The 45,324-nt window shown below is 73.1% G+C and carries 37 protein-coding genes and 1 tRNA gene; 8 read left to right on the forward strand and 30 right to left on the reverse strand.

Going from position 1 to position 45,324, the window contains the following annotated elements; translation table 11 throughout:
* Positions 1-374 precede the first annotated feature (374 nt).
* The 5 genes from ABZV06_RS25800 to ABZV06_RS25820 all read right to left on the reverse strand — a co-directional run bounded on the left by ABZV06_RS25800 (position 375) and on the right by ABZV06_RS25820 (position 6,692).
* A complete protein-coding gene (locus ABZV06_RS25800) occupies positions 375-2,156 on the reverse strand; it encodes a DUF87 domain-containing protein (protein WP_355624730.1) in 1,782 nt (593 codons plus the stop codon).
* A complete protein-coding gene (locus ABZV06_RS25805; RefSeq protein ID WP_355234937.1) occupies positions 2,153-3,079 on the reverse strand; it encodes a PrgI family protein in 927 nt (308 codons plus the stop codon). The genes ABZV06_RS25800 and ABZV06_RS25805 overlap by 4 nt, the downstream gene beginning before the upstream one ends.
* A gap of 6 nt (positions 3,080-3,085) precedes the next feature.
* On the reverse strand, positions 3,086-5,143 hold the full coding sequence (locus ABZV06_RS25810; RefSeq protein ID WP_355624732.1) for a hypothetical protein: 2,058 nt from the start codon (positions 5,141-5,143) through the stop codon (positions 3,086-3,088).
* A complete protein-coding gene (locus ABZV06_RS25815; protein WP_355234943.1) occupies positions 5,143-5,586 on the reverse strand; it encodes a pilin in 444 nt (147 codons plus the stop codon). The genes ABZV06_RS25810 and ABZV06_RS25815 overlap by 1 nt, the downstream gene beginning before the upstream one ends.
* A 284-nt stretch (positions 5,587-5,870) precedes the next feature.
* Positions 5,871-6,692 (reverse strand): hypothetical protein, encoded by an 822-nt coding sequence (locus ABZV06_RS25820; RefSeq protein WP_355624734.1) that lies wholly within the window; start codon positions 6,690-6,692, stop codon positions 5,871-5,873.
* Between the two features lie 660 nt (positions 6,693-7,352).
* On the opposite strand from ABZV06_RS25820, the gene ABZV06_RS25825 reads away from it, so the two are divergent.
* The 4 genes from ABZV06_RS25825 (at position 7,353) to ABZV06_RS25840 (ending at position 10,725) form a co-directional block, all read left to right on the forward strand.
* Positions 7,353-8,075 carry a hypothetical protein gene (locus tag ABZV06_RS25825; protein ID WP_355624736.1) on the forward strand — a complete coding sequence of 241 codons (723 nt, stop codon included), beginning with the start codon at positions 7,353-7,355 and terminating at the stop codon, positions 8,073-8,075.
* A gap of 67 nt (positions 8,076-8,142) precedes the next feature.
* The gene (locus ABZV06_RS25830) at positions 8,143-9,294 is read left to right on the forward strand and encodes a DNA methyltransferase (protein WP_355624766.1); all 1,152 of its coding nucleotides are present in this window, start codon (positions 8,143-8,145) and stop codon (positions 9,292-9,294) included.
* The gene (locus ABZV06_RS25835; protein WP_355624738.1) at positions 9,294-9,503 is read left to right on the forward strand and encodes a helix-turn-helix domain-containing protein; all 210 of its coding nucleotides are present in this window, start codon (positions 9,294-9,296) and stop codon (positions 9,501-9,503) included. Before ABZV06_RS25830 ends, ABZV06_RS25835 begins: the two co-directional genes overlap by 1 nt.
* Positions 9,504-9,507: 4 nt before the next feature.
* The gene (locus tag ABZV06_RS25840; RefSeq protein WP_355624740.1) at positions 9,508-10,725 is read left to right on the forward strand and encodes a tyrosine-type recombinase/integrase; all 1,218 of its coding nucleotides are present in this window, start codon (positions 9,508-9,510) and stop codon (positions 10,723-10,725) included.
* A 113-nt stretch (positions 10,726-10,838) separates the two neighbouring features.
* Here ABZV06_RS25840 and ABZV06_RS25845 read toward each other — a convergent pair.
* The 9 genes from ABZV06_RS25845 to ald form a co-directional block, all read right to left on the reverse strand.
* Positions 10,839-10,912: transfer RNA gene (locus tag ABZV06_RS25845), tRNA-Pro, on the reverse strand.
* 174 nt (positions 10,913-11,086) lie between these two features.
* Complete coding sequence (der, locus tag ABZV06_RS25850; protein WP_355248375.1) at positions 11,087-12,493, reverse strand: ribosome biogenesis GTPase Der; 1,407 nt, start codon at positions 12,491-12,493, stop codon at positions 11,087-11,089.
* Complete coding sequence (gene cmk, locus ABZV06_RS25855) at positions 12,490-13,170, reverse strand: (d)CMP kinase (protein ID WP_355624768.1); 681 nt, start codon at positions 13,168-13,170, stop codon at positions 12,490-12,492. Before cmk ends, der begins: the two co-directional genes overlap by 4 nt.
* Positions 13,171-13,363: 193 nt before the next feature.
* Positions 13,364-14,134 (reverse strand): pseudouridine synthase, encoded by a 771-nt coding sequence (locus ABZV06_RS25860; RefSeq protein WP_355248377.1) that lies wholly within the window; start codon positions 14,132-14,134, stop codon positions 13,364-13,366.
* A complete protein-coding gene (gene scpB, locus ABZV06_RS25865) occupies positions 14,121-15,212 on the reverse strand; it encodes an SMC-Scp complex subunit ScpB (protein ID WP_355624742.1) in 1,092 nt (363 codons plus the stop codon). Before scpB ends, ABZV06_RS25860 begins: the two co-directional genes overlap by 14 nt.
* Positions 15,205-16,173 (reverse strand): segregation/condensation protein A, encoded by a 969-nt coding sequence (locus ABZV06_RS25870; protein ID WP_355624744.1) that lies wholly within the window; start codon positions 16,171-16,173, stop codon positions 15,205-15,207. Before ABZV06_RS25870 ends, scpB begins: the two co-directional genes overlap by 8 nt.
* Positions 16,174-16,214: 41 nt before the next feature.
* On the reverse strand, positions 16,215-17,138 hold the full coding sequence (locus tag ABZV06_RS25875) for an AAA family ATPase (protein WP_355248386.1): 924 nt from the start codon (positions 17,136-17,138) through the stop codon (positions 16,215-16,217).
* A gap of 181 nt (positions 17,139-17,319) precedes the next feature.
* Complete coding sequence (locus ABZV06_RS25880; protein WP_355624770.1) at positions 17,320-18,321, reverse strand: site-specific tyrosine recombinase XerD; 1,002 nt, start codon at positions 18,319-18,321, stop codon at positions 17,320-17,322.
* On the reverse strand, positions 18,318-19,433 hold the full coding sequence (gene ald, locus ABZV06_RS25885; RefSeq protein ID WP_355248389.1) for an alanine dehydrogenase: 1,116 nt from the start codon (positions 19,431-19,433) through the stop codon (positions 18,318-18,320). Before ald ends, ABZV06_RS25880 begins: the two co-directional genes overlap by 4 nt.
* Positions 19,434-19,660: 227 nt before the next feature.
* Between ald and ABZV06_RS25890 the strand changes: the two genes are divergently transcribed.
* Entirely contained in the window at positions 19,661-19,984 is a 324-nt protein-coding gene (locus ABZV06_RS25890) for a TM2 domain-containing protein (protein ID WP_355624771.1), read from the forward strand.
* A gap of 89 nt (positions 19,985-20,073) precedes the next feature.
* Here ABZV06_RS25890 and ABZV06_RS25895 read toward each other — a convergent pair whose 3' ends face one another.
* The 9 genes from ABZV06_RS25895 to recN all read right to left on the reverse strand — a co-directional run bounded on the left by ABZV06_RS25895 (position 20,074) and on the right by recN (position 32,854).
* Complete coding sequence (locus tag ABZV06_RS25895; RefSeq protein ID WP_355624746.1) at positions 20,074-20,706, reverse strand: NUDIX hydrolase; 633 nt, start codon at positions 20,704-20,706, stop codon at positions 20,074-20,076.
* The gene (locus tag ABZV06_RS25900) at positions 20,703-22,448 is read right to left on the reverse strand and encodes a CTP synthase (RefSeq protein ID WP_355624748.1); all 1,746 of its coding nucleotides are present in this window, start codon (positions 22,446-22,448) and stop codon (positions 20,703-20,705) included. Before ABZV06_RS25900 ends, ABZV06_RS25895 begins: the two co-directional genes overlap by 4 nt.
* A 163-nt stretch (positions 22,449-22,611) precedes the next feature.
* On the reverse strand, positions 22,612-25,047 hold the full coding sequence (locus ABZV06_RS25905) for a hypothetical protein (RefSeq protein ID WP_355624750.1): 2,436 nt from the start codon (positions 25,045-25,047) through the stop codon (positions 22,612-22,614).
* Positions 25,047-26,195: a glycosyltransferase family 4 protein gene (locus ABZV06_RS25910; RefSeq protein WP_355624752.1), complete on the reverse strand. Its 1,149-nt coding sequence runs from the start codon at positions 26,193-26,195 to the stop codon at positions 25,047-25,049. The genes ABZV06_RS25905 and ABZV06_RS25910 overlap by 1 nt, the downstream gene beginning before the upstream one ends.
* Positions 26,196-26,226: 31 nt before the next feature.
* Positions 26,227-27,918 carry a lipid II flippase MurJ gene (locus tag ABZV06_RS25915; RefSeq protein WP_355624754.1) on the reverse strand — a complete coding sequence of 564 codons (1,692 nt, stop codon included), beginning with the start codon at positions 27,916-27,918 and terminating at the stop codon, positions 26,227-26,229.
* A 1-nt stretch (position 27,919) separates the two neighbouring features.
* The gene (locus ABZV06_RS25920; protein ID WP_355624756.1) at positions 27,920-28,786 is read right to left on the reverse strand and encodes a hypothetical protein; all 867 of its coding nucleotides are present in this window, start codon (positions 28,784-28,786) and stop codon (positions 27,920-27,922) included.
* A gap of 43 nt (positions 28,787-28,829) precedes the next feature.
* Positions 28,830-29,771 (reverse strand): copper transporter, encoded by a 942-nt coding sequence (locus tag ABZV06_RS25925; RefSeq protein ID WP_355248410.1) that lies wholly within the window; start codon positions 29,769-29,771, stop codon positions 28,830-28,832.
* Between the two features lie 27 nt (positions 29,772-29,798).
* The gene (gene steA / locus ABZV06_RS25930; RefSeq protein WP_355248413.1) at positions 29,799-30,977 is read right to left on the reverse strand and encodes a putative cytokinetic ring protein SteA; all 1,179 of its coding nucleotides are present in this window, start codon (positions 30,975-30,977) and stop codon (positions 29,799-29,801) included.
* 119 nt (positions 30,978-31,096) lie between these two features.
* Positions 31,097-32,854, reverse strand: a complete 1,758-nt coding sequence (recN, locus tag ABZV06_RS25935) for a DNA repair protein RecN (protein WP_355624758.1) — start codon at positions 32,852-32,854, stop codon at positions 31,097-31,099.
* A 102-nt stretch (positions 32,855-32,956) separates the two neighbouring features.
* On the opposite strand from recN, the gene ABZV06_RS25940 reads away from it, so the two are divergent.
* On the forward strand, positions 32,957-33,973 hold the full coding sequence (locus ABZV06_RS25940) for a helix-turn-helix domain-containing protein (protein WP_355248417.1): 1,017 nt from the start codon (positions 32,957-32,959) through the stop codon (positions 33,971-33,973).
* A 53-nt stretch (positions 33,974-34,026) separates the two neighbouring features.
* Here ABZV06_RS25940 and ABZV06_RS25945 read toward each other — a convergent pair whose 3' ends face one another.
* The 5 genes from ABZV06_RS25945 to ABZV06_RS25965 form a co-directional block, all read right to left on the reverse strand.
* Entirely contained in the window at positions 34,027-37,746 is a 3,720-nt protein-coding gene (locus tag ABZV06_RS25945; protein ID WP_355624760.1) for a S8 family peptidase, read from the reverse strand.
* A 158-nt stretch (positions 37,747-37,904) separates the two neighbouring features.
* Entirely contained in the window at positions 37,905-38,789 is an 885-nt protein-coding gene (locus ABZV06_RS25950; RefSeq protein ID WP_355248448.1) for an NAD kinase, read from the reverse strand.
* Between the two features lie 85 nt (positions 38,790-38,874).
* On the reverse strand, positions 38,875-39,729 hold the full coding sequence (locus tag ABZV06_RS25955; RefSeq protein WP_355248423.1) for a TlyA family RNA methyltransferase: 855 nt from the start codon (positions 39,727-39,729) through the stop codon (positions 38,875-38,877).
* Positions 39,730-39,766: 37 nt separating this feature from the next.
* Positions 39,767-40,045, reverse strand: a complete 279-nt coding sequence (locus ABZV06_RS25960) for a hypothetical protein (protein ID WP_355248426.1) — start codon at positions 40,043-40,045, stop codon at positions 39,767-39,769.
* Positions 40,042-40,713, reverse strand: coding sequence for a hypothetical protein (locus ABZV06_RS25965; RefSeq protein WP_355248429.1), 672 nt, complete (start codon positions 40,711-40,713; stop codon positions 40,042-40,044). Before ABZV06_RS25965 ends, ABZV06_RS25960 begins: the two co-directional genes overlap by 4 nt.
* A gap of 110 nt (positions 40,714-40,823) precedes the next feature.
* Between ABZV06_RS25965 and ABZV06_RS25970 the strand changes: the two genes are divergently transcribed.
* The gene (locus ABZV06_RS25970; protein ID WP_355248432.1) at positions 40,824-41,162 is read left to right on the forward strand and encodes an SCP2 sterol-binding domain-containing protein; all 339 of its coding nucleotides are present in this window, start codon (positions 40,824-40,826) and stop codon (positions 41,160-41,162) included.
* A gap of 98 nt (positions 41,163-41,260) precedes the next feature.
* Here ABZV06_RS25970 and ABZV06_RS25975 read toward each other — a convergent pair whose 3' ends face one another.
* Positions 41,261-42,286: an HAD-IIA family hydrolase gene (locus ABZV06_RS25975; protein ID WP_355624762.1), complete on the reverse strand. Its 1,026-nt coding sequence runs from the start codon at positions 42,284-42,286 to the stop codon at positions 41,261-41,263.
* Entirely contained in the window at positions 42,283-43,293 is a 1,011-nt protein-coding gene (locus tag ABZV06_RS25980; RefSeq protein ID WP_355624773.1) for a hypothetical protein, read from the reverse strand. Before ABZV06_RS25980 ends, ABZV06_RS25975 begins: the two co-directional genes overlap by 4 nt.
* On the opposite strand from ABZV06_RS25980, the gene ABZV06_RS25985 reads away from it, so the two are divergent.
* On the forward strand, positions 43,282-45,174 hold the full coding sequence (locus ABZV06_RS25985; RefSeq protein WP_355624764.1) for a hypothetical protein: 1,893 nt from the start codon (positions 43,282-43,284) through the stop codon (positions 45,172-45,174). The two genes, ABZV06_RS25980 and ABZV06_RS25985, sit on opposite strands and share 12 nt — an antisense overlap.
* Positions 45,175-45,324 lie beyond the last annotated feature (150 nt).

Here is a 45,324-nt window from a genome sequence, read left to right on the forward strand (position 1 = left end):
TCAACAGCAGTATTCAACGCTTCTCGATCCTGAACTCGCCCTGTCCGGCGGACTTGCTATGAGCCGCTGGCCTCAACTCACCCTGACAGACAGGGACTGGCCACCGCCGCCACCGCATGCACCCGACCCGCACGGCGACGAGCGCCGCCAGGGCGGCGAGGAGCAACGGCCACCGGTCGCGGACGAGCGGCCACACCGCGTTGGTGGCGTCGTCGCCCCAGGAACCACACAGCAACTCGCCCACCACCGAGTCGGGCACACCGCCTTGGCCGGGCACGCACCCGGTAGGGGTCGCAGGAGATGGCGGAGGGGATGGGGACAGCGTGACAACCATCGGGAACTCCGATCGGTGGTGAGAGGGACGCCAGGGCGGGTCAGCGGCGGCCGGCGACCGGGCCGGTAACGATCAACTCGTGCTCGGTCGCGGATGCGTGACTGTGGAAAGCAACCCGCGCCGACCCGGCAGCGAGGAGCGCGTCTCCGCGCTGGCAGGACAGCAGGAACGCCCGCTCACCGTCAGTAAGCCCGAACGCCTCGGCCACGGCGTCGATCGCCTGCGGCGCCTGCCGCAGCAACACCTGCGTAGCCGCGTTGGAGACGACCGCGCGGCCAGTCTTGGTGGCGAGGACGTCAGCGGCGTCCTGGGTCACGACGGTCAAGCCGACGCCGTACTTGCGGGCGGACTTGGCCAGGGTCTCCAGGAACACGCCGCCGCGACCACCGGACAGCAGTTTCCACGCCTCGTCCACCAACACCACCCGCAGCGCATCGGGCCGCTGACCGGAGGCCGTCGCGCCGCGCACGGTGCGCCAGATCGTGTCCAGGGTGAGCAGCGTCCCGACCGGGTGAAGTTGCTCGGGCAGGTCCTTGATGGCGAACACCACCAGGTGCCCTCGGGCGGCGGTGGTGGTCGGTCCGTCGAACAGGCCCTTCATGCTGCCGGCCACGTAGGGGTGCAGGCGGGCGGCGACTCGACGGCCGGCGTCGTCGGTGTCTTCCAAGGCGGCCATCACGTCGGCCAGCAGCGGCGCGGGCCTTTTCCAGGTGCGCGGGTCGGTGGTGATGCCCTTGGCCCGGTACGCCGCGAGGACCGCCACATCGAGGGACCGGGCTTCGTCGCCCGGCAGGGGTGCGCTGACGGCGGTGTCACCGCTGCCCATCACGGTCACGAGCGTGTGCAGGAACCGTGCCCGGTCGTTGAGGGCGTCGTCGTCACCGGGCGGCAGGTCGAGGGGGTTGATCTTCACCCCTAACGCGCCGAGGCGGATGACCGTGCCGCCGACCGCGTCGGCCAGCCGTAGGTACTCGTCTTCTGGGTCGATGACGAACGCCTCCACCCCGAGGCACAGGTTGCGCAGCAGGTCGAGTTTGGCCAGATAGGACTTCCCTTCCCCGGAGCGGGCGAGGATGACGGCGTTGTAGTTGGACTGCGCCCACCGGTCCCACACCACGACTCCGGCCGAGTGCAGGTTCAACCCGAACAGCACCCCCATGCCGCTGTCCCCAGCGGCGTCCGGCAGGTCGGGACTGGTGAACGGGAAACTCGCGGCGAGGGCGTCGGTGTCGAAGACCCGTTTCATCCCGAGCGCGTCGAACGCCAGGGGTAGGCCGCTGATCCAGCCCTGCAACTGCCGCCACGTCACCGGCGCGGTGTTGAGCAGCAGCGAGGAGGCCAGGGACCGCACCTCGGCCACCCGCTGCGCGAGGTCGTCAGGGCTGGCGCCGTGGACGGTCAGGTACAGGCCGAGGCGAAACAGTCGGGCCTCACCTCGGGCCACCCGCGTGGCCAGCTCGGCGGCGTCGGCCGCGGCGGCGTCGAGGTCGGGATCGTCCAGGCGGCCCTTGGCCGCGTCCTGGCGGCGGGAGGACTCGAACCGGCCGCGCTGCTTGCGCAGCCGCTCGGAGGCCACCGCCGGCGGGACCGGCTCGACGTGGAAGGCGGCGTCGACCAGGCCCGGGTAGGACAGGATCGGCTCGGTCCACCCCGGGCCGACCTCGGCCGGGTAGCCGACGACGGCCAGAGTGGCGCTGTAGCCGTCCCCCACCCGCACGTGTCGGCCGTCGACCTCGACGGCGTTCGGGGAACCGGGCAGGATCGTGGCCGACTCGGGCAGGGCGGGCCGCCGTTTCGGCAGCAGTGCGGACAGCAGGCTCACCGCTGTTCACCTCCGTCAGATGGGGCGTGGGGCGTGAGGGCCAGGGCGGTGGGGTCGAGGCTGGCCGCGAGACGCACCGTGGCCTCCGGCCCGTCGAGGACCCGGGCGGGAACCTCGCAGCCGGCGAGGGCACGCACCGCCTCGGCCGCGTGATGCGCGGCGTGGTGCGCGCCGCGTCGGCTACGCACGGCGACGGTGACCTGCCGGTGCAGCAGCTCGCGCTGCCCGGCCAGGTCATCGAGGAACGCCACGTGCGCGCGGGCTGCCTCCTCCAACGCGGGATGCGCCAGCCCAGGGGCGGCGGCGAGGAACCGGTCGGCGAGGTAGGTCAGGTCGACCCGCTGCGCCCGCACCACGATCTGCGCCGGACCGTCGAGGCTGTGCAACCAGCGAGCGAACCCGGCCACCAGACCGTTCTGCTCGGCGGGCGTGCGTAGCCCGAAGGCCACCGTCGAGGCGGCGACCAGGCCCGTCGTGCCGTCCGAACCGAGATCGACCAACCCGTCACCGGTGATGCCCTTCGCGGGCAGCCGCAGCGGCGCGGGCAGCGGTAGCCGGTCCCCCGGCCCGGCGGTGGTGGCAACCCACGCCGGAGCCGGGATGACCGCCCCATCAGCCGGTACGAGCCGGCGCGGACGGCGGCGGTGCCGCAGCGCCGCGAGCGCCCACGCGTCGAGGCCGATGCCGTCACGGCGGCCAACCGCAAGCAGGAACGCCCCAGCGGCAACCGGTATCGCACCCGCGAGGAACACCAGCGGATGCACGAGCGTCGCCACCGCCGTCCACACCGCGTACAGCAGGAGGCCCGTAACGGCCAGGATCACCAACTGTCGTCCCGACATGCCGAACGCGATCCGGTCCGGCCGCTCGATGTCCGCGGGAACCCGAGCCCGCATCGGAGCCTCATCGTCGCAGCGGCTCACTGCTCATCACCTCGCTTCCGCGACGGGCGCCGCGCCGGGGCGGACGATCGAGCCGGCGGTGGGGACGGCGGGGACGGGGACGGCCCGGTACGGACGGCGGTCGGACCCACCGGGGTCGCACCAGCCGCCGGGGACGGCCTCGCCGTCGGAGACGGGGACGGGCGGCGGCGGGGTCGGGGGCGCTGACCGCCGACCGTCCGTGGACGGCGGGACGGACGAGGCCGGTGGACGAGGCCGGGATGCGCTGGCGGCCGGTGCCCGCCGGGCGGCAGACGGGGTGCTCGGGATGGCGGTGGGTTGCCCACTCGGGGTGGCGCGCCGCGCCGCCGTAGGCCGCGTCCCGGGGGTCGAGGCTCGTCGTGACCCGCCGGCTCCCGGTGCGACCGGACCTGTGGAGAACACCGGCGTGACCGGGGCAGGTGGCCGGCGCGGCGCGCTCTGTGGCGCTGGTGCGGCGGAGAACGCCACCCCCGGTGCCGCGCCGCTGGGTGTCGCTCTCGGTGTCGTGGCCGTGGCATCGCTGAAGGCGACTCGGGCGGGCGGTGCGGCTGGGGCCGGTGGACTCGGCTGAGGCGCGGACGGGTGAGAGAACTGCGCGGCCGGTACACCGCCGGACGGCGCTGGCGGTGGCGTGGACGGGGCCGCCGGGTGGCTGAAGGTGGGGGCGGCGTTCGTCCCGGACGGCGCAGGCAGCGGCGTATGGGTGACGGGGGCGTGGCTGAAGGCCGCCGGTCCGAGCGGGGACGGCGGGACGGGAGTCGGCCCGGGATGGGGCGGACGAGGTGGACGGGGCGGACGAGGGCCGCCCGGCGATGGACGGGGGCCGGGCGGACGAGGTGCCGTCCGTCCGGCGGTCCGGGCCGCGTTCGCGCCGCCCAGGATGCCGGCCGCCGCGCCGAGCGTCTTGATGGTCAGGTAGGCGTGCATGAGCTGGCCGAGAAGTCCTCTGCCGTTGCGCTGTCCGAGCGGGCCGAGGACGAACTGCCGCATCCAGCCCGGCAGTTTGATCAGCAGCCAGAGCATCGTCAGGCAGACCAGGACGCCGAGGAGCCCATCTGCGGTCGAGGGAACGCCCAGCACGGTCGGCCCGGCGGGGGTCAGGAAGACCTTCACCGTGGCCATGACGATGATCGCCTGACCGATCTGCAAGCCGAGGCAGGCGGCGAAGGCACGCCACCAGGTGTGGGCGATGCCTTCGGTGAGCGGGCTGGCATGGCAGATCAGTGCCGCTGGGGCCACGCCGACGAGGATGACCAGCGCGGCCAGCCGCAGGATGAAGGTGAACTCCACCAGCAGGCACATCACGACCACGGCGACGGCCAGGAGCACCATCAGGAAGCCCTTGCCCTGCAGGGCGTTGTCCGCGATCTGACCGATGGCGGCGGCTGCGGCCGGGCCGTCAACCGTGTTCCCGGCGATGGCCACGGTGAGCGCGTTGGTGAGCATGATGGCCTGCTGACAGACGAGCAGGCTGCCGTTAGCCAGCACCGCGCCCAGCGCGATGCGGGGCAGCACCTGCTTGAGCCCGTGCTGGCTCTGCAGGGTCTCCCTGGTCGTGATGAGGAAACCGTTGGCGACGATGAACAGCACGAAAACGCCATTGGCCGTGATCAGGCTGGTCGTCCAGATCGCCTTGACGTGCTCGTTGGTGGTGAGGTCGGGGGTGGACAGCCACGATGCGCCGAGGGCTTCCATCACCGGCTGGAGAGCCTGCTCGGCGGTCCAGACGACCAGGTCGACCACGGCCTTGCGGATCTGGCCCCCGATGTCGTACCAGGCCGGATCATCGTCAACGGAAGGCTGGCCGGGAGTCGGGGACGGGACGGGCGTGGGTGCCGGCGTGGCCGGCGCGGAGGGAGGCGGGTCCACTCCCGGCGGGCGGACGCCAGGGTCAGGTACGCCGGGCGTTGGCGGCGTGCCGGGTGCGGTAGCGGGCGGGCCGGGTGCCGGGCTCGGCTCGGCGTGCGCCGGCCCGGCCCAGCTCAGGGCAAGGCCGGCGAGGATCACCACGCCGAGCAGCAGCAACGACACCGGTCGGCGGGATCGGATCGCGAGGGCAGTCATCAGGCCACCCACGCACCGACGATCGTCACGAACAACGGCGCGAGCAGCGCGAGGGCGTAGCCGATCGCGGCGGACCGCAGCGCGAGCTTGGCCTTCTCCACCTCGCCGGGGTCGCCATTGGCGGCCAGGTAGCGCAGCCCGCCGACGGTCAAGAAAAGCGTGGCGACGGCGACGAGGATGCCGATCAGCCAGGTACGGATGTTGTTGGCGACCTGCTGGATCGACTCGGCGGCCAGCACCACCGCAGCGGGCTCGGCCGCCCACGCCACGGTCGGCACGGCAACGAGCGCTGCCGTCACCGCGGCGGCGTTGAGGAGCATCAAAGCGGCGCGGACAGTCCGAGACCGGTACCGACGCGGGCGGCGGACGCAAGGCTGTCCGCGCCTGCCCGCCCCGGGGCGGCGGTCCGCCGCCCCGGGGCGTGGGAACGGGTGGTGATTCATGGGTTGGGCACCTCCGGTGCGCACGCCGACGCAGCCAGCAGCGGGGCGTGGGTGCGCGAGTGGGTGGCGAAGGCGGGACCAGGCGGTGCGCTCGTGGGTGACCTGTCGTGCCGACCGGCGCGGCCGTCCTCCTCACCAGACGTGGTGGGTGGGCCGGGGACCGTGCGGGGTGTCAGCGCCGTCAGCGGTCCGGTCGGAACAAGGTCACCTGCGCGGAAGAGTCCCGCACTAGGGGATTACAAATCCGAGCCTCGGATTGGAAAGCCGCAGCTCAGACAGGCTGCTTACGGGCGCTTCCGCACGGTAGGCACGTCCAGGACCAGGGTCGCGGTGGCCTCGTTGATCACGTCGGCGTACGGATCGGACAGCTCGCCGGACTCGATCGCGGCCTTCAGCCGGGCGACGGCGGCGGTGCGCCGCTTGTAGAGGTTCCAGCGGGGCTGGCCGGTGCGTTCGGCGTAGGCGGTGAGGCTGACCTCTTCCAGGTACGTCGCGCCGATCAGCCCGGCCTCCTGTGCGGTGATGACCTCGGCGGTGACCGCGCGGGCGAGGACGAGGTCCGGGTGGCCGTACGGGGCAGGCGGCACCACCGCGCCCGGGGCGTGGTTCGGAGCCCCGGACGAGGCGGGCTCCAGGTCGCGCAGCTCGGCGCGGGCCTTGGAGAACGCGGCGGACAGCAGGTTGCCGACCACGCCCGGCTTGGCCACATCGACCGTGCCGAGCGCCCGGAGGAAGTGCTCGACGATGGCGGCCTGCACGTCGCCGGTGAACAGCTTGGCCAGCAGGTACGCCTTGAACCGCAGGCCCGGTAGCGCGACCCCGACGGCACCGGCACGCCACGCCGGGTCACCGGTACGGGCTTGCTGCACGAGCAGCCGCCACGCCGCGTCCCGGGCGGCGTAGCCGCAGGACGGATGCATCAGGATCGCCGACAGCTCGGGCAGGGCGATGGCCCGGCGGGGCAGGCCGTGACCGAGGCTACGGCCGTCCACCGACAGTGGGCTCGGCCCCTGCCCCATCAGCCGGAACCGGTACTCGATGTCGTTGAGCAGCGTCTCGCCGCGCCGGGAGACGGCTGGCTCGATAGCCGGGATACGACGGTCCATGGTGGCACTCCCTCGTGATGACCGTTGCCGTCCGGCGGGAATGCCGATCGGCGCTGTGCCACCACGCCACCAGGGCCTTTGAACAGATCATGAACACTCATGAGCTTGTTCAAGGTGCCTCGACACGTGTTCAACCCAGCCACCGCCAATCCCCGTCAATGCGCCTCGACCTCAGCCGCCGGACACCCCGAGTCGGGGTGTGCAACCGGTGGCCAGGCTGTTCAAGGTCCTTCACGCCGGGCACAGCCACGTCGAGTCAGCACCGTTGAACACGCGCCGCACACGAGGCAGCCACGGAGTGCAGCGGGACGGCCACGAGCGGCGCTCGCCGGGTGCACTCACGCCCCATCGCGATCGTGTTCAAGGTCCCGAGGCGGTCGGCCGCCTCGTGTTCAAGCAGATGACGATCTTGTTCAAGCCAGCGAGGATCTTGTTCAACCGGTCACCGATCGCGTCGGCAATCCGCGCGGCTCGCGTGATGTCGACAGCCCGGTGTCTCGACGGCTCTGACCTGCGTGTTCAACCCGTTGAGGATCTTGTTAAACGGGGCGGCGTCGAGCGACACACCCGGATCGGCAGCGAGCGCGGTTTCCAATCCGCCGCTCGGATTTGTAATCCCCTAGTGTCAGCGCTTGTCGGCGGACGCGGGCCCACACGCCCATGCCGAAGCCCAGCTCCACCGCCCCCGGTGACCGGCCTCAGCCGGCACCGGTCGGACTGCTCCTGCCCCGAACCCACGTCCCGCGCACGCCCCGTCCGGCAGTGCCGGACTGGCACGGGCTACCCCCGAACCACCTCGCCTACCTCATCCGCCGCTACACCCAAGCCGGTGACGTGGTGCTCGACCTCGACGCGCACCCCGCCGCCACCGCCGCGACCGCCTACCTGAACCGAATACCGGCCCGGCTGTTCACCGGTCGCCACGGCCTGCAGGTGCGCCTCATGCCGCCCGCTCCCGAACGCCGGACCCGCCACGCCCTGCGACGTCCCGGCCCACGTGTCGAGCTGATCCTGGCGACCCTGCCGAAGAGCGCACAGGGCCTCACCCGAGATGGCATCGCCACAGCAATGAGCACCTGGCGGCCTCTGCTACGCCCCGGCGGTTTCCTGCTCGTCGGACTCACCGCCTCGCCGCCCCAGCCGGACGAGGTCAGCCACCGCGCCACGGTCATCGCCGCCGCCCGCGCCGCCGGACTCTTCTACCACCAGCACATCCCCGCCGTCCTCGTCCCGCTGGCCGAGCACGAGCCACGCACCGCCCCAGAACACCCCGACGAGGCCGACGACGGCCGCCGTCTACTCGCCGGCCGCCACCTGCCGACCTTCCGAGACCTGCTCGTATTCGCCACCACCGCCACCGGTGAGGAGAACGCCCGTGCCTGAGCCCCGTCCGCCGTTCCACACCGCCGGCCCCCACGACTCCGAACCGCCGCACCCCGGCGCGTCCGATCTGGCAGCCCTGCTCGCCGAGGGCTACCTCGGTGCGGTCTGGCTCACTGGTCAAACCGCATCGCGGGACCTGCGGCGCGGCCGGTACACCCCGGAGTCGTTGACGCACCCCGGCAAGATGCTGCCGACCATTCCCCGGTACGCCATCCGCACCTACACCAACCCCGGTGACGTGGTGTTCGATCCCATGGCCGGCATCGGTACCACCGTCATCGAGGCCATGCGCCTCGGCCGTCACGGCGTCGGGGTCGAGTACGAAGCGGAATGGGTCGCCAGGGCGGCGGACAACATCCGCCACACCCTCCAGACCGGGGCATCGGGCCGGGGCGAGATCTACCACGGGGACTCAACCGCGCTACCGGCACTGCTGCCGGCCAGCCTGCACGGGCAAGTCTCCTTGGTGATCACCTCACCGCCGTACGGGTCGTCCACCCACGGCCACGTTCGCACGCCCGGCCCGAGACGAGGCAAGGTCCGCAAGATCAACCACAGGTATGGCGGCGCGGACAACCTCGCCTACCGCAGTCACGGCGAGCTGGCTGACGGGTTCACCGCGATCCTCGCCGGATGCCGGGCACTGCTGCGTCCCGGCGGACACGTCGTCGTCACCGCCCGCCCCTACCGCCGCCACGGCGAACTCATCGACATCCCCGGGATGGTCGTCGCCGCCGGCATCAACGCCGGCCTCGAACTCGTCGAGGAATGCATCGCCCTCATCTGCGGCGTCCGCGACAGCGTGATCATCCCCCGGGCCTCGTTCTTCCAGCAGAAGAACACCCGTGACGCCATCGCCACCGGCGACCCGCAATTGCTCGTCCAGCATGAAGACGTCGTGGTCCTCCGCGCCCCGCGGTCACCCCGGCACGACTTCACCCAGAGCCGATCAGCCAGCGCCCATGCGCACGCTGATCGGCTTGATGCCTTCACCCCGTCCCGGATGGATCGACGTGCACACCCGGCGCGCCCGGCGAACAGCAAACCCAACGGCAGCGCCACCGACACCCGGTCCCACGCGGGCCGGGACGTTGAAAGGACACCCGATCCGTGCCCGCCCAACTCACAGCCCATCCCCGGGGTCGTACGGCCCGATGCAACCACCGATCTCGGCAGGCCATACCCGCAGCCCAGTTCGCCCGTCACGGCGGGTCAGTGATGACCGCCCCGACTCCCGCCGAGTGGCGGCCCGACCCTCTCCTGACCGTCGATGACGTCGCCGCCTGGCTGGGCAAGCCGAAGAACACCCTCTACGCCTGGCACAGCCGAGGCAAGGGACCACGCACCATCCGCGTCGGCAACACCCTGCGCTACCGGCGCAGCGAAGTCGAACGCTGGCTCGACGACCACACCGACGCGGAGCGCTGACCCCATGGCCCGACCTGAACTACCCATCGGCACCTGGGGCAAGATCCGCACGCAGAAGCTCGGACCCAATCGGTTCCGCGCACGAGCACGGTTCCGCGACTACGACGGCAAGACCCGCGACATCGAGGCCACCGGCACCACCGACCCGGCCGCGGAACGAGCGCTGAAGGTCAAGCTACGTGACCGCACCACTCCCAACGACGACGAGATCACCCGCGAGACCCGCCTCAGCACACTCGCCGACCTCTGGATCGAAGAGATCACCACCGAGGAACGGATCGCACCACAGACCATCCAGCGATACGAAACCAGCACGCGCAACGCGATCCTGCCCGCCCTGGGCAACCTCCGAATCAGAGAAGCCAGCGTCGGGCGCCTGGATCGGTTCCTGCGCGACATCGCCAAGGACCATCCCTCGGCGGCCAAGGGCGCCAAAGTCGTCTTGAGCCAGATGTTCGCCCTGGCCGTACGCCACGGCGCGATCCCCACCAACCCCGTACGCGACACCGGCCGGCTCCGCAAACCCCGCCGCACGGTCGTCGCCCTCACCGACGAGAACCTCCAGGCCGTCCGGACGGCCATCCGCGACTGGCAGCGACCGATCCCCGGAAAGCCTGGACCACGGCACAGCGGCGACCTGGCGGACATCGTCGACCTGATGCTCGCCACCGGCGCCCGCATCGGCGAGATCCTTGCCCTGCGATGGGAGGACCTCGACCTCGCCGCCGAACGCCCCACCCTGACGATCTGCGGCACGCTCGTCTTCGTCAAAGGCCAGGGCTTCTTCCGCCAACCCTGGACCAAGAGCGACGCCGGCTGGCGGATGGTCGTCCTACCCCGCTTCGCCGTCGGCATGATCCTGGCCCGCAAGCTCGTCGCCGCCGACAACCCCCACGACGCGATCTTCGCCTCCCGACGCGGCACCTGGCTCTCACCCAATAACGTCCGCCGTCAGTGGCGTGAAGCTCGCGCCGACACCGACCTCGCCTGGGTCACCCCCCACACCTTCCGCAAGACCGTGGCCACCCTCATCAAGGAAGAGACCGACACGAAAAGCGCCGCAGCACAGCTTGGACACTCCAGCGAGGAAGTCACCGCCACGTACTACATCGCCAAGCCCGCCCGTGCCCCGGACGTCTCGGACATCCTCGAGCGACTCGGCACCGACCACGGAAGCCGGCAACATCCCGCACCCACCGTGCCCAACGATGCGCATGGATGACGAACCTGGTTGTCGACCCCGGTAAATGGGGGGTTTTCGGGGGGCGGTTCAAAACCCCATAGACAAACTTAAAGCCCTGACCAGCGTTTCCGCTGGTCAGGGCTTTTTGTCTGTCGGGACGGCCGGATTCGAACCGACGACCCCTTGACCCCCAGTCAAGTGCGCTACCAAGCTGCGCCACGTCCCGCCCCCGCAGAGTTCCCCCTGCGACAGCCGGTACAGCTTAGCGCAGCACTCCCGAGCCGTCCGCACAGGCCCCACCCGCGTTGTCGGGGCAGCGAACCACCCCACAACCCCTAAAGCGTCCTAGGAGGGTGGGCCAGACGGTAACCGTCTGGCCCACCCGAGAAAGCGCCAGGAATCAGCCGTGCGCCTTGCCCCGGCCGCCGGGGCCGAGCTTCTTGCGCGGGCGTACGGAGATCTCGATGGGGCTGCCCTCGTACCCGAATTCCTCGCGGAGCTTGCGCTCGACGAACCGCTGGTAGCCGGCGTCGAGCGGGCCCGTGGTGAAGAGCACGAACCGCGGCGGGGCCACCCCTGCCTGCGTGGCGAACAGGATGCGGGGCGCGCGGCCGCCGCGCACCGGGTGCGGGGTGGCCTGCACGAGTGCGGTGAGCCACTGGTTGAGGTGCGCGGTCGGTACGCGGAGTTCCCAGCTCGCCAGGGCCTTGTTGAGGGCCGGGGCCAGCTTGTCGACAGCGCGGCCGGTCATGGCCGACAGGTTCAGTCGGATCGCCCAGGGGATGCGGCGCAGCTCCCGGTCGATCTCCTTGTCGAGGTAGAACCGGCGGTCGGCGTCGACCAGGTCCCACTTGTTGAACGCGATGACCAGCGCCCGGCCGGCCTCGGTCACCATCGACAGGATCCGCTGGTCCTGCTCGCTGATCGGCTCGCTGGCGTCCAGGAGCACGACGGCCACCTCGGCGGCCTCGATCGCGCCGGCGGTGCGCAGGCTGGCGTAGTACTCGGTGCCGCTGGCCTTGCCGACGCGCTTGCGCAGGCCGGCCGTGTCGACCAGCTGCCAGGTCTGGCCACCGATCTCGACCAGGCTGTCGACCGGGTCCACTGTGGTGCCGGCGACCGAGTCGACGACCGCCCGCTCCTCGCCGGAGAACCGGTTGAGCAGGCTGGACTTGCCCACGTTCGGCCGGCCGACCAGCGCCACCCGGCGCGGCCCACGCGGCCGGTTCTCGACGATCGCCGGGGCCTCCGGCAGCGCGGCGAGAATGGCGTCCAGCAGGTCGCCGGAACCGCGCCCGTGCAGGGCGGACACCGGGAACGGCTCACCGAGGCCGAGCCCCCAGAGCGACACGGCCTCCATCTCGATGGAGGTGTTGTCGGCCTTGTTCGCCACCAGGATCACCGGCTTGGCGCTGCGGCGCAGCATCTTCACCGCGGCCTCGTCCACGTCGGTCGAGCCGACCATGGCGTCGACCACGAAGAGGACCACGTCGGCGGTGACCACCGCCGTCTCGGCCTGCGCGGCGATGGCCGCCGCGCGGTCCTTCGCGTCCGGTTCCCAACCGCCGGTGTCCACCACGGTGAACGACCGGCCGTTCCACTGCGCGTCGTACGGCACCCGGTCCCGGGTCACCCCGGGGATGTCCTCCACGACCGCCTGCCGACGGCCGATGATCCGGTTGACGAGGGTGGACTTGCCCACGTTGGGACGGCCCACCACGGCCACCACCGGCTGCGGGCCGGTCGGTTCCTCGACGGCGAGGTCAGGCTCGCGCAGCTCGACCCAGCCGATTCCATCACTGCTCATGCCACGCCCCGCTCGATGAGCAGGTCACGCAGCCGGGCCACGACCTGGTCGATGCCCAGCTCGGTGGTGTCCAGCACGACGGCATCCGGCGCCTGGGCCAGCGGGTTGACCTTGCGGGTCGAGTCGAGCCGATCGCGGCGGGCCAGGTCGGCGGCGGTCGCCGCCACGTCGGAGGCGTCCTCGGCGCTACGCCGGGCCGCGCGCGCGGCCTCGGAGGCGGTCAGGAAGACCTTCAGGTCGGCGTCCGGCGCCACGACCGAGCCGATGTCCCGGCCCTCGACCACCATCCGACCCGCGTTGACGATCATCTCGCGCTGCCGGTTCACCAGCAGCTCCCGCACCGCCGGCACGGCGGCGACGGCGGACACCGTCTGGGTCACCTCGGGGCCGCGGATGTACGCGTCCACGCCCACACCGTCGACGGTCACGGCGTACCCCTGCGGGTGGGTGCCGATGTGCAGCTTGACCTCGCCGGCGACCTTGGCCACCGACGCGGCGTCGGTCAGGTCCACGCCGGAGCGCAGCACGGCCCACGTGATCGCCCGGTACATCGCCCCCGTGTCCAGGTAGCGCGCACCGATGCTCACGGCGAGTCGCCGCGACACGGTGGACTTTCCCGAACCGGACGGCCCGTCCACAGCGACCACACATCGCTCGGTCCGTACGTTTTTCTCCACCGTGTCCTCCTCAGCCCGTACCTCGCGGATCGCCCGGTGCTGGCGCCGCAAGCGGTTGTCCATCGTCGTCCATCATGCCCGGGGCCCTCGTCGGGCCCGCGCGCGACGCCGCCCGGGGCGACCCACGCCACCTCCGGCGGCCGCTTCCCGGCCGCTGCGGAGCCTACCGGCAGCCGTACCCCGAACTCGGGGGTCAGTCACCCACCGCGCGGAACAGGGCGGCGACCTCCGCGTTGGTCAGGCGCCGGAGACGCCCGGTGCGCAGATCGCCCAACCGGATCGGTCCGATCGAGGTACGCACCAGACGGGTGACCGGGTGCCCGACCTCGTCCATCAACCGCCGGACGATGTGCTTGCGGCCCTCGTGCAGGCTCAGCTCCACCTGGGCGCTCTTGCCCAGGGTGCCCACCACCTTGAACGAGTCGACCTTGACCGGCCCGTCCTCCAGCTCGATACCGGCGAGGAGCCGCTTGCTCAGGTTGCGCGGGATCGGCCCGACCACCTCGGCCAGGTAGGTCTTCAGCACCTCGTACGAGGGGTGCATGAGCTTGTGCGCGAGGTTGCCGTCGTTGGTGAGCAGCAGCAGGCCCTCGCTGTCCGCGTCGAGCCGCCCGACGTGGTAGACCCGCTGGTCCAACCGGTTGCCGATGAACTCGGCCAGTTCGTTGCGCCCCTTGTCGTCCGACATGGTGGTGACCACACCGCGCGGCTTGTTCATCGCCACGTAGACGAGGCGGACGTCGACCTGGAGGCGCTCGCCGTCCACGTGGATCACGGCGTTGGCCGGGTCGACCTTGTCGCCGAGCTTGGCCACGCGCCCGTCCACGGTGACCCGACGCCGGAAGATCAGGTCCTCACAGGCACGGCGGGAACCCACGCCGGCGGCGGCGAGCACCTTCTGCAGGCGTTCCGCGCCCTCGTAGACGGGGGCGTCGGACTTCGGGGAACGGTTATCGGGTCGCATCGGCAAGCTCTTCTACGTCGTCGGGCAGGAAGGGTGCGAGAGGTGGCAATTCGTCGACGGTGTTCAGCCCGAGCTTCTCCAGGAACAGCGTGGTGGTCCGGTACAGGAACGCCCCGCTGTCCGATTCGGTGCCGCACTCCTCGACGAGGCCGCGAGTGACAAGCGTACGGATGACGCCGTCGCAGTTGACACCCCGGATGGCCGAGATCCGCGACCGGGTCACCGGCTGCTTGTACGCGACCACGGCCAGAGTCTCCAACGCCGCCTGGGTCAGCCGCACGGACTGCCCGTCCAGGACGAACCGCTCGACGTACGTAGCGTATTCCGGCCGGGTGTACAACCGCCAACCGCCGGCCGCCCGGCGCAGCTCGAACCCGTACCCGGCGGCCGTGTAGCCGGCCGCGATGTCGTCGAGCATCGGCCCGATCCGCTCGGCCGGTTGCTCGAGCACCTGGGCCAGGACCAGCTCGCTGACCGGTTCGTCCACCACCAGGAGAATCGCCTCCAGCGCGCCGCGCAGCTCGGCGTCGGGCAGGTCGGGCGCGGGCTCCGGCACGACCGTCGCCCGCCGCCGCCCCACGGGCTCCCGCCGGGGTACGCCCCGACCCGCCGCCCCAGCCGGCACCGGGCCCTCGTCGGCCCCGGTCGTCACCCGGCCCTCGTCGGCCCCAGTGGTCACCCGGCCCTCGTCGGCCTCGGTTGCCACCGCTGGTGTCGCCGCCTCTGCGGAAACGGCGGGCTCGGCCGTCTCGCTGGACCCGATCGCCACTGTGGTGTCGGCGGCCACGCTCGGCTCGGCTGGATCAGCGGCCTCAGCGGAAGCGGTCCCTGGCTCGGCAGGTGCCGTCTCTGCCTCAGCGGAGGCCTTCTCCACCTCAGCGGAAGGCGACTCCACCTCAGTGGGGGCGGCCTCCATCTCAGCGGGGGCCGACTCCACCCCAGCGGGGGCGGTTTCCCCTTCGGCAGGTGCGGCCTCCGCCTGGGCGGGTGCGGTGGTGGGGGTCGCCGAGCGTTCCCACGGAGGAACCCAGGCGGCGGCCTGGTCGGCCAGCGAGTCGCGGCGTTCCTCGTCACTCATCCGGCTCACCCTCCGTCGTTCCCGTCCCGGCCGAACCGCCGGCCTCCCCCGCCACCACCGGCCCCGCCGCGTCCGGCCCGATGGGTGGGTCGGGCTCGGTGGGTGGGTCGGGCTCGGCTGCGGCGCCGGCGTACTCGTCGACGTGCAGGTCGGTTTCGCCGTCGGCGGGGCCCGTCCAGCGGACGGTCAGCTCCTCCAGGGCCTGCTCCTGCACGAAGGCCACCAGGCCCTCCCGGTACAGCTCCAGCAGCGCCAGGAACCGCGCCACCACCTCCAGGGTGGCCTCACAGTCGGCGCAGAGCAGCGAGAACGTCGCCGTGCCGGCACGGCGTAGCCGGGCGGTGAGGATCGCCGCGTGTTCTCGCACGCTGACCCGCACCATGTGCACGTGGGCGATGGACACCTCCGGCGCCACCTTCGGGGTCATCGCCTTCACGGCCAGCTTCAGCAGCCGCTGCGGGCCGATGCCGAGCACCAGGTCGGGCAGCGCCTCGGCGTAGCGGGGCTCCAGACTCACCGCGCGGGGATAGCGCCGGCCGCCGACCGCCTCCAACTCGGCGATGTGAGCCGCCGCCTCCTTGTACGCCTTGTACTGCAACAGGCGGGCGAAGAGCAGGTCGCGGGCCTCCAGCAGGGCGAGGTCCTCCTCGTCCTCCACGTCGGCGGAGGGCAGCAGCCGGGCGGCCTTCAGGTCGAGCAGGGTCGCGGCGATGAGCAGGAACTCGCTGGCCTCGTCGAGGTCCCAGTCGTCGCCCATGGCCCGGATGTAGGCGATGAACTCGTCCGTGACCGTGTGCAGGGCCACCTCGGTGACGTCGAGCTTGTGTTTGCCGATGAGCTGCAACAGCAGGTCGAAGGGGCCGGTGAAGTTGGCCAGTCGCACCGTGAACCCGGCGGACTGCGCACCGTCGACCACGGCCGGATCGGCGGTGTCGGGCGGGTCGAGGGGTGGCGCGGTCACCGCACGACCGTAGTCCACGAGGCGGGCACCGGGCGTTCCGGCTACCGCTCCGACTGGGCGGCGATCACCTCGCGGGCCAGCTGACGGTAGTTGCGTGCCCCGGAGGAGGCCGGGTCCATCGTCGTGATCGGGGCACCGGCCACGGTGGACTCGGGGAACTTCACCGTCTTGGTGATGACCGTCTGGTAGACCTTGTCGCCGAACGCCTCGACCACCCGCTGCAACACCTGGCGGCAGTGGGTGGTGCGGCTGTCGTACATGGTGGCGAGGATGCCCTCGAGCTCCAGGTCGAAGTTGAGACGTTCACGCACCTTGTCGATGGTGTCCAGCAGCAGGGCCACACCACGCAGGCTGAAGAACTCGCACTCGAGCGGGATGAGCACGCCGTGTGCGACGGTCAACGCGTTGATCGCCAGCAGGCCGAGTGAGGGCTGGCAGTCGATCAAGATGTAGTCGTACTCCTTGCGGACCGTACGCAGGACCCGGGCCAGGGCCATCTCCCGGGCGACCTCGTTGACGAGCTGGATCTCGGCGGCGGAGAGGTCGATGTTGGCCGGCAGCAGGTGCAGGCCCGCGACGTCGGTCTTGATGACGACGTCCTCGGCGATGATGTCGTCCTGCATGAGCAGGTTGTAGATCGACAGGTCGAGGTTGTGCGGGTTGACGCCCAGGCCCACCGAGAGCGCGCCCTGCGGGTCGAAGTCGACGAGCAGCACCTTGCGGCCGTACTCGGCGAGAGCGGCGCCCAGGTTGATGGTGGTGGTGGTCTTGCCGACGCCACCCTTCTGGTTGGCCATCGCGATGATGCGCGCCGGACCGTGCCGATCAGTGGGCATCGGCTCGGGGATGGGCTTGCGCATCGTGTAGGCGGCCGGGTCGGCCGGACCCAGGTCGTTTCCGAGCGCGGCCTGCTGCTCGCGGAGCTCCGACGTCCACGTCTCGGCACGGTCACCGTTGCCAGCCATGTGCTCGTTGCCCCCTCCCGACGACCCACCCGGCGTCGGAGCCGTCCGACGTCCTTCGCGGCGCCGCTGCGCACCCCGGTCGTGTCGCCCCAGGAGGTCCGCGCCGATGCCGACTGTACGCCACCGACCAGCAGGGCGTTCGGCACCGGCCCGGCGTGTCGGGGTCGGTGCTGGCCGGGCGTCAGTCGCGGGCGCGCGGGTGGGCCGTGGCGTACACCTCGCGCAGCCGTTCGACGGTGACGAGGGTGTAGACCTGCGTGGTGGTCACCGAGGCGTGGCCGAGCAGTTCCTGGACGACCCGCACGTCGGCGCCGCCGTCGAGCAGGTGTGTCGCGTACGAGTGGCGCAGGGTGTGCGGGGACACCGCCGACGGTCCGTCGACCGGCAGTCCGGCGCGGGCGGCGGCGTGGCGCAGGATCATCCAGGCGCCCTGCCGGGACAGCGCGCCGCCCCGGGCGTTGAGGAAGACCGCGGAGGTGCCCCGGCCGGCGGCGGCCAGGGCGGGGCGGGCCCGGACCAGGTAGGCGCGGACCGCGTCGACGGCGTACCCGCCGATCGGGACGAGGCGCATCCGGCCGCCCTTGCCGCGCAGCAGCACGGCGCCCTCGTCGACGTCCAGGTCGTCGATGGCGGTGCCGATCGCCTCGGAGATCCGCGCGCCGGTGCCGTACAGGAACTCCAACAGCGCCCGGTCGCGCAGCGCGAGCGCCGCGCCGTCGCCGGTGGCGGTGGCGGTGACCGGGCCGGCGGTCTCCAGCAGCCGGACCACGTCGTCGACCCCCAGCGCGCGGGGTAGCCGGCGCGGCGGGGTGGGCGGGCGGACGTCCCGGCTCGGGTCGGCGCCGGCGAGCCCCTCGCGCAGGGCGAACCGGTGCAGGCCGCGAACCGCGCTGGCCGCGCGGGCGGCCGACGACACGGCCAGGGGCGGGTGGTCGTCGTCTCCGGCGCGCAGTCGGGCCAGGTGCGACTCGACGACGCCGGGGGCGACCGACGCGAGGTCGGCGACGCCGGCCTCGGTCAGGGTCGTCAGATAACGGTCCAGATCCCGGCGGTACGAGGCGAGGGTGTTCGCGGACAGGCCGCGCTCGACGGTGAGGTGGTCGAGGTAGCCGCGCACGGCACGGCGCAGGGCCGGCGCGGGCTCGACGCCCGCACCGGCCCGTTCGACAGTGGAGTCGGTCAGCCCAGGACCTCGGCCAGCGGGAGCACGGGCATGCCGTGCGCCTCGGCGACCGGGCCGTAGGTGACCTGGCCGTCGTGGGTGTTGAGGCCCAGCGCCAACGCCGGGTCGTTGCGCAGCGCGTCCCGCCAGCCCTGGTTGGCCAGCTCCAGCGCGTACGGCAAGGTGACGTTGGTCAGCGCGTACGTGCTGGTGTTCGGCACCGCGCCGGGCATGTTCGCCACGCAGTAGAAGATCGACTCGTGCACCTTGTAGACCGGGTCGGCGTGCGTGGTGGGGCGCGAGTCCTCGAAGCAGCCGCCCTGGTCGATGGCGATGTCGACGAGCACGCTGCCCGGCTTCATCCGGGAGACCAGCTCGTTGGGGATGAGCGTCGGGGCCTTCGCGCCGGGCACCAGCACCGCGCCGATGACCAGGTCGGCGTCGAGGACGGCCCGCTCGATCTCGTACGCGTTGGAGGCGACGGTCTGCAGGTGACCCCGGTAGATGGCGTCGGCCTGGCGCAGGCGGGCGACGTTCTTGTCCAGCAGCAGGACCTCGGACTGCAGGCCCAGGGCGATGGCGGCGGCGTTCATGCCGGAGACGCCGGCGCCGATGACGACGGTCTTGGCCGCGTACACGCCGGAGACGCCGCCGGGCAGCACACCTCGACCACCGCCGGTACGCATCATGTAGAACGCGCCCACCTGCGGGGCGAGCCGGCCCGCGACCTCGGACATCGGCGCGAGCAGCGGCAGCGACCTGTCGGGCAGCTCGACGGTCTCGTACGCGATGCCGGTGACCTTGCGGTCGACCAGCGCGTCCGTGCACCCCTTGGAGGCGGCCAGGTGCAGGTAGGTGAAGAGCACCTGCCCCTCGCGCATCCGGTGGTACTCCTCGGCGATCGGCTCCTTGACCTTGAGCACCAGCTCGGCGGTCTCCCACACCTCGTCGGCGGTGTCGAGGATCTTCGCTCCGGCGGCGGCGAACTCCTCGTCGGTGATGCTGGAGCCGACGCCGGCGCCGGACTCGACGAAGACCTGGTGGCCGCTGCGGGTGAACTCGTTGACACCCGCCGGCGTGATCGCCACGCGGTACTCGTGGTTCTTGACCTCGCGGGGGATTCCGACCTTCACGATGCAGACACCTCTCTTCGGGGCTGAGCTCCCCCGACTGCTCGGTGCCACGGCGGCCCCATTGCCGCCGCGGTCCACCGGTCCCGCCGGCGGCAGTCTAGGCGCGCCCCGCCCCGCCGTGAGCCAGCACAGTGGCATCCGGTGCCGGGGCGACCTGACGGTGTGTCAGGGCACGGACCGGGCCGGTGGTGGGAGGGTGACCTCAACCGTCAGGACAGTGTTCGCCCATTATCGTCCCATCTGCCGAGTGGCGGTACGGACAGCGGACGAGTGGATCACTAGTGTGTCCGCCCATGACCACTCCTCCTTACCAGCCGGGGTACGCCCCGGGTTACTCCGACAAGAGCAAGGTCGTCGCGGGCATCCTCGGCATCCTGCTCGGCACCTTCGGGGCCGGTCGGTTCTACACCGGACACACCAAGATCGCCGTCCTCCAGCTCGTCGTGAGCCTGGTGACCTGCGGCGTCGGTGCCCTTTGGGGCGTCATCGACGGCATCCTGATCCTGGTCAACGGCGGCACGGACGCGCAGGGCCGCCCGCTGCGGGACTGACCTGCCACGACGGCATACGAAGGGGCCCCGCGGCTGACCGCGGGGCCCCTTCGCGCGTACTCACCGATCGGCTGGACCGGCGGCGGCGATCAACGCCGCAGCGGTGCCTGCGCCCGGCGCAACGCCGCGAAGCCCGTGTCCCGGCCGCGCGCCGCCGCGAGCAGCCCGGCCACCGCGGACGCGTTGGTAATCTCGCCGGCCAGGACCATGTCGACGGCCTCGTCCAGGTCGACGCGGACGACCTGGAGGTCGGCCTCCTCGTCGTGGCGCTCGTGCCGCTCCCCCGCCGGCACGTCGGCCAGGTCGCGGGCCAGGAAGACCCGGACGATCTCGTTGGTGAACCCGGGCGAGCTGTGCAGGTCGACGAGCACGTCGATCCGCCCGGAGGTCAGGTCGGCCTCCTCGGCCAGTTCCCGCAGCGCGGCGGCCGGCAAATCCTCGCCGGAGACGTCCGTCAGGCCTGCCGGCAGCTCCCACAGGTGCCGGCCGATCGGGTGCCGGTACTGCCGGATCAGCACCACCTGGCCGGCGTCGTCGAGGGCCACCACGGCGACCGCCCCGACGTGCCGCACCAGGTCACGCCGCCCGGTGCCACCGCCCGGCATGGTCACCTCCTCGGTGACCACCTCGAAGATCGGCCCCCGGTAGCGCTCGGTGCGGGAGCGGACCTCGTAGCGGTGCTCGCTCCCGCCGTCGCCCCGCTGCTGAGGCTGCTCGCTCACGCCGACGCCTTCGACGCGGCGCCGTTGCGGGCGGCCTTGCGCGCGGACGGTGCCTCCGACGCGGCCTCAATGTCGACCGGCAACTGGTCGGCCTGCGAGTACGCCACGGCGGCCTTGACGAACGACGCGAACAGCGGGTGCGGGCGGGTGGGACGGCTCTTGAGCTCCGGGTGCGCCTGCGTGGCCACGAAGAACGGGTGCAGATCGCGGTCCAGCTCGATGAACTCGACGAGCCGGCCGTCCGGCGAGGTGCCGGAGATGTGCAGGCCCGCCTTGGTCAGCGCGTCCCGGTAGGCGTTGTTGACCTCGTAACGGTGCCGGTGCCGCTCGCTGACGTCGGTGCTGCCGTACGCCTCGGCGACGATCGAGCCCTCGGTCAGCGTCGCCGGGTACGCCCCGAGCCGCATGGTGCCGCCCAGGTCGCCCTTGCCGGCGACGATGTCCTCCTGGTCGGCCATCGTGGCGATGACCGGGTGCGCTGCCTGCTCGTCGAACTCCAGCGAGTTCGCGCCGTCCAGGCCGGCGAGGTGTCGGGCCACCTCGATCGTCATGCACTGCAGGCCGAGGCAGAGGCCGAGCAGCGGGATGCCGTTCTCGCGGGCGTACCGGGCCGTGCCGATCTTGCCTTCGATGCCGCGCACGCCGAACCCGCCCGGGATGAGGATGCCGTCCACGCCGGCCAGGGCCGCCGCCGCGCCGGCCGGGGTGACGCACTCGTCGCTGGGCACCCACTTCAGCTGCACCCGGGACCGGTTACCGAACCCGGCCGCCCGGATCGCCTCGCTCACCGACAGGTACGCGTCGGGCAGGTCGACGTACTTGCCGACCACCGCGACGGTCACCGTGTGCCGGGGCCGGTGCACCCGCTCCAGCAGGTCGTCCCAGCTCGCCCAGTCCACGTCCCGGAACGACAACCCGAGCCGGCGCACCACGTACGCGTCGAGACCCTCGCGGTGCAGCACCTTGGGGATGTCGTAGATGCTCGGGGCGTCCGGTGCGGCGACGACCGCCTCGCGGTCGACGTCGCAGTAGAGCGACAGCTTCTCCTTGAGCTTCTCCGGGATCTCCCGGTCGCACCGCAGCACGATGGCGTCCGGCTGGATACCGATGTTGCGCAGCTGCGCCACGGAGTGCTGGGTCGGCTTGGTCTTCAACTCCCCCGACGGCGCGAGGTACGGCACCAGCGAGACGTGCAGGTAGAAGCAGTTGTCCCGGCCCAGGTCGTGGCGGACCTGGCGGATCGCCTCCAGGAACGGCAGCGACTCGATGTCGCCGACGGTCCCGCCGACCTCGGTGATGACGACGTCGGGCAGGACGCCGTCGTCGTCCGGGTCCGCCATCGCCAGGATCCGCGCCTTGATCTCGTTGGTGATGTGCGGGATGACCTGGACGGTGTCGCCCAGGTACTCGCCGCGGCGCTCCTTGGCGATCACGTCCGAGTAGATCTGCCCGGTGGTGACGTTCGCCTTGCCGGACAACGCCCGGTCGAGGAACCGCTCGTAGTGCCCGACGTCGAGGTCGGTCTCGGCGCCGTCCTCGGTGACGAAGACCTCGCCGTGCTGGAACGGGTTCATCGTCCCCGGGTCGACGTTCAGGTAGGGGTCGAGCTTCTGCATCACCACGCGCAGACCGCGCGCGGTCAACAGGTTGCCGAGGCTGGAGGCGGTGAGGCCCTTACCCAGCGAGGAGGCGACGCCCCCGGTGACGAAAATGTGCCTGGTCGTCCGTGCTGATGGGGCCAAGGCCTGCTCCCGTGTCGTCTGTCGCGGTCATGCAGACCGCCGTGCTCGATCACCAAAGTGATCACGCGATCCACGGGATTCCACGGTAACACCTTCACGACGGGTACTCGCAGGCCGCACCCCGGGTGGGACAGGAACGGGCCACCCGGGCGGCGTCCGGCGGTCAGGAGGTGGCAACCTCGCTCGATGGCCGGGCCACCGGGACGTCCGCCGGCCGTCGTTGCGCCGGAGCGGGCGGTGCCGTGGTGCCGGCGTCCGCCGTCGGGTCCTCCGGCCGGTCGTCCCCGTCGGCCACCGGGGGCTCCGCGGGCGCGCCCGGGTCCGGTTCCGGCCGCAGGACGACCGCGCGGGGTGCCGCAGCGGGCGGTCCGCTGATCGGCCGCGGGTGACCCGCTCCCAGCGGTCCACCGCCACCGCTCGGACCGTCACCCCCGCCGGCCGGCCCGGCGCCCCCGGCGCCCGAACCGTCGTCCGCCTCGTCCTCGCGGGCGCGGCCCGTGCCGGGGCGCGTGCGGTCGGCGGCGTGCCCGAGAACCCGCAGGGACGTCAACGCGGCCATCGGCACCACCAGGGCTGCCGCCGCGCCGGCCACGTCCAGTGCCGCGCCGTCGAGCACGCCGCCCAGCACCGCCGCGACCGCCGTGCCGCCCAGCGCGGCCCGCACCGCCGGGTAGATGCCGAAGAGCCGCATGAGCCCGCCCCACGGCTGCAGCAGGGCGAACCACACCAGCAGCCCACCGGCCAGCGCCAGCACGGTCAACGGGCTGTTCACCAACGTCTCGAAGTTCGCGGTGCTGGACCGGTGCACGGTGAACCCGCCGGTGCCGTCGCCCACCGCGGACAGGAATCGGCCGAGGCTCCCCCGCTCGGCGGCCGGCCGGCGCAGGTCCACCACGGCGAAGCCGATGCCGACCGCCAGCGCGGCCATGGTGGCCCACGCCAGTCGGCTGATGGTCAGCCAGCCGCCGGCGCTGATCGCCGCCGCCACGCTGAGCCCGGCGGTCAGCGCGATCGCGCCGACCGGGTCGCCGCCGAGGTAGGGGCTCCCGACCACCACCACGGCGAGGCCGCCCACGGCGACCATCACCGCGGGCCTCCACCGACGGTGTACGCGCTGGGCGAACCACCCGCCGGTGACCAGCGCGCCGGCGAGGAACACCCCCAGCCCGACCGTGCTCAGCCCGGCGTAGCGGCCACCCTGCAACGCCGAGTAGCCGACCACCCCGTTGAGCTGGAGTCGGGCGCCGGTCAGCACGTCCACCCCGATGACAAGTGTCGTGAGGCCGGCCACCGCGCCGAACGGGCCGAGCGTCTTCGCGTACCCGGGAGCGAACCGGACCGCGGCGGTGCACACCGCGGCCAGCAGCGCGGTGACCCCGGCGAAGATCCACCCCGGGTGCCCGCCCCGCCACCAGGGGACGGCGTCGGCCAGCAACGCGGCCGGCACGGTCAACGCCGCCGCGACCAGTAGCAGCTCCACCACCGCCACGACGCGGGCGGAGACCGGAGTGGGGCCGGCCGGGCCGGCGTGCGGTCGCGCGCGGCGCAGCAGCGGCAACACGGCCAGGGCCAGCAGCACCTGCAGCCCGGCGAGCAGTGTGAAGAACCCGCCGGAGACGCTCCGCTGGGCGGACGCCTCCCGGTCGGCGTCCGCCGGCGCGTTGATCGCCTCGGTCAGCTCTGCCGGTCGGCCGCCGGTGCTGACCGCCGGTCGGCCGAGGAACAGGCGCTCCGGCATCGGGCGCCCGAGCGCGGCCAGCGCCGTCGGCGCGAGGTCGACGAGCTGGAGGTAACCCTCACGGCCGGTGCTGGCCGAGGTGAGCCAGCCCCGCTCCCAGCCCGGCCCGTCGGCGATCGCCACATGCAGCCGCGACGGCTGCTCGGTGTCGGAGATGCCGGCGACCAGCACCAACGACCGCGGCGGGCGGGCCGCCAGGACCCGGGCCAACTGGGCGTCGGCCGCCCGCGCCTCCTCGGCGCGCGCCGCCGGGTCGGTCCCCTCGATCGTGCCGAGGTCGACGATGCTCAGCACGCACGAACCGAGCAGCCGACGCGGATCGGCCGGCAGACCCGCGGCGTACCTGTCGACCCGGCCGAACGGGCGGGCGGCGGCCACGGCGGCCCCCGGCCCCACGGCGACCGAGCAACGCACCGATTCCGACAGCGACCCGGGCAGGGTGCCCCACGGCAGCCGCTGCTGGTTGTACTGGACCACGCTCTCCTGGTCGGGCAGGTTCGCGCCGATCCCGTCCGGCTGCTCCACTGCCACACCGGTCGGCGGGCAGCCACCGTCGGTTCGGGTGCCGTTCCACCCGGCGAAACTGCCCGCGCCGACGGTCAGCCAGCCGTCCACCGGGCAGGTCGGCCGGTGCGCGGACCGCACCGACAGGGAACCGATCGACCCCTCCTGGGCCATCCGCCACAACGTCGGGGTGCTCTGCTTGTCGACGTCCTCCCAGCGCAGCCCCGCGACCCCGGCGAGCACCACGAAGTCGGCGGTGCGCTGCGGGGCGCCCTGGGGCGGCCGGACGGCCAGCGCGGCGACGCCCAACGCCACCACGAGCACGGTCAGCAGGGCCGGAGCGAGTCGGCGCACCATCACCGGTGTCCCGTCATCGGAGCGTCGGAGCCGGGGGCCGCCGGATGGGCTGCCAGTTCGGCGTACAGGGCCTCCAGCACGGCCACCGTGTCCGTCTCGGTGGGCCACGTCGCCGCCCGTTCGGCGCCACGCCGACCCAGCTCGGCCCGCGCCGCCGGGTCGTCGAGCAGCGCGCGCACGGTCGTGTCCACCGCGTCCACGTCGACCGAGGGGATCAGGGCGGCGGCGTCACCGACCAGCTCCGGCAGGCCGCCCACCGCGGTCGTCACCAGCGGTACGCCGGCCCGCATCGCCTCCTGGGCGAACAGCTGCCGCGCCTCCCAGTCGCTGGTCACCACCGCGAGGTCGGCTCCGGCGAGCAGGTCGGCCACGTCGGTGCGGTGCCCCAGCAGGGTCACCGGAGCCCGCGCCGCCGAGATCCGGGCGGCCAACGCCAGGTACGCCGGGCCGCTCCCGGCGATCACCACGACCGGCGGTGGGGTACGCGTACGCCAGCGGGCCGCCGCGTCGATCAGCACGTCGTAGCGCTTCTGCGGGTGCAGCCGCCCCACCGAGAGGATCAACGGCTGCTCCGGCCGTACGCCGAACTCGGCGCGGACGGCGTCACGACGCCGACGAGGCACAGGCAGCGTCGGGGCGGCGACCGGGGCGAGGCGGGCATCGGCGGCGCCCAGCGCGGCGGCCCGCTCGACCAGGTCGGCGGAGGCACCGAGAGCCACCCGGGCGTTGCGCGCCACCACCCGCTCGACCAGCCGCGAGACCCCGCCGCGCAGCCCACCCGCGAGGACCGCGTTGTGCCAGGTCACCACCAGCGGGGCAGCCGGACGGGCCAGGACGGCGACGAGACCGGCACGCAGGCCGTGCGCGTGCACCACGTCGACGGGGGCCGCCGCGAGCGCCCGCCGCAGGGCGAGCACCGCCCGCGCGTCGGCCGGGGTCGGGCTGGCGGGGATCTCCACCGGTTCGAAACGCGCGCCCACGCCGGTGAAGTCGAACTGCTCCTGCGTCGCCGCCGGCCCGCAGACCAGCACGTGCGCCCCGGACGCCACGAGCCCGCGCGCCACCGAACGGACGTGTTGGCCGACGCCACCGGTGCTGGACGCCAGCAGCAGCGCCACGGAACCCGACCGGCCGCTTGTCGCCGTCATGCCGGCCACCGCCGGTTGGTGTTGACAACGCTCACCGAACCGCCGTCTCCTTCCCGTCGCCCCGCTCCGGGGGAACCGCGCCCGGTGTCGACGTACCGGCCCGGCCCGCCTGGCCCCGCCGGAGGCGGCGCACCACCCCGGTCAGCAGCGGCCGCACGTCCCGTCGGTCGACGAACCAGACCACGACGAGGAACACGACACCGACCAGGACCCCGGACAGCATGCCCTGACCGAGCGCCACGGCCGTCGTCGGGGTGCCACCGTCCAGTCTGTCGAGCCAGCGGCTGAGGCCCAGCCCGGCGAGCGCGGCGAGCAGCCCGGCGAGGAGACCGGCCGCGCCGGCGCGCGCCGCACCGGCCAGCGCGGGCGCGCCCGCGGCGCGCCGCACCGCGGCGACCAGCAGCACACCGAGCACCACCATGCCCACCGAGTTCGCGGACGTCACGGCGAGCACCCGGTCGGTCAACGGCAGGAGCCTGCCGAGCAGCAGGACCGCGGCGGGCACCACGAGGAAGCCGACGGCGGTCGCCACCGTCGCCGCACGGGTCTGCCCGCGCGCGTAGAGCGCCCGGGTGAGGATCGCGAAGAGTCCGTACCCGACCAGGCCCGGGGCGTACCCGGTGATCGCCGCGGCGGCTGTCGGCGCGGTGGACGCGGGAAAGAAGAAGTGCCCGATCGGGCCCGCGGTCCCGACCAGGGCGGCCGCGCCGAGGCAACTGAACAGCAGCACCCCGCGCACTGCCGGTGCCAGGGTCGCCCGGTAGGAGTCCTCGTCGCCGGCCGAGCGGGCCGCCGCGAGGGTCGGGTAGGCGGCCACGGCCAGCGGCACCGCCAGCACCGCCCACGGCAGCAGGTAGACGGTCTGCGCCAGGTTGTAGACGCCGGGGTTGCTGCGCGCGCCCGCGGTCACCTGGTTCAGGCTGACGATCAGGGCGATCTGCTGCGTGGTGACCGTGACCGCGCCCGCCACCGCCAGAGCGCCGACCCGGCCCCGCGCGTCGGCGGGGAAACCGAACCCGGGCCGCGCCCCCAGGCGTAGCCGGCGGACCGGGATGAGCAGCGACAGCGACAGCACCACCACGCCCAGGGTGGTGCCGGCGGAGAGCAGCACCTCGCCGCTCGGGCTCACCCCGGCGACCGTGGCGTACCGGCCCTGGGTGGCCGTGAACCCGAGGTAGACGACGATCACCGTGAGGCTGGACAGCAGCGGAGCCAGCACCGGCCAGGCGAACCGGCGGTGCGCCTGGAGCACACCGGTGAGCACGATGCCGACCCCGTACAGCGGTAGCTGCGGCGCGAAGATCCGCAGCATCCGTACGCCGCTGTGCTGCTGGGCGTCGGTGAGGTGGTGCCCGAGCGAGTCGACCACCGGACCGGCGAACAGCGCCACGAGCAGTGCGAGCGGCACCAGCAGGGCCAGTGTCCAGGTCAGCAGCGCGCCGGTGGTCCGGGCGACAGCCGTACGGTCACCGGCCTCGACCGCCGATGCGAGCAGCGGTACGACGAGGCTGGCCAGTGCGCCACCGGCGACGATCTCGAAGATGAAGTTCGGCACGGCGTTGGCCACCACGTACGCGCCACCGAGGTCGGTGTTCCCGAGGCTCCAGGTGAACAGGGCGGTCCGGCCGAAGCCGGCGAGCCGGCTGAACACGGTGAGGACGGCGATGAGCGCGGCTGCCCCGGCAAGCCGGCCGACGCCGGCGAGGGGTGCGGGTCTGGTCACGTCAGTCGGCGCGTCGACCCAGTGCGTCGAGTTCCCGCAGCCCCGGGGTCCGCTGGATCACCGCCGTGAAGCTGACCTTCTCGCTGGCGGCGGTGAGCCCGGCCAGCACGGCGAGCAGGCCCGCGCGGCCCAGCGGGCCGCTCCGGGCGGCCAGCGCGACGCCGAGCAGCGCGCCGAGCGCGTTCGCGCCGCTGTCGCCGACCATGACGTCCTCGGACAGGTCGTCGCCGAGCAGGCCGGCGGCGGCACCGGCGGCACCGGCGGCGATCCCGCCGTGCGGGCCACCCGCCAGCGGGGCGCCCAGCAGCAGCCCGGACTTGATGGCCCGGCCGGGCCGCAGGTCGAGCAGGTTGAGCAGGTTGGCGGTGCCCGCGATCACGCCGGCGCCGAGCAGCACGTCGACGCCCCGGCCGAACGCGCCGTGCCGCTGCCGGCGCGGGTGCGCGGCGACGCGGGGGTCGGCGGCGAGCAGCGCGGCGGCACCCAGCCCGGCCGCGCCCACCCCGACGACCTTGACGAGCCCGGCGGTGACGCGGCCCTCGCGCAGCATGGCGAGGTGCCCGGCGAAGCCCTTGGCCGCCTTCTGCTCCGGGCGCGCCCCGACCACGTCGTCGTAGAGGCCGACACCGCCGGCGCCGAGGCCGGCGACCAGGGCAGCGCCACCGGAGGCGGCGCTGGTGGCGCCGAACACGCCAGCGGCGGTCGCGCCGGCGGCGAGCGCCGGCCCGGCGGCGAGGGTCACGGTCCGACCGCGGAAGTTGGTGCGTTCCAGCGCCGGACCAACCGGGGCGGTCCGCACCTCGCGCAGCGCGTACCGGGCGGCGGCAGCGCCGGCGGCGGCGATCAGCAGCCGACCCAGCGTGCTCATGCCGGCACCTCGTCGATTACGGACACGGCGGTACGTCGTTCGCTCACTGGGGCAGTCTAGGCAGCAGGGACGCGGCGTTGTCGCCGACGCCGTACTGGCCGGCCTTCTTCTCGGTGAGCTGCTGCACCAGGGCCAGGCTGGTGACCAGTTGACCCTGCACGGTGTTGGCGTTGTCGACGGTCGAGATGGTCTGCGCCAGCACCGGGTCACCCCGGACCACGGACACCACGTTGTCGCCGGCGGAGCCGTTGCCGCCCACCACGATCGCCCCGGTCCGGTCGAACTGTTCGGCGATCTTGACGACCGACTCGTCCCGCTTCTCGGAGTCCTTGTCGACGTACGGCTGGCCGCTGACCACGACGACCGCCTCCGCCGGGCCGGTGACCTTGTTGTTGTCGGTGGTCAGGTAACCGGCGTTGTTGTACGCGGCGAGCACCGCCCGCCGGTCGGCGTCGCTGACCGCGGCGGTGCCCTGGGCCCGGTCCAGCAGGACGCTGGCCAACAGCGCGCTGGACGTCTCCACGCCGTGTCCGTTGCCCGGCAGGCCGGTGGTCTGCGCGGTCGGGCGGGCGGCGGTGACGGCCAGCTCCAGCAGGTTCGAGTTGTTGTCCGGGTTGAGGAACTTGTCCTGCAGGTCGACCCGGCCGGTGATGGTGGCGCCGGCGAGCTGGAGCTTCTTGAGCACGCCCTCGGTGTGGTCGCGCCCGTTCGGCAGGCTGAGTACCACCACCCGGCGTCCGCTGAGAGTGCCCGGCAGGACGACCTGGGACATCTCCTCGGCGAACTCCTCCTCCAGGCCGAGCTGCTTCTCCATGTTGGCGACCTGCTGACGCCACTGCTGGTTGTCCTTGCGCAGCCCGGTGACCTGCTGCTTGAGCGAGTCGGCGACCGGGCCGTTGAGGGCGGCTGTGCCGACCACCAGGCCGATCGCCAGAGCCAGGAAGACCGCGGTGAGGGACACCACGTGGTAGCGGAAGTTGATCACGCTTGCAGCCTCTTGATCGCTCGGGAACTAGAAGAGCCGGTACAGCTGGAACACGAAATTGTCCCACCACTCGGCGACCACACCCAGGTACGCCTTGCCGACCGTGGAGACCGCCACCGCCGAGGCCATCGCCGCGATCGCCGACAGCACCAGCAGCAGCAACGACGAGCCGGAGATGCTCTGCCGGTAGAGCCGGCTCACGCCCTTGGCGTCGACCAGCTTGCCGCCGACCTTCAACCGGGTCAGGAACGTCGAGGCCATGCCGCCGCGCCCCTTGTCCAGGAATTCGACGAGGGTGGCGTGGGTGCCGACCGCGACCAGCAGGGAGGCGCCCTTCTCGTCGGCCAGCAGCATCGCCAGGTCCTCGCTGGTCGCCGCGGCCGGGAAGGTGATCGCCGGGACGCCGAGCCCGTTGACCCGGGGCAGACCGGGCGCCCGCCCGTCGGGGTAGGCGTGCACGATCACCTCGGCGCCGCAGCGCAACACGTCGTCGGTGACCGAATCCATGTCCCCGATGATCATGTCGGGGGTGTACCCGGCCTCGACCAGCGCGTCCGCGCCGCCGTCCACGCCGATCAGCACCGGCTTGAACTCCCGGATGTACGGGCGCAGCACGTCCAGGTCGGCCTTGTAGTCGTAACCGCGCACCACGATCAAGCAGTGCCGGCCCTGCATCTGGGTCTGGATGTCCGGTACGCCCACGCCGTCGAGCAGCAGGTCGCGTTCCTGGCGCAGGTAGTCCATGGTGTTGGCGGCGAACGCCTCCAACTGCACCGACAGCCCCTCCCGGGCGTCGGCCATCGCCTTGGCGACCGACTCGGCGTCCTGGAGTGCGCCGTGCGCCACCGGCTCCTCGCCGGCGAACACCGTGTTGCCCTCGATGCGTACCCGGTCGCCCTCGCGGATGCGCTCGAAGACGCCCTCGCCGAGATCGTCCAGGAGCGGGATGCCGGCGGCGATCAGCACCTCCGGCCCGAGGTTCGGGTAGCGCCCGGAGACGGACGGTTTGGCGTTGAGCACCGCGGCGACACCGACAGCGACCAACGAGTCGGCCGCCACCCGGTCCAGGTCGACGTGGTCGATGACCGCGATGTCACCGGGACGAAGCCGGCCGACCAGGCGTTTCGTCCGGCGGTCAAGGCGCGCGGTGCCGAGGACTCTGCCCGGTTCGGCGTTCCGGTTCCGGCGCAACGTGGGTAGACGCATCGTGACCATCCTGGCATGTGAGGCAGGCTTTTCTGTCGCGACATGCCTGAGCAGGGCCGCCTACCCAGGGAAGCACACGCCGGCGCGAGCCGGTGTGCTTGCGCCCACAATACGCGGCGTCACAACCGCCTCTCCTTCGCCGCGACCGCCAGAAGCTCCTCGGCGTGCGCGATACCCAGATCCGAATCGGGCAAACCGGCCAGCATGCGGGCCAGTTCCCGGGCGCGCTCGGTGTCCTCCACGACCCGAACGCCGCTGGTCGTCACCGCGCCGCCGGTGTCCTTCGCCACCACGAGATGCCGGTCGGCGAACGCGGCCACCTGCGGCAGGTGCGTGACGACCAACACCTGGTGGCTGCGGGCCAGCCGGGCCAGCCGGCGACCGATCTCCACCGCGGCCTGACCGCCGACCCCCGCGTCGACCTCGTCGAAGACGAGCGTCGGCGGGCCGCCCGAGCCGGCGAACACCACCTCGATGGCGAGCATCACCCGGGACAGCTCACCGCCGGAGGCGCCACGCTGCAACGGCAGCGAGGGCGCGCCCGGATGGGCCAGCAACCGCAACTCCACCTCGTCGCCGCCGTCGGCCGCGACGCCCACCTCGATGCCGTTGACCGTCAACGTCGGCTCGGACCGCCCCGCCGGTCGAGGCAGCACCGCCACCTCGATCCGCGCGTGCGGCATCGCCAGACCGGCCAGCTCGACGGTGACCTGGTCGGCGAAGCGGACCGCCGCCTCCTGCCGGGACACCGACACCCGGGCGGCCAGGTCGGCCACCTCCGCGGCCAACCGCTGCCCCTCCCGATCCAACTCGTCGAGCAGATCGTCGGAGGTGTCCAGGTCGGACAGTCGGGTGCGGGCCCGCTCGGCCCAGGCGACGACACCGTCGACGTCGTCGGCGTACTTGCGGGTCAACGTGCGCAACGCGGCCCGCCGCTCGTAGACGTGCTGCAGGCGTGCCGGGTCCGCGTCGAGCGTCGCCAGGTACGCTGACAGCTCCGCCGACACGTCGGTGACCAGGGTGGCCGCCTCCTCCAGGCGGGCCGCCAGCTCACCCAGCGCCGGGTCGGTGCCGGCCTGCGCCTCCAGGGTGCGCCGGGCCGTGCCGAGCAGCGACGCCGCGTCCGGTGTCTCGTCGGCCGCGTCCGCGCCGCCCGCCACGCACTGCTGGGCGAGCTGCGCGGCCGTCCGCAGACCCTCGGCGTGCTCCAGCCGCTGCGCCTCGGTCTTGAGGTCGTCGTCCTCGCCGGGCTGCGGGTCGACACGGGTGATCTCGTCGAGGCCGAGCCGCAGCAGGTCGGCCTCCTGGCTGCGCTCGCGGGCGTTGCGCCGCCGGTCGGCCAGGTCGTCGACGATCCGCCGCCAACCGGTGTACGCCTCGCGCAGCGCGTCGAGCAGCTTCTCGTGCGCCGGCCCAGCGAACCGGTCCAGGGCGGCCCGCTGCTCGGCCGGGCGCAGCAGCCGCAGCTGGTCGGACTGGCCGTGCACGGCCACCGCCTGCTCGCCGACCTCGCCGAGCATCGACACGGGCATGCTCCGGCCACCCAGGTGGGCCCGCGAGCGGCCCTCCACCGTCACCGTACGGCTCAGCAGCAGCGAGCCGTCCTCGTCGGGCTCGCCACCGGCGTCGCCGATCCGGGCGTGCACCGTGTCGGCGACGCGACCGGAGAGGCGCAGCCGCCCCTCGACCACGGCCCGGCCCGGCTGGGCACGCACCCGCCCGGCGTCGGCCCGGCCGCCGAAGAGCAGACCGAGGCCGGTGACCACCATCGTCTTGCCGGCACCGGTCTCGCCGGTGATGACGTTCATCCCGCCGGCCAACGGCAGGGTGGTGTCCTCGATGACGCCGAGTCCGGTGATGCGCAGCTCTTCCAGCACAGCACCCGACAGTAGACGCGAGGGCCGACACTTGACCAGCCGACGGGCCCCACCACCGGGTCCCGCTGCGGTCGGCACCCGTCCGACGTACAGTCTTGCCCCGTGTTGGACGTGATCGGCCTGACCCCCGCCGAGGAGGAGCTCTACCGCTGCCTGCTCCAGCTCACCACGGCCCGCCTCGACGAGTTGGTCGGCCGGCTGGGACGGCCCCGGGCGCAGGTCGTCGAGCAGGTCGAGGCGCTGCGGGCCAAGGGTCTCGTGCAGCCCACCGACAACGACCCGGACGCCCCGCTGCGCCCGACCGCTCCGGACGTCGCCCTCGGCGCGACGTTGCTGCGCCGCCAGGAGGACCTGGAGGCCGCCCGCCGACGGGTCACCCAACTGGCCGAGGAGTACCGCTCCGGGCTGCGCCGCCACCACGTCGACCACCTGGTCGAGGTGATCCGCGGTGGCCGGATGCTGCGCGACCGGCTGCGTGACCTGCAGAACTCGGCCCGCGAGGAGGTGCTGTGGTTCTGCCGGGCCAACCCCCTCGCGATGGCCGGCCCGGAGAACGTCGAGGAATTCGACGCCCTCGCTCGTGGGGTGAGCTACCGGGCCATCTACGAACGGGACCTGCTGCTCGAACCCGGCGCGCTGGCCGACCTGGCCAAGGGGGTCGCCGCCGGTGAGCAGGCCCGGGTGCTGGACCGCCTGCCCGTCCGACTGGCCATCGTGGACGCCCGTACCGCCATCTGTCCGCTGGTGCCCGACCGCCACGGTGGCGAGCCGAGCGCCGCGGTGATCGGCCGCAGCCAACTGCTCGACGCGTTGCTGGCCCTCTTCGAGAGTCACTGGCGGACGGCGCCCCGGCTGCGACTCGACGACCCGCTCGCCGTCGCGCCGACCGAGCACCGGCGCGACGAGGACGACCGTCCGGCCGACGGCTACCGGCCCGACGCCGACGAGGCCCGGTTGCTGTCGCTCTTCGTGGCCGGCGTGCCGGACAAGTCCATCGCCTCCCAGCTCGGTGTGAGCCGCCGGACCGTACAGCGCCGCCTCGCCGACCTGATGGACGCGGCCGGCGTGGACACCCGGCCGGGGCTGGCGTTCCAGGTCGCCCGGCGCGGCTGGCTCTGACGACGCGACCGGGCCCGCCGTCGGGGTCGACGGCGAGCCCGGTCGATCACCGGTCAGCGCAGGCCGTACGCCCGCAGCACCGTCTGGTCGACGCTGTCACCGGCCCGATCGGCGGCATGCACCCGCAGCGACACCGTTCCGCGTCCGGCCGGCACGGTCGCCGTGTACCGGGTGCCCGCCCCTCGGGTCGGCACGGACCGCCAGGTGACGCCTTCGTCGAAGGAGACCTGCACGGTCAGGCTGGTGCCCGTCGGCGCGGGCGCCCCGGCGGGCTGGCGCAGGGTCAACCCCACCTGGTGCGACCGGTTGCCGGGCACGGTTCCGAGCAGGTCCGCCGGCACCCGGTAGTCCACCTGTAGCAGCGACAGCGGAGTGGCCGCGGCATTTGCCGGACGGGCCGAGGTGAACTGCCACGCCGTGTCCGTCCGGGTGGCGTAGCGCCACTCGTCCGAGGCCCGCCGCGTGGTGACGTCGAGGCGGTAGCGGGCCGCCCCGGCGGTGGTCCGCACCGGCGCCCAGCCGTCGGACAGGTCGGCGATCTGCTGACCGTCCCGGCTGAGGCGGGCCTCGACGGTGTCCGACTCCTCGCTGTTGCCCGCCACCGTGTAGTGCCCGTCGGCGTCGACGAACTCGGGCACCCGTACGTCGAGGCTGTCGCCCGTGCGCGTGGGCACCGGCGCCCCGCTGGCCGGTACGGCCGGACGCACCAGCGGCGCGTGCCAGGTCTCGGTCTCGCGGTCGTCGGCGGCGTACCGCCGGGGCTCCTGGGTGAGGCCGCCGCTCAACTGCCCCCACTGCATGAACATCTGCTTGTGCAGCACCCGGTGCTGCCACCAGTTGTCCCCCGCGCTGACGAACTCCTGCCGGGTGGTCCCGTTGTGGACGAGACGCTGGTCGTCGTTCCAGGCGTACTCCTGCCAGGGACGCCAGCCGAATCGCTCCTCGGTGGCCCAGCCCGCGCCCGTGTCGCCGTACCGCGCGGTCACCTCGGCGGTGTTCTTCGCGGTGACCGTGTGCACGACGCGCTCCGGCACCCGCCCCTTCGACACCTGCCACACGTCGTACAGGTAGGGGCTGTCCACGGTCAGCGTCAGGTCCAGCGTCGCGCGACCCGTGCGGGCCGACGCGATCAGCCGCTGCCCGTCGTCGTACGCGACCACCATCGCCGGGATCGGCAGCCGCTCCCCGTCCGGCCGCCACACCGTCCACGCGCTCTGGTCCTGCGGGCGGACGATCAGCACCGCCGCCGCGCCGGCTGCCGCAGCCGCGGCCACCTGCTCGTCCTCGCTGCGGTTCGGGTCGGTGGCGAGCAGCACGGCCGCGCCCCGCACCCGGGCCAGCTCGGCCGGGGTTCCGGTGCCCGCCCAGACCAGCGGAAGCTTCCGTCGCCCGGACGGTGCCGGGGACGCGCCCAGCAGGTTGATGTCCGACGGTCCGGACACGCCGGAGACCCGGGCGTCCACCATGGGCGCGACGAGCTGCCAGCGGGAGGCGAACTCGAACTCGCCCTGGCGCACCGGACGGGTCGGCGTGACGTTCACCTGCTGGACGCTGCTGTAGGCCATGACGCCGTGGTCGATCTGCCGGCCGTTGCCCAACACCCGGTGGACGTAGAAGCTGAGCGTCGCGCGTTGCTCGCTGGGCTTGGGCGTCTCGACGCGTACCGGCGTGCCCCTACGGGCGTCGAGCACGACGGTCAGGTCCCGGTCGACGGTCAGCTCGGGTTCGACGGCCTGGGTCAACTGCTCGTCCAGGGGAGCGCCGTGCTCGACAAGCGCGGTCAGCAGGTAGGTGCCCTCCTCGACCCGCAGCGTGCCCTCCTCGGGCCACCAGCCCCAGTAGTCCGACTCGGGCTGCTCACCGAAGAGGGTCAGGGCGGGCGAGAGGGTCGGCTGACCCTGCCGACCCAGCACCTTGATCGTCAGGTCGTGCAGCGCGCCGCTCACGGTGAGCCCCACCGGGGTACGCACGGCGACGCCGTCCGCGCCGGTCGCCACCAGAGCGCCACCGTGCGGGCCCCGGTTCAGCTTCGCCGGGTCGGCGCGCAGCGGCACGGCCACGCTGCCGCCCGCCGGCACGGTCACCTCGGCGACGCCGACGGCGACGCCGTCGGTCTCGACCGCCCCGGTGTCCAGGTTGCGCAGCTCCAGGGCCAGGCGCAGGGTCCGCGCAACAGTCGTGCCATTGGTGTACGTCACACTCCGCTCGGCCACCGCGCCACCGGTGGAGACCCGGCCGAAGTCGGCGGTGGCCGACGCGTACACCCGTTGGGTCAGCGCCCGAGCCACGTCGACCCGGCCGCCGCCCTGCTCGAAGACGGTCAGCGCCGGGTTCGCCTTCGTGGTGCTGACCAGCGCGTCCTTGAGAGTGCCGGCGGTCCAGTCCGGGTGGTCCTGGGCGAGGATCGCCGCCGCGCCCGCCACGTGCGGGGTGGCCATCGACGTCCCGGACGCTGCGGTGTAGACGTCGTCGACCGGCGTACCCATTGTGGTGCCGGCGGCCCGCGCGGCGACGATGCCCACGCCCGGCGCGGTGATCTCGGGTTTGATGCCGTTGTCGCCCACGCGCGGCCCCCGGCTGGAGAAGTCCGCCAGGTTGTCGGCGCGGTCGACAGCGCCCACGGTGAGCGCCGCAGTGGCCGCGCCCGGCGCGTTGACGCTCCGCGCCGTCCCCGAGTTGCCGGCGGCGATCACGAACAGCGCGCCGGTCTCGGCGGTGAGGTCGTTCACCGCCTGGCTCATCGGGTCGGTGCCGTCGGTCGGGCCGCCGCCGAGGCTCATGCTGACGACCTTCGCGCCGGAGTGGGCGGCCCACTCCATCCCGGCGATGATCGCCGAGTCGTAGCCGGAGCCGCCGTCGTCGAGCACCTTGCCGACGAGCAGCCGCGCGCCCGGGGCGACGCCCTTGCGCAGCCCCGCGGACGCCTCGCCGCCGCCCGCGATGGTGGCGGCGACGTGGGTGCCGTGGCCGTGGCCGTCACGGGCGCTACCGCTGCCGGAGAAGTCCCGCGCCTCGGCGATCCGGCCGGCCAGGTCGGGGTGGGTGGCGTCGACACCCGTGTCGAGCACGGCCACCTTCACGCCGCTGCCGTCGCGCCCGGCCGCCCACGCGGTAGGGGCGCCGATCTGCGGAACGCTGTGCTCCAACGTCGGGCGCACCCGCCCGTCCAGCCACACACGGGCGATACCGCCGCCGAGCCGGGGCGCTGCGGCCGTGGTCCGGGACGTCGGCGCGCCGGCGAGCGTGGTCCACAGGCCACCGAGGTCGGCCTTGCCGACCCGCATCGCAGCGCCGTTGATGCTCTCCAGGGGCCGGGCGTCGGTGACCCCGCCGAGCGGTCGGACCCGGCCGGCGGCCGGCTCCTGGTAGCGCACGATCAGCGGCAGTGTGCCCTGCGCCGCGTCCCCGTAGCCGTCGGCGGCCAGCTCCTGCACGTCGAACAGGTTGGCGTCCAGGACGCCGCTGGAGATGTACGGCGCGACGTCGCTGGGCAGCACCCGCAGCCCGCCGTCGACCTCCAGGGTCTGGAAGATGATCCGCTCCCGCCCGGGCCCCGGGCGTACGGTCGCGGCGACCCGACCCGGCGCCGCCGGCGACAACTCGACCTGATCGCCGGTGATGAGGGTGATGCGGACGGGCGCGGCGCCCGGGGCGGACGCGCCCAGGCTCGGGCCGGTGGGCCGGACGGGCGGCTCAGCGGACGCCGGCGCGGCGAGGCCGACCACCAGCGCGCCGACCGCGCCGGCGCTGAGCCAGCGGGGGGACCAGTGCATGCGATGCGCTCCTTCACTCCTTCGGGCCCGCCATCCGTGGATGAGGACCGATCGGAGTCTGCGACGCAGCGCACAACCAGGTCACTAGCCTCTCGCCGCCGCAGCGGCGACATGTCGTCAGGTGGACAGCCGCCGGACACCGACGGTGTGTGCCACCGTCACCGGCGGCTGCCCCGCCACCCGTGCACCGGCAGGCCGAACTTGGCGACCAGCCGGTCGGTGAACGGACGCGCACGCAGCCGGACGATGCGCACCGGCAGGGCGCCTCGACGCACCGTCACCCGGGCGCCGGGCGGCAGGTCGTAGACCCGCCGACCGTCGCAGGCGAGCACGGCGAGGGTCGTGAACGGGTCCACGGTGATCACGAACGTCGACGTGGGTGCGGTGACCAGGGGCCGGCTGAACAACGCGTGCGCGCTGATCGGCACCAGCAGCAGGGCCTCCACCTCCGGCCAGACCACCGGACCGCCGCCGGAGAACGCGTACGCGGTGGAACCGGTGGGGGTGGCGCAGACCACGCCGTCGCAGCCGTAGCGGGACAGCGGGCGACCGTCCACGTCGACGAGGAGTTCGAGCATCTGCGCCCGTTCGCCCTTCTCGACGCTGATCTCGTTGAGCGCCCACGACTCGATGGTCGGGCCACCGTCGAACTCGGCCGTGACGTCGAGCGTCAGCCGCTCGTGCACGGTGTAGTTGCGCTCGACGACGTCCCGGACCGCGTGGTCCAGATCGTTGATCTCCGCCTCGGCGAGGAAACCCACCTTGCCGAGGTTGATGCCGAGCAGCGGCGCCTTCGCCGGGCGGGCCAGCTCGGCGGCGCGCAGGAAGGTGCCGTCCCCACCGAGCGCGAAGACGATCTCGGCGCCCTCGGCGGCCTCGGGGCCGGCGACCGGAACCGTCCCGGGCAGGTCGAGGTCCTCGGCCTCCTCGGCGACCACCCGCACCTCGAAGCCCGCGGCGATGAGGTCGGCGGCGACCGACCGGGCGTGCTCGGTGCTGCGCCGACGGCCGGTGTGGGTCACCAGCAGCGCGGTGCGGCTCATCGGGTCGGCCGCCCGTCCGCCGTCGGACGGCATGCCGCCGCACCGGCACGTCCGCGTGCCGTCGTGCGCCGCTCGCTGTACGCGTTCACCCTGCGACCTCCTCCGCCGCCACGCCCGGCACGTCGCCGGCCGTCGTCGGACCGTCCGGCCCGGCGTCCACCACGGCCCGCACCCGCAGCGGGTCTGCCGCTGGCGCGCCCCGGCGCAACCATACGAAGAACTCGACGTTGCCGCTGGGCCCCGGCAGCGGGCTGGCCGCCACGTCCGCCAACCCGAGGCCGAGCTGCGCCGCCGCGTCGGCCACGTCGAGCACCGCCTCGGCACGCAGCGCCGGGTCGCGGACCACGCCGCCCGTCCCGACGCGCTCCTTGCCCACCTCGAACTGCGGCTTCACCATCAGCGCCAGGTCACCGTCGTCACGGGTGCAGCCGGCCAACGCCGGCAGCACCAGCCGCAACGAGATGAACGACAGGTCGGCCACCGTCAGGTCGACCGGGCCGCCGATCGCATCCGGGACGAGGGTACGGACGTTGGTGCGTTCCAGGACCCGAACGCGCTCGTCGGTGCGCAGGGACCAGGCGAGCTGCCCGTAGCCGACGTCGACGGCCACCACCTCGGCGGCGTCGGCGCGCAGCAGCACGTCGGTGAAGCCCCCGGTCGAGGCGCCCGCGTCCAGGCAGCGCCGCCCGGCGACGCGCAGGCCCCCGAACGCGGCCAGCGCACCGGCGAGCTTGTGCCCGCCCCGGGAGACGTACTCCCGGGTCGGGTCCTCGCCGGTGACCAGCAGCGGGTCGGCGGGGTCGACCATCGCGGCGGCCTTGCGCGCGGGTACGCCGCGCAGCTGGACCCGGCCGGCCTCGACCAGCGCGGCGGCCTGCTCACGGGAGCGGGCCAGCCCGCGACGGACGAGTTCGGCGTCCAGCCGGTTGCGACGTGCCATGGGTGTTTCTCCGGTCTGTCGGGCGGGGTCGCCCTGCTCAGGTCTGGTCGATGGTGGCGAGGGTCTCGCGCAGAGTCTCGTAGGCCGCCTCGTACTGCGCGATCTGGTCTGCTGGTGCGAGCGCCGCCGCGTTGTCCATGGCCCGCACGGCCGCGTCGACCGCCGGGTGACCGGCCGCGTCGTCGGCGGCGACCGCCGGATCGGGCGGCGGGGCCGGGCGGGGACCGGCCGGTGGGCTCGGCCGGGCCGCGAACGACCCGGGCGACGGGCCGGGCCGGAAGCCCCCGGGCGGGCCGGGGCGGGTGCCCTCGCTCACGACTCACCGTCCGGGCGGCGCTTGCGGACGGCCTTCTTCGCCGGCATCACCGCCGGAGTCGGGGTGTCGTCAGGCGTGACCGGCGTCGGGGCGTCGGGGCCGGTCCGGCTGATCGTCGCGGGCGGCTTCCTGGCGATGGCCTTCTTCGCGACGGCCTTCTTGGCGATCGCCTTCTTCGCGACGGGCGCGGCGACCTTCTTCGCGACGGGCGCTCCGGCGGGGCCGTCCGACGGCACCAGACCACCGCCGGGCTGCGCCGCGCTGGTCGGGTCGGGCTGCGGCGCGGGCCGCTCGGTGGGCGTGGCCGGCTCCGGGGTGGAGTCGGCCGCCGGGCCGACGGACGGCTTGGTGGCGGGCGGCTCGGTGGCGCGCGCCTCGCGCAGTTGCCGTTCCAGGTCGCGTACCCGCCGGGTCAGCTCAGCCACCTCGTCGGCCGTCGCCAGACCGACCGCGCCGAGGGCCCGGTCGACCTCGAAGCGGACCAGCTTGGTCAACGCCTCCCGGTTGGCGGCGCTGGTGCTGACCAGCTCCTCACCGAGCGCCTGCAGCTGGGCCGCGGTCGCCCCGCCCGTGCCGACGAGACGACGCACCGCGTCCTGGGCCTTCTTCCGGGGCGCCTCCGCCAGGCCCAGGGCCAGTTCGAGGTAGGCGCGCCACGCGTCCTGCATGCCTTCGTCCTTCCATGGGCGGGGTCTGCAGGTGTCACGCTACCGGGCACCCCGGACTGTCCTGTGCGGTACGGTGCCGGGGACGGCGTGGCGATCGGCGAGGGGGACATGTGGCCAGCGTGGACGAGTGCCGGCAGGCGTTGCAGGAGCTGGCCGCCAGGTTGGACCGCAACGCCGAGACGGTCCGTGAGCGCATCGACCTGGAGCGCACCCTTGCCTGCCGGATCACCGACCTGGACACGGCCTTCCACGGACGGATCAGCGGTGGCCGGCTGGTCGATCTGGCCGACGGCGACGACCCGAAGGCCAAGATCGCGCTGAGCACGTCCAGCGACGACCTTCTCGCCCTGGTCCGCGGCGACCTCGACGTCACCAGGGCGGTCACCTCCCGCCGGGTGTCGATCAAGGCCAACCCGTTCGACCTGATGAAGCTGCGCAAGCTGCTCTAGACGGACGCGCCCCACCGCACACGTGAAGCGGCCGGCCGCACGCGTCGGTGGCTGGTCTCATGGCTCCGCGGCCGGCCCTCATGTGTTGGTGGCCGGCCTCAGGCGTCGGTTGCCAGCCCGAAGCTCTTCAGGGCGGCGGTCGCGCCCGGACCCGCTGGGCGGATCGTCGGCACGGTCGGGGTAGCCCAGGCCGCCGCGCACAGGGCGGCCAGCGCGTCCAGCGCCCGGCCGTCGCCGGCCAGCTCCAGCGTCCCGTCGCGGTCCGTCACGGACCACCCGCCGGCGTCCGTCGGGCCCGGGACCCGCACCGCCGCCTCCGGGTCGAAGAGCCCTGCCAGGTCCCGCGCGACGTACGTGGGCCGCCGCCGTGGCTCAGCCGCGAGCAGCTCGGGTACGCCACTGACACCGGTGAGGACGAGCAGACTGTCCAGCCCCGCTCGGCGGGCACCCTCGATGTCGGTGTCCAGCCGGTCCCCGACGACAAGCGCTCTTGCACCGTCGCCGCGCCGGGCAGCGGTCTCGAACAGCGCCGACTCGGGCTTGCCGACGACCAGGTCCGGATCCCGCTCCAGGGCGGTCCGCAGCACCGCGACCAGTGACCCGTTGCCCGGCAGCGGACCACGGGCGCTGGGCAGCGTCCGGTCGGTGTTGGTGGCGACCCAGATCGCGCCGGCCCGCACCGCGACCGACGCCTCGGCCAGCTCGGCCCAACCGACCTGCGGGCCGTAGCCCTGCACCACCGCGGCCGGGTTCTCATCGGCGCGGCTGACCGGGTTCAGCCCGACCGCGCGCAGCTCGGCGCGCAGCGCCTCCGCACCGACCACCAGCACCGACGCGCCCTTGGGCAGCCGGTCCCGCAGCAACTCGGCCGCCGCCGCGGCGGAGGTGAGGACCTCCTCCGGCCGCGCCGGCACGCCCATTCCCGTCAGCAGGTCGGCGACGTCGCTGGATCGGCGTGAGGCGTTGTTGGTCGCGTACGCCACCGTCCGCCCCTCGGCGTGCAGCCGGGCCACCGCATCGACGGCACCGGGAATCGGCCGGTCGATCAGGTAGATCACCCCGTCCAGGTCGAAGACGACCAGGCCGTACCCGTCGATCAGCCGATTCCCGGCGTCCGCGCTCACCGCTGCGTCGACTCCGACTCATCGCCCCGGGTGGGGGCGGTTCCGTCGCCGCTCACCGCGCCGCCACCGTCGCCGGCGGGCGTGGTCGGGGCGGCATCTTCCGTGTCCGGATCGCGGACGTCGTCGTCACCGTCGACATCCTCGTCGTCACCGTCGACATCCTCGGCGTCGGCGTCGGCGTCGACATCCTCGGCGTCGGCGTCGGCGTCCTGCGTCGAGCGGCCGGTGACGTCGTCGAGGACGGCGTCCTCAGCGTCGACGACGCCGTCTTCGTCGTCGTCGAAGTCCTCGTCGTCGGCGTCGAAGTCCTCGTCCTCGTCGTCGGAGTCGTCCTCGTCGTCAGCGGCCAGGTCCGTGTCCGGCTGGGCCGGCACGGAACCGGGCGCACCCGGGCCGGCGGCGATCTCCTCGGTCTCGTCCTCGTCGTCACCCTCGATGAGGACGCCGTCGAGTTCGAGCAGCCGCTCGGCGGCGTCGGTCTCGCCCTCGGTGTCCACGTCGGCGGCGCGGGAGAACCACTCACGGGCCTCCTCACGCCGACCCACGGCGAGCAGCGCGTCGGCATACGCGTACCGAAGTCGCGCCGTCCACGGTGCCGTCGCCTCGTTGGTCAGGTCGGGCACCTGAAGCATCGCTACCGCGGCGTCCTTCTGGCCGAGATCACCACGCGCCCCGGCGGCGACGATCAGCAGCTCGATCGCGACGGCCTGGTCCAGCTTCTCCTGGTCAGCCCCGCGGAACAGGTCGATGGCCCGTTCCGGCCGGCCAAGGGCCCGCTCACAGTCGGCGAGCACAGCCAGGTGGCTCTGCAAGCCGGTCATCCGGTGGTACGTCCGCAGGTCGGCGATGGCGGTCTGCCACTCCCCCGCGTGGTACGCGGCGAGGCCGACCGCCTCACGGACAGCGGAGATGCGCGACGCGAGCCGCCGGGCGGCCAGCGCGTGCGCCAGCGCCTCGGCCGGATCCTCGTCGATCAGCTGACCGGTGGCGACCAGGTGCCGGGCCACGGTCTCGGCGACGGGCTTGTTCAGCGAGAGCAGCTCGGCGCGCACGTCCTTGTCGAGGTCGGTCGCGACGATGTCGTCCGGCAGTGCCGGGGCGCCGACACGCCCACCCTCGGACGACTCCGAGCCCGCGCCACGCTCGTCGCTGCGGTAGTCGCCCTCACGACGTGGCCGCTCGTCGGCCCGGAACCCACCGTCACGGTCGCCACCGCGGAAGCCACCCTCACGACGGTCACCACCGCGGAAGCCGCCCTCACGGGGCGCGTCACCCTGTCGACGGTCACCACCCCGGGAACCGCCATCACGGTCGCCGCCTCGGAAGCCCTCACGGTCGCCGCCACGGAAGCCACCGTCGCGGGGCGCGCCTGGACGCGAGCCGCCGCGGTCGCCGCCACGGAAGCCACCGTCACGGTCGCCGCCCCGGAAGCCACCCTCACGCGGCGGACCGGAACGCCCACGGTCACCGCCACCCTGGTAGCCACCCTCACGGCGGTCACCACCACGGAAACCACCCTCACGGTCACCGCCCCGGAAGCCACCCTCGCGGTCGCCGCCCCGGAAGCCACCCTCACGCGGCGGACCGGAACGCCCACGGTCACCGCCACCCTGGTAACCACCCTCACGGCGGTCACCACCACGGAAACCACCCTCACGGTCGCCGCCACGGAAGCCGCCTTCGCGACGGTCGCCACCACGGAAACCGCCCTCGCGGTCGCCGCCACGGAAGCCACCCTCACGCGGCGGACCGGAACGCCCACGATCGCCGCCACCCTGGTAACCACCCTCACGGCGGTCACCACCACGGAAACCACCCTCACGGTCGCCGCCACGGAAGCCGCCTTCGCGACGGTCGCCACCACGGAAACCGCCCTCGCGGTCGCCGCCACGGAAGCCACCCTCACGCGGCGGACCGGAACGCCCACGGTCACCGCCACCCTGGTAACCGCCCTCACGACGGTCGCCGCCACCCTGGTAGCCGCCCTCACGACGGTCGCCGCCACGGAAACCACCCTCGCGCGGCGCGCCCGGACGGGATCCATCGCGGTCGCCGCCACGGAAACCACCCTCACGACGGTCACCGCCACGGAAACCACCCTCGCGGGACGCGCCGCCCTCACGGCGGTCGCCTCCACGGAAGCCACCCTCGCGGTCGCCTCCACGGAAGCCACCCTCGCGCGGCGGACCGGAACGCCCACGGTCACCGCCACCCTGGTAGCCGCCCTCACGACGGTCGCCACCACGGAAACCACCCTCGCGCGGCGCGCCCGGACGGGATCCATCGCGGTCGCCGCCACGGAAACCACCCTCACGACGGTCACCGCCACGGAAACCACCCTCGCGGGACGCGCCGCCCTCACGGCGGTCGCCTCCACGGAAGCCACCCTCGCGGTCGCCCCCACGGAAGCCACCCTCACGCGGCGGACCGGAACGCCCACGGTCACCGCCACCCTGGTAACCGCCCTCACGACGATCACCACCACGGAAACCACCCTCACGCGGCGCGCCCGGACGGGAACCATCGCGGTCGCCACCACGGAAGCCACCTTGGCGGTCGCCGCCCTCACGGCGGTCGCCGCCACGGAACCCGCCGTCGCGGTCACCGCCACGGAAACCACCCTCACGCGGCGCGCCGGAACGGGAACCGTCGCGGTCACCGCCGCGGAAACCACCCTCACGCGGCGCGCCGGAACGGGAACCGTCGCGGTCACCGCCGCGCGAACCACCATCGCGGCCGCCGGCGTATCCGCCACGGGCGCCGCCGGCGTTGTCGCGGTCTCCCCGGTACGGGGGCCGGTCGTCGCGGCGCGCTCCGCGGTCGCGTCCAGCCGGGCCGTCGGTGCGGTCTTCGTGACGACGGGGACGGTCTCCGCCCTGCGGTCCTGAACTCACAGGTACATCCTTCCTGATTGCGCCACCAATGGCGCTACGCAGTCGAGGGCCGACCCTCATTGGGGCGGCCCTCGACTGGAAGATTGTCCGGCGGTGTCCTACTCTCCCACACCCTCACGAGTGCAGTACCATCGGCGCTGGAGG

The organism is Micromonospora sp. NPDC005172, from assembly GCF_040608555.1.
In the GTDB taxonomy this organism is placed as follows: Bacteria; Actinomycetota; Actinomycetes; order Mycobacteriales; family Micromonosporaceae; genus Micromonospora.

Excerpts from the sequence above, each read along its gene's own strand:
- ABZV06_RS25810 (WP_355624732.1), bottom strand. The coding sequence starts at position 5,143 with ATGACTGCCCTCGCGATCCGATCCCGCCGACCGGTGTCGTTGCTGCTG.
- ABZV06_RS25815 (WP_355234943.1), bottom strand. The coding sequence starts at position 5,586 with ATGAATCACCACCCGTTCCCACGCCCCGGGGCGGCGGACCGCCGCCCC.
- ABZV06_RS25820 (WP_355624734.1), bottom strand. The coding sequence starts at position 6,692 with ATGGACCGTCGTATCCCGGCTATCGAGCCAGCCGTCTCCCGGCGCGGC.
- ABZV06_RS25825 (WP_355624736.1), top strand. The coding sequence starts at position 7,353 with ATGCCGAAGCCCAGCTCCACCGCCCCCGGTGACCGGCCTCAGCCGGCA.
- ABZV06_RS25835 (WP_355624738.1), top strand. The coding sequence starts at position 9,294 with ATGACCGCCCCGACTCCCGCCGAGTGGCGGCCCGACCCTCTCCTGACC.
- ABZV06_RS25840 (WP_355624740.1), top strand. The coding sequence starts at position 9,508 with ATGGCCCGACCTGAACTACCCATCGGCACCTGGGGCAAGATCCGCACG.
- der (WP_355248375.1), bottom strand. The coding sequence starts at position 12,493 with ATGAGCAGTGATGGAATCGGCTGGGTCGAGCTGCGCGAGCCTGACCTC.
- ABZV06_RS25860 (WP_355248377.1), bottom strand. The coding sequence starts at position 14,134 with ATGCGACCCGATAACCGTTCCCCGAAGTCCGACGCCCCCGTCTACGAG.
- scpB (WP_355624742.1), bottom strand. The coding sequence starts at position 15,212 with ATGAGTGACGAGGAACGCCGCGACTCGCTGGCCGACCAGGCCGCCGCC.
- ABZV06_RS25875 (WP_355248386.1), bottom strand. The coding sequence starts at position 17,138 with ATGGCTGGCAACGGTGACCGTGCCGAGACGTGGACGTCGGAGCTCCGC.
- ABZV06_RS25905 (WP_355624750.1), bottom strand. The coding sequence starts at position 25,047 with ATGGTGCGCCGACTCGCTCCGGCCCTGCTGACCGTGCTCGTGGTGGCG.
- ABZV06_RS25910 (WP_355624752.1), bottom strand. The coding sequence starts at position 26,195 with ATGACGGCGACAAGCGGCCGGTCGGGTTCCGTGGCGCTGCTGCTGGCG.
- ABZV06_RS25920 (WP_355624756.1), bottom strand. The coding sequence starts at position 28,786 with ATGAGCACGCTGGGTCGGCTGCTGATCGCCGCCGCCGGCGCTGCCGCC.
- steA (WP_355248413.1), bottom strand. The coding sequence starts at position 30,977 with ATGCGTCTACCCACGTTGCGCCGGAACCGGAACGCCGAACCGGGCAGA.
- ABZV06_RS25945 (WP_355624760.1), bottom strand. The coding sequence starts at position 37,746 with ATGCACTGGTCCCCCCGCTGGCTCAGCGCCGGCGCGGTCGGCGCGCTG.
- ABZV06_RS25950 (WP_355248448.1), bottom strand. The coding sequence starts at position 38,789 with ATGAGCCGCACCGCGCTGCTGGTGACCCACACCGGCCGTCGGCGCAGC.
- ABZV06_RS25955 (WP_355248423.1), bottom strand. The coding sequence starts at position 39,729 with ATGGCACGTCGCAACCGGCTGGACGCCGAACTCGTCCGTCGCGGGCTG.
- ABZV06_RS25965 (WP_355248429.1), bottom strand. The coding sequence starts at position 40,713 with ATGCAGGACGCGTGGCGCGCCTACCTCGAACTGGCCCTGGGCCTGGCG.